We start from the raw sequence: 55,687 nt of genomic DNA, 5'->3' as shown, positions 1-55,687 counted from the left end.
CCCGGCGGCGGTCATGGCGACGGCCACGGGGGCGGTCACGGCAACGGCGGCGCACCCCTGCCGAACGGCCCGGTCGACGCGGGTGACGGCTCCACCGCCCTGGCCGGCTCCGGCTCCGACGGCCTCTCCGGTGCCGGTCTGGCGATCGGCGCGGCCGGGCTGCTGGTGGCCGTCGCCGCCGCTGTCGGCGGGCTCCGCACCGCGCGGCGCCGGCGCGGTTGAGCACCCGCCTCCCGCGGGAGCGGCCGCCCCGGCGGTCGTTCCCGCGCCGGGGCGGGGCGGCCGGGCTGGTCCCGGCCGCCGCGGCGGCGCTGGTCCTGCTGCTGGGCTCCCCCCTCGCGGAGCCCGGCACCGGGACCGCCCCCCGGCCCGGCCCCGCGTCCGCGGCGGCGCCCCTCCCGGCCGCCCGCCCCGTCCGCATCGACATCCCCGGACTCCGGGTCAGCGCACCCCTGGTGGGCCTGACCCTGGACAGCCGGGGCAGGCTCGGCGTGCCCGACCCGGCGGACCGCGACCTGGCCGGCTGGTACCGGGACGGCGTGACGCCGGGGTCCCCCGGCAACGCGATCGTGGTGGCCCACGTCGACACCCCCACGGGCCCGGCCGCCTTCGCCGGGCTCGACGCGCTGCCGCCCGGCGCCACCGTGGACGTCCGCCGCGCGGACCGGAGGATCGCGACCTTCCGCATCTACGCCACCGAGGAGTACGAGAAGAGCGACTTCCCCAGCGCCCGCGTCTACGGCCCGACGAAGGACGCCCAGCTCCGCCTGCTCACCTGCGGCGGCGCCTACGACCGCCGTGCGGGCGGCTACCAGTCCAACGTGGTGGCCTTCGCCCGGCTGGCGTCGGTCCGGCCGGGCTGAGAATTCCACCGCGCCCGAACACCAATTCGACTCCACCGTGGGGTCGTACGGGTAAGAATGGCGCCATGCCACTCGACTGGAAGATCGTCATCGACTGCGCCGACCCGCACGCCCAGGCCGGCTTCTGGGCCGCGGCCCTCGGCTACGAGATCGAGGACAACAGCCCCTTGGTCGAACGCCTCCTGGGACTCGGAGCCGTACCGGAGGCGATCACGACGACCGCCCACGGCCGGAAGGCCTGGCGCGACCTGGCGGCGGCCCGGCACCCCGACGACCCGTTCGAGCAGGAGAGCGGAACGGGCCTCGGGCGCCGCCTGCTGTTCCAGCACGTCCCCGAGTCCAAGACGGTGAAGAACCGCCTCCACCTGGACGTGCACGCCGGACCGGACCGCCGCGACGCGGAGGTGGCCCGGCTGGAGGGGCTGGGCGCGAAGGTGCTCCGCAAGGTCGCGGAACCGAGCGGGACATGGACGCTGATGAGCGACCCGGAGGACAACGAGTTCTGCGTGCAGTAGGCGCGCGTCCTACGGCTGCGCCTTCCACTCCTCGGACAGCAGCCCCAGAACGACCTCGTCGGCGAAGGCTCCGTACACCCACGCCGAACGGCGCAGGGTGCCCTCCAGGGTGAATCCGGCCCTGGTCGCGGCCTTGATCATCGGGAGGTTGTCCGAGAGGGTCTCGATCTGCAGCCGCTGCAGACCCCGCACCACGAATCCGTAGGCGCACAGGGCGCGCACCACGTCGGTACCGAGATCGCGGCCCCGGAAGTCGGGCCGCAGCGAAATCCCCAGGTGCGCCGCCCTGTTGTGGCCGTCGATGCCCCACAACAGCGCCTCACCGGCCAGTTCCCCCGCGGAGAGCTCGACCACCGAGAAGCACGCCGCGTCGTCGGAGGGTTCACCGATCGCGTAGGGGGAGTGCTCCGAACCCGGCGCGATGGGCTGCCAGGGCCGGGAGTCGGCGCGTGAGCGTGTCACCACGTCGTCGTACAACTCGGACTGGAGGACCTGGACATCACTTGCGTGGCGGGCTCTGAGCCCGATGCTTCCGCTGCTGATCACCCGGCAGTCCTATCCGAAGGACGGCGGGCGGACAATCCAATTTATGCGGCGGCCGCCGGGAGCCCACCGTTTACGCTCGGCCCATGCCTCTCCCACCCGCCTATGCCCTCGTCGCCACGGACCTGGACGGCACCCTGCTGCGCGGCGACGCCACCGTGAGCCCCCGCACCCGTGCCGCGCTCGGCCTCGCCACCGCCGCGGGGGCCCGCCACCTGGTGGCCACCGGCCGACCGGTGCCTGCCGTACGGGAGTTGTTCGCCGCGCTGGGGTACCGGGGGCTCGCCGTCTGCGGGCAGGGAACGCAGGTGTACGACGCCGGGACCGGGCGCATGATCCGTGCGGTCGGCCTGGACCGGGAGGCGGCCGCCACCGCGCTCGGCAAGATAGAGGCCCAGGTGGGGCAGGTCTTCGCCGCGGTGGACCAGGACGGCGTCGACGGCGGGACCCTGATCGAGCCGGGCTTCCCCATGCCGCGCCCCCCGCTGTCGGCCCGCCGGACGCTCCACCGCGACGAGCTGTGGGCCGCTCCGGTCATCAAGGTGCTGATCCGCCATTCGGAGCTCGACGACGACGCGCTGGCGGCCGCCGCGCACGCGGCCGTCGGGGATCTGGCGACCGTCACGCTGTCCGGGCCGGGGACGGTCGAGCTCCAGCCGTACGGCATCGACAAGGGCGCCGGGATCGCGCGCGTCGCCGAGCACCTGGGGCTGGACCCGGCGACCGCGATCGCCTTCGGTGACATGCCGAACGACCTGCCGATGTTCCGCAGGTGCGGGTACGGGGTGGCGATGGCCAACGCCCATCCGCTCCTGCGGGCCGCGGCGGACGAGGTGACCCTGTCCCACGAGGACGACGGGGTCGCGGTCGTCCTGGAGCGGGTCTTCGGCTGACCGGGTCAGCGGGTGGCGACAGCCAGGCTGACCACGTAACGCTCCTCGACGGTCCCGTCCGGGGCTCTTCACGCCTTCCCCCGGCAGGGTCAGGAGCGGCCGTGACCGGGCCGGTCCTCGTCGGGGCCGGGCACGGCCAGCAGGGATGCCGCGCCGCCTTCGAGCATCCGTGCCACGTCGGCCGAGCGCGGGAGCATCGTCTTCTCGTAGCCGCGCACCGCGTCGTCGACGGTGGCGGAGCGCACGAGTGAGAGCGCGAGTTCGCCGGCGTCGAGCATGGCGAGGTTGACGCCGACGCCCAGCGGCGGCATGAGGTGCGCGGCGTCCCCGAGGAGCGTCACGCCGGGCGAGTGCTCCCAGGTGTGCGGCACCGGCAGGGCGAGGATCGGGCGATCGACGTAGGGGCCGTCGTTGTCGGTGATCATCCGGAGCACCTCCGGTGACCAGCCCGCGAACTCGCCGAGCAGATGAGCGCGGATGCCCTCGGTGTCCTCGGGGCGGAGTCCCGCCGCGGCGATCCAGTCCAAGGGGACGCGCCGCATGATGTAGACGCGCAGGTGGCCGCCGCTGTTGCGCTGCGCGAACAGGCCGCGCTCCCCGTCGGCGGCGTGGGCGCTGCCGTTCCCGACCAGCGCGGAGAGCCCGGGGTGGGCGGTGTCCATGGCGTCGAACCGCGCCTCCAGGAAGCCGACCCCCGTGTAGTGCGGTGTCGCGGGCGACACCGCGGCGCGGACGCGGGAGAAGGCGCCGTCCGCACCGATCACGAGATCGGCCTCCGCGGCCGTCCCGTCCGTGAACGTCAGCGTGCGCGGCCCCCCGGCCGCTCCGCTCACCGACTGGAGAGCGCGCCCCCACTGGACCGTCCCCGGTGCGAGCGAGCGCAGCAGGAGGTCGCGCAGCTGTCCGCGGTCGATCTCGGGGCGGGCGGTTTCGCCCTCGTCCGGGACGTGGTGGGCGATCACGCCCCCGGCCGGGTCCAGTCGGCGCATCTCCTGCCCCTCGAACCGGGCGAGCGCGAAGAACTCCTCCAGCAGGCCGGCCTCGCGGAGGGCGAGTTGGCCGTCGTCCTCGTGCAGGTCGAGCGAGCCTCCCTGGTTCCGGGAGGCATGGTCCGGATCGCGGTCGTACACGGTCACCGCCATGCCGTGCCGCTGGAGGATGCGTGCGCAGGTCAGGCCTCCCGGGCCTGCGCCGATGATGCCGATGCGGGCGTCGGCGGGTGTCGGACTCTTCACGGTGGATTCCTCTCGTCGGCGGGGTCCCGGTGACGCCACGGCGTGGCGATGTCCGGTGTCGCGGCCCGATCGGCGGCGACCCCTGCCGGTACCCAGCAAAGCAGGAACGAGTGAATAACTGCAACCATTACAGTTTCTGCTCCATTCCACCTGTGGGGTACGGTGGGCACCATGCCCGAGACTCCGACCGTTGGCCGCCGCGAGCGCAAGAAGGCCGCGACCAGGCAGGCCATCGCCGACGCCGCCCTGGAACTCTTCCTGGAGCACGGATTCGAACAAGTGAGTGTCCGCGACGTCGCGGAGAGGGCCGACGTGTCGACGACGACCCTCTTCGCGCACTTCCCGGGCAAGGAGGCGCTGGTCTTCGACCGCGAGGCGGAGGTCGAGGCCGAGCTGACCGCCGCCGTCCGCGATCGGCCCGCGGGCCAGGACGTGGTCGAGGCGCTCCGTGCTCACGCCCTGACGTCCTGGGTGCGGGTGGCGTCGGATCCACGCCGGGACCGGTTCACCGCACTGGTGGACGGGACGCCCGCGCTGCGCGAGTACTGGGAACGCATGTGGATGCGGCACGCGGGCGCGCTCGGCGCGGCTATCGCGGCGGAACTCGGCCGGGAGGCCGATGATCTCGCGTGCTCGGCCCTCGCGCGGTTCGTCCTGGAGGTCCCGGCCCTGGCCATGGCCGGACACGATCCGCGCGCCTCCGTGGACACGGTGTTCGATCTGCTCACGCACGGCTGGCAGTCGTCACAGCGCGGCTCCGGGGACACGGCCGCGGAGCCCCCGAAGAGCTGAGCCGGCCGGATCGCGCGAGCGCTCAGGCAACCGCCCCCATCGACCGCAGCACACGGTCGACCAGCGCCGCCACCGCCTCCGGGTCCTGCATCGGCTTGCGCAGCAGGTGCCGGTAGTAGACCGGGCCGTACAGCATCTCCACCGCCAGCCGCAGATCGGCGCCCGGCGGGATCCGGCCCCGTTCCTGAGCGACGCGCAGCCGGGTGACCACCTCTTCGAAGCGGGGTTCGATCAGCTGGGTGCGGACCGTTTCCGCCAGTTCGTCGTCGTGGTGGATCTCGGAGAGTATGCCGGCGTACGCGGGGCCGAAGGGCGGCACGGAGAGCACGGCGACCGCGCCGTTCACATGGGTCCGAAGGTCCGCGGCGATGTCGTCGGTGTCGGTGGGCGGGTTGCCCTGGACCAGCGCCTCCGTGAACGCCTCCAGCAGCACCGCGCTCTTCGACGGCCACCAGCGGTAGATCGTCTTCTTGCTGACACCCGCCCGTGCCGCGATGGCCTCGACGGTGACGCGGCCGTACCCCTTCTCCGTACAGAGGGCGAGGGCCGCATCCAGGGTCGCCCTGCGTGAGCTCTCGCTGCGGCGCAGTGAACTCGGCGATGTGATCATTCGGTGAGCATAGGGCCGTTCGAGCCAATCGTTGTTGACAGTCCGTCGCGAGAAGCCGAACAATGCTCAAGCGGAAACGGAACGTAGCGTGTCGGCTCGTTCCCACCCTTCGCACCGTTCGTGCCGTTCGTGCCGCGACGAGCCGATCGGGGGACGGCTCGCCCGGCCGACGGTACGGGTGAGAGCCCCGGCCGCGGTCAGGCCGTGATGTCCTTCGCCGTGAAACGCGCCCAGGCCGCCGAGCCGAACACCGCCGCGTACAGCCCCTGCAGCTCCAGGTTCCTCACCAGGTCGTCCCAGTAGACCGGGGCGCGCAGCAGGTCCGCGAAGGACAGCCAGTAGTGCGGGAAGAGGTACGGGTGAATCCCGTGCAGCTGCGGAATGGTGTCCACGATCTGCACCGTGATCAGGACCCCGACCGTCGCCGCCATGGCCGCGATGCCGCTGTTGGTGAGGGTCGAGACGAACAGTCCGAGGGCCGCGAAGCCGATCAGTGACGCCGCGACCGCCACCGCGACCAGCACCGCCCTGAACAGGCCCTCGCCGAAGCCGATCCGGGTGCCGGAGATCGTCGTGACGTCGCCGACGGGGAACAGCAGCGCGCCGACGGCCAGCGCGGACGCCGCCACGACCAGGGTCGCGATCAGGCAGAAGGCCAGCGTGGTGGCGTACTTGGCGAGCAGCAGCCTGGTCCGGCCGGCGGGTGCGACCAGCAGATAGCGCAGCGTTCCCGCGTTGGCCTCGCCCGCGACGGAGTCCCCCGCGATGACGCCCACCGCCATTGGGAGGAACACCGGGAGCGTCGCGGCGAGGGAGGCGAAGACCAGGAAGAGGCCGTTGTTGGTCACCTGGGAGAGGAACGCGGGCCCGGCCCCGCCCTCGCCGGGACCGGCCGGGGAGCCGTCCGCCGTCTCGATCCGGACCGCGATCCCGATCAGCACGGGGACGGCGGCCAGCACCCCGAGCAGGGCGAGGGTGCGCCAGCGGCGCAGGGTGGTGGTCAGTTCGGAGCGGAGGATGCCGAGCGTCCACAGCGGGTTGCGTGGGAGCGGGAGGGCCTCCTCGCGTACCTGTTCAGCCTGCGACATCGAATCCCTCTCCGGTGAGCGCGACGAAGGCGTCCTCCAGGGAGGCCCGTTCGACGCCGAAGGACCTGACCCGTACTCCGCCGTGCACCAGGGCGGCGTTCAGGTCGGCGAGTTCGACGGAGCCCGGCGGGGCGTCGGCCCGTACCCGGTCTCCGTCGAGGGTGAGCCCGGTGACTCCGTGTTCCTTCAGGACGCGGGCGGCGCCGGCCGGGTCCGGGGTGGTGACGGCGAGCCGGCCGCGGGTGCCTGCCGCGAGGTCGGCGACCGGGCCCTGGGTGAGCAGCCTGCCGCGTGCCATGACCGCCGCGTGCGTGCAGACCTGCTCGATCTCGTCCAGGAGGTGGGAGGAGAGGAAGACCGTGGTGCCCTCGGCCGCCAGCTCCCGGACCAGGGTGCGGATCTCCCTCATGCCCTGCGGGTCCAGGCCGTTGGTCGGCTCGTCCAGGACGAGCAGCCGGCGGGGCCGGAGCAGGGCCGCGGCCAGGCCGAGCCGCTGCTTCATGCCCAGCGAGTACGCCCGCGCCTTCTTGCCGCCCGCGGCGGCCAGGCCGACCCGCTCCAGGGCGTCGGCGACGCGGGCGCGGCGGGTGCGCGGATCGGCGGTCGGGTCGGCGCGGTCGTAGCGCAGGAGGTTGTCCCGGCCGCTCAGGAACCCGTACAGCGCGGGCCCCTCGATCAGCGCGCCGACGTGCGGGAGCACGGTGCGGGCCGCGTCCGGCATCGGGCGGCCGAGGACCCTCGCCGTGCCGGACGTCGGGTCGATCAGCCCCATCAGCATCCGGATGGTGGTGGTCTTCCCGGAGCCGTTGGGGCCGAGGAAGCCGAAGACGCTGCCGCCGGGGACGGTGAGGTCGAGCCCGTCGACGGCGAGCTGACCGCCCCGGTACCGCTTGGTCAGGCCCCGGGTCTCGATCACGGGCGCGGCGTCCGCCGCCGGCCGTGGACCGCTCACGGTCCCGGGGCCGGTCACCGGCTCGGTCTCGGTCATGCGTACTCCCCAGGGGTTCGCCGGAGCGGATGCGCGGCGGGCGCCGGATCGCGTCCGCCCCGCCGTACGGAGGCTACGGCGGGGCGGACGCGTGGTGCACGCGTGGGCGTCGGTGTCGGGTGACGGGGACTGCCGGGTCACCCGACGGGCTGCTCAGCGGGCGTTGTCCGCCGCCTTCACCAGCGCGTCCTTCGTGACCGCGCCGACGTACACCCGGCCGTCGTCGGTCATCAGCGCGTTGACCAGGCGGGTCTTGAAGACCGTGCCGGAGCCGAACTTCCCGGTGACCTTGTCACCGAACGAGTCCAGGAAGCCCTGCGCCTCCGCCGGTACGTCGCCCGACGCCTTCGAGGGGATGCCGGTGCCGCCGGGGGTCTTGATCTCGGCGATCGCGTTCCAGCCCTCGCCGATCGCGTTCATGCCCTTGAGCGCGCCCAGGCCGCCCTCGGCCTTCCGGGCCTCCGCGCGGCTTCCGGCACCGTCCGCCTCGGTGACCTCGGCGCCCTTGGGCGGGGTGAAGGAGAACGAGGACGCGTCCGGCTTGCCGAAGTCGACGGAGGTGAACCCCGCGTCGACCGCCGCCTTGCCGCCGCTGCTGGGCTGGAGCGTGAACTTGAGCGGCACGCCGGTCTTCGCGTCCACCGCGACGGTGATCGAACCGATCGTGGAGCCGCTCTGCTCGGGCTTGATGACCAGCCGGTACGCGTCGCGGCCCGCGACCTGCGCGGTGCCCCCGACCTTCACGGACGTGGTGCCGTCGGCGGCCTTGAGGGCCTGTTCGGCGAAGGCCTTCGGGGTCGTCGGTACGCCGTCCGGGGCCGGGTGCTCGCCGCGCTTCGCAGCGTCTCCCGCCTTCTCCTTCGCGTGGTAGACCGCGTTGGACTTGCTGTCGTACGCCCAGACCTGGTCACCGTTGTGGATGAGGCTGTACTCGGACGCGTTGTCCAGGACGGACACCCGCTGCCGGTCGGGGCCGTCGGCGGCCACCCGGAGGGTGTGCGTGCCGGACGCCAGCTCCGTCAGCTTCGCCTGCGGGTCGGCGCTCGACGCGCCCTTGTCCCCGGCGCCGTCCGGGATGAAGGAGCCGGCCAGGCCGTCGAGGGACGGGATGCCGAGGTCGGTGCTGATCTTCACCGTGCCGGACAGCTGCTGCGTGTCCGAGGCGGCGATCTTCTCGATGAGTTCCTGGGCGCTGATCTCCGGCAGATCGGGGTCGCCCGAGCTCGCGAGCGCCGGGACGAGCCCGATCGTCGCTGCCGCCACGCCCGCCACCGCTACCGGGACGATGTAGCGCACCGCCTTCCGGCGGCCCGCGACGGTGCCCGTGGTGCCCTGCGGGGCCGTGTTGCCGGTCCTCGCGCTGTCGTTCGGTGCCATGTGTGCCCTACCTCCGTGGTCGGCGGCTTCCGTCGGGATGCACTCGTCCACTCCGTGCCGCCATTGTCACCCGTTTTGGTCAGGAGTGGTTGTTCTCCATCTGACCAAATCGGGCGGCCGGAAGCGTCAGCCCGGGGGAGCAACTCCACGTACCTCTTCGGTATGACACCGAGGGGCTGTCGCCCCGCCGACCCGTAGGGGACGGCTCTCAGCCCGCGCGGTGCACCACGGCGTCGCACATCTCTTCCAGCGCGGACTTCGCGTAACAGCCGGGCAGCGGCGCCAGCGTGGCCCGTGCCTCCTGCGCGTACCGGATGGTGTCGCGCCGGGCCTGGTCGAGCGCCGGGTGGGCGCGCAGCCGGCGCAGCGCCTCCGCGAGCCGGCCGCCGTCGGTCAGGTCGCCGTCCAGCAGCTCGACGAGCTCCAGGTCGTCCGGCTTGCCGTCGGCCTCGGCCTGCGCCCTCAGGTGGAGCACGGGGAGCGTCGGGATGCCTTCGAGGAGGTCGGTGCCGGGGGTCTTGCCGGACTCGTGGGAGTCGGAGGCGATGTCCAGGACGTCGTCGGCGAGCTGGAAGGCGACGCCGAGCCGTTCGCCGTACTGGGTGAGGGTGTCGGTCGCCGAATCACCGGCACCGGCCATCATCGCGCCGAAGCGGCAGGCCACGGCGACCAGCGAACCGGTCTTGCCGCGCATCACCTCGAGGTAGTGGTCGACCGGGTCGCGGCCGTCGCGCGGCCCCGCCGTCTCCAGGATCTGGCCGGTGACCAGGCGTTCGAACGCCTCCGCCTGGATGCGCACCGCCTCGGGGCCGAGGTCAGCCAGGATGTGCGACGCGCGCGCGAAGAGAAAATCGCCGGTCAGCACCGCCACCGAGTTGCCCCAGCGGGAATTGGCGCTGTCGACCCCGCGCCGTACGTCGGCCTCGTCCATCACGTCGTCGTGGTACAGCGTCGCGAGGTGCGTCAGCTCGACGACCACAGCGGCGGGCACCACGCCCGGGGCGTCGGCGTCACCGAACTGGGCCGCGAGCATCGCGAGCAGCGGGCGGAACCGCTTGCCCCCCGCGTGCACCAGGTGCTGCGCGGCCTCTGTGATGAAGGGCACCTCGCTCTTGGTCGCATCGAGCAGCCCCGACTCGACAGCAGCCAAACCGGCCTGGACACCGGCTTCAAGAGCCTGGTCCCGCACGCTCAGTCCGAACGGCCCGACGACGGTCACGAGGGGATCTCCTGTCTGCTGACGATCACACGGAATGTCGATGTGTCGCTGTCATCACTCAAGTCAGCGTATCCGGTCCCCTTTGGATCACCGTGGGCGCCTTCCCGCCACCGCCGGTATGTTCGGGATCAGCTCATACGATCAGGAGTTGTCCCTTTGTCCCACACCGCCACCGACACCGAACCCGCCCAGCCCCCGCCCGGTGACGACCACGCCTTCTTCGGCCAGCCACGGGGTCTGATGACCCTGTCCGGCCTGGAGGTCTGGGAGCGGTTCTCGTTCCTCGGCATGCAGGCGATCCTGGTCCTCTACTTCGCCGACACCGTCGCCAACGGCGGCATGGGGATGGAGGCGGGTACCGCCGCGTCCGTCTCCGCCGCCTACGGCACCCTCGTCTACCTGGTCTCCGTGGCCGGCGGCTGGCTGGCCGACCGGATCCTCGGCTCGTACCGCGCCGTCCTGTACGGCGGCATCCTCATCGCCATCGGCCATTACGCCATGGCGGTGCCCACCGACGCCATGACCTGGGTCGGCCTCGGCCTGATCAGTGCCGGAACGGGCCTGCTCAAGCCCAATGTGGCCACCATGGTCGGCAAGCTCTACCGCACCGACGACGAGCGCCGCGACGCCGGCTTCGCCCTCTACTACATGGGCATCAACATCGGCGCGTTCCTCGGCCCGCTGATCACCGGCTGGCTCGGTGACCACGCCGGCTGGCACTGGGGCTTCTCGGCCGCCGCCTTCGGTATGACGCTCGGCCTGATCCAGTACGTACTGGGCCGGCGTCACCTGGCCGGGCGCAAGAACACCGCCGAATTCCCCCTGGCCCCCGCACCGATGCGCCGGGCCGTCCGGCTCATCGTCGTCGGCGTCCTCGTGTTCGCCGCGCTCGCCACCGCACTGGCGCTGGCGGGCTGGCTGACCATGGACCGCTTCGTCGACCTGCTCACCCTCATCTCGGTGATCGCACCGGTCGTGTACTTCGTGGTGATGTTCAGGAGCCCCCGGGTCAGCGCCGAGGAGCGCGGCAGGCTGCGCCCGTACGTGGTGCTGTTCCTGGCCTCCGTCGTCTTCAACTTCATCCTCTTCCAGGCGTACTCGACGATGATGCTGCTGGCGTCGACCAACGCCCGCACGGAGATCTTCGGCTTCCACTTCCCGGCCAGCTGGTACGCCTCCGCGCTCGGCGCGTTCGAGGTGGCGCTCGCTCCGGTGGTCGCCGCCGTCTGGGCGAGGATGGGCCCGCGCCAGCCGCACGCGTCCAACAAGATCGCGATCGGCGTGATCCTCGGCGGGCTCTCGTTCCTCCTGATGGTCCTGCCGACCTCCGGGCACTCCGACGACACCTACAAGATGGCCGCCTGGTGGATCGTCGGCTCGTACCTGCTGCTCGGGCTCGGCGACATCCTGCTGGAGACCTCCGGCATGTCCGCGACCACGAAGCTCGCCCCCAAGGCGTTCGCCAGCCAGACGATGGCGCTCTGGTTCCTCTCACTGGCCCTCGCCAACGGAATCCAGGCCCAGATCGTGAAGCTGTACGGCGAGGTCTCCAACCCCGCCTACTTCGGTGTCAATGGCGCTATCGCGGTGGTGGCCGGTGTGGCCGTCGTCGCCGCCGGCCCCTGGCTCAAGCGCACCATGCACCCCGTCCACTGAGGTACCCCCATGCGCATCCGCACCGAATTCCCCTACGCGACGACCCACGAGGACATCCGGATCCCACTGCCGGACGGGACCCGGCTCTACGCCCGGATCTGGCGGCCGGTCACCGACGAGCCGGTGCCCGCCCTGCTGGAGTACCTGCCCTACCGGCTCAGCGACTGGACGGCGCCGCGCGACGCCCAGCGCCACCCCTGGTACGCGGGCCACGGCTACGCCTCGGTACGCGTCGACGTGCGCGGCCACGGCAACAGCGAGGGGCTGCCGGGCGACGAGTACGACGCGACCGAGCTCGCGGACGGCGTCGCCGTCATCCACTGGCTGGCCCAGCAGGAGTGGTGCTCGGGCCGGGTCGGCATGTTCGGCATCTCCTGGGGAGGCTTCAACTCCCTCCAGATCGCCGCGCTCGCGCCCGAGCCCCTGAAGGCGATCGTCACCGTGTGCTCGGCGGACGACCGCTACGACAACGACGTCCACTACATGGGCGGCTCGGTCCTCGCCGTGGACATGCACGCCTGGGCCGCCACGATGCTGGCCTTCGTCTGCCGGCCGCCCGACCCGGCCCAGGTCGGCGCCGGGTGGAAGGACATGTGGCTGGAGCGGCTCGAAGCGGTCGACCCCTTCATCCACACCTGGCTGGCCCACCAGACCCGCGACGCCTACTGGAAGCACGGCAGCGTCTGCGAGGACTACTCCGCCATCAAGGCGAACGTCCTCGCGGTCGGCGGCTGGCACGACCCGTACCGCGACACCGTGCTCCGGCTCGTCGAGCACCTGGACCCGGCGAAGGTCCGCGGGCTGATCGGGCCCTGGTCGCACCAGTACCCCGACCGCGGTCTGCCGCCGGGGCCCGGCATCGGCTTCCTCCAGGAGACGCTGCGCTGGTGGGACCAGCACCTGAAGGAGAAGGACACCGGCGTCATGGCGGAGCCGCTGCTGCGGTCCTGGATCAGCGAGTCGCACCGGCCCGCCACGGTGTACGAGACGCTGCCCGGCCGCTGGGTCGGGGACACCGGCTGGCCCTCGGAGAACGTCGCGCCGGTCGCGTACGCCCTCAAGGGCGGACCCCAGATCGTCGACTCGCCGCAGCAGACCGGGGTGGACGCGGGCCGGTTCTTCCCGTTCGGCAACGACGCCGACCTGCCGCCCGACCAGCGCGACGAGGACGCCAAGTCGGTGTGCTTCGAGTTCCCGGTCGAGGACGCGCCGATCGAGATCCTCGGCCGCCCCCGGGTGCGGCTGCGCATCCGGATGGACGTACCGCGCGGCCAGGCCGTCGCCCGGCTCTGCGACGTCGCCCCCGACGGCTCCTCCACGCTCGTCACCCGCGGCGTCCTCAACCTCGCCACCCGGCACGGCCGGGACCGCGCAGAGGACTGGCCGGTGGGGGCGACCGAGGACGTGACGTTCGAGCTGAACGGCATCGGGCACACCTTCCCGCCCGGCCACCGGATCAGGCTCGCGGTCTCCTCCTCGTACTGGCCCTGGATCTGGCCGCAGGCCGGCTCGAAGGGCTTCACCCTGGACGCCGGGGGCAGCCTCGTCGAACTGCCGGTGCGCCGGCACACCGAGGACCCCGCGATCCACTTCGAGGAGCCGGAGCAGTCGGAGCCGCTCGGCGTCGTCCACCCGGCCACGCTCGACGAACAGCGCCCCGAGCGGCTGGTGATCCGCGATGTCGCCAAGGGCGAGTGGCGGATGGAGGTGGACCCGCGCTACGGCGGCACCCGGGTCTACCCCGACGGCCTCGAATTCACCGAGGACGCCGTCGAGACGTACACGATCCAGGAGAGCGACCCGCTCTCCGCGCGCACCCGTTCCGACTGGACGGTCCGGCTGCACCGGCCGGAGATGGCCTGGGACGCGCTGATCGAGACGCACTCCGAGATCACGGCCGACGCGACCCACTTCCTCACCTCCAACGAGGTGGTCTGCAAGGACGGCGGCGAGGTCGTCTTCCACCGGACCTGGGAGAAGCGGATCCCGCGCACGGCCGGGTGAACCGTTCCGCCGTGTCCCCGCGTTCCTCCGGATGCGCGGGGATACAGCGGCACTTTCCGGGCATAGGGGGGTAGTTGGGGCTCTGCCGCCGGGTGACACCCCCGACGTAACGTGTCCCCCAAGCGACCTGGAAAGCGAGGCAGCAACAGATGCCCGAGCAGAGCAGCCCGCTCGATCTGGCCGAGGGCGACCCCTTCGGTCCGCACAACCTTCCGTACGGTGTCTTCTCCGCGCCCGACCGGCCCGGAGAACGACGCGTCGGCGTCCGCATCGGCGGCCATGTGCTGGACGCCGGCGCGGCGGCGCTGGCCCTCGGCTCGCCCTACGCGCAGCTGCTGGCCCAGCCCGACCTGATGCCGCTGCTCGCGGCCGGCCGCACCGCCTGGAGCGATGTCCGCCGGGCGCTGACCGCGTGGGTGACGGTCCCGGCCCACCGCGCGGACATAGAGCCGCTGCTGCACCCGGTGGACTCCGTGACGCTCCATCTGCCCTACCGGGTGGCGGACTACGTCGACTTCTACGCCAGCGAGCACCACGCCACCAACGTCGGCCGGATCTTCCGCCCGGACGGCGACGCGCTCACCCCCAACTGGAAGCACCTGCCGATCGGTTACCACGGCCGCGCGGGCACCGTCGTGGTCTCCGGTACGGACGTGGCGCGCCCCTCCGGCCAGCGCAAGGCCCCCGCGGACCCGGCGCCCGTCTTCGGCCCGTCCGTGAAGCTGGACATCGAGGCCGAGGTCGGCTTCGTCGTCGGCGTCGGCTCGGAGCAGGGCCGGTCCGTCGCCCTCGCCGACTTCCGCGAGCACGTCTTCGGGCTCTCGCTGCTCAACGACTGGTCGGCGCGGGACATCCAGGCGTGGGAGTACGTCCCGTTGGGCCCCTTCCTCGGCAAGTCGTTCGCCACGTCCGTATCGGCGTGGGTGACGCCGCTGGAGGCCCTGGACGCCGCGCGCACCGCCCCGCCGGCCCGCGACTTCCCCCTGCTGCCCTACCTGGACGACGCGGACGACGAGGAGCCCGGCGGATTCGACCTGCGGCTCTCCGTCGCGATCAACGGCCAGGTCGTCGCGGAGCCGCCGTTCTCCACCATGTACTGGACGGCCGCCCAGCAACTGGCGCAGATGACGGTCAACGGCGCCTCGCTGCGGACCGGTGACCTGTACGGCTCCGGCACCGTCAGCGGCGCGGAGCCGGCCCAGCGCGGCTCGCTGCTCGAACTCACCTGGAACGGCCGCGACCCCCTCGAACTCCCCGAGGGCAAGCGGACGTTCCTGGAGGACGGCGACACGGTGACGCTGACGGCCTGGGCACCGGGACCGGACGGCACCCGGGTCGGTCTCGGCGACGTGACCGGCCGGATCGTCTCCGCGCCATGATCCCGCCACCGCCCGAGCCGACGCTGCCCGAGGAACTGCTGCTGCTCGCGCTGGAGCCGCAGCGCGGCAGACCGTACTGCCGCAACCGCTTCCTGGAGTACGCGATGGCCGGGGCGGCCCTGGCCGAGCTGGAGCTCCAGGGGTGGATCACCGAGGAGCGCGGGCAGGCCCGGCTGGTCGAACCACTGGAGCCGCCGGACCCGCTGCTCGCCACGCTGACCCGGAGCCTGCCGGCCCCCGGCAAGGGCCGGCGCGGCTCGGGCGTATCGGCCACGCGCTTGGTGCGGCAGGCGGGCCGGCAGGTGGCGGGGCTGTACCTGGACGCCCTCGTGCAGCGCGGCGTCCTGCGCCGGGAGACCCACCGGTTCCTCGGCCTGCTGCCGTACCACCGCCACCCGGTGGTGGCGAAGGACCTGGCCGCGCAGGCCCGCCACCGCTTCGCCACCGCCGAGCGGGCGGGCTTCCCCGACCCCCGGAGCCGGGCACTCGCCGCGCTCGTCTCGGCGGCGGGCCTGTCCCGCTTCATCGGCACGGACCGGGCCGGCCGCGCCGCGATGCGCCACCTGATCCGCGAACAGTGGCCGGCCCACGCGGTGCACCGCAACGTCCGCCGCGACAGGTCGAACCAGTCGGGGGGCGGGGGGTAGGCCCTGGAGGGCGGGCGGCCTGGGGACGACGGTCAACGGCACGTGCCCCGCTCACGCGTGGGGGTGTCCTGGTTCCTGTTGCCGGCGTACGGGCCGGCCGGAACACGAGACTCCTTCGTATGCGAGTACCGATGAGCGCCGAGCCCCCGCCCGCCGAGCCACGGTGGCCGGTTCCGCCCGAGGGCGGATGGACCTCCGATGACCTGGACACGCTTCCGGATCTGCCTCCGCACACGGAGCTGATCGACAGCAGCCTGGTTTTCGCGGTTCCTCAGACCGTCTTCCATGCGCGGGCCGTCAGCGAGTTCAGCCGGTGGCTGCAGTCCTCGGCGCCGCCCTGTCTGGAGGTCGTGTCCCGGTTCACGATCGACATCGACCGTGGGAACCGGCCCGAACCCGACGTGGTCGTCGTCCGCGCGGACGCGGTCGAGAGCCTGCGGCAGACACGGCTCCCCGCGAGCAGCGTGCTGCTCGCGATCGAGGTCGTGTCCGAGGAGTCCGTCACGCGCGACCGGGAGACCAAGCCCGTGAAGTACGCCCGGGTGAAGATCCCGCACTTCTGGCGGGTGGAGAACCACGACGGCCGTGCCGTGGTCTACGTCTTCGAGCTAGAGCCGGCCACCGGGGCCTACACCTCCACCGGCATCTTCCACGACCGGATGAAGGTGTCCGTGCCCTTCCCGGTCGACCTCGACCTCACCGCCATCACCCCGCGCCGCCGGGGAACCGCGGCGGACCCGCGGTAGGTCCGCCGTACCCGGCGCCCCGGCTCAGTCGAACTCCGGCGGCTCCTCGTCCCAGCCGAACTCCGGATCGGCGTCCCGGACGGTGGGGCGGGGCGGTGCGGCAGGTGCGGGCACGGCCGCCGGAGCGGGGACCGCTTGCGGGGCCGAGGCCGGAGCCGGGGGCTGTGCCGGGGCCGGGGGCTCCGCGGGTGCGTCGCCGAACGATGCCAGGACCTCCAGCACCCCGTCCCCGTACGTCGCGAGCTTCTTCTCGCCCAGGCCGCTGATGCCGCCGAGCTCGGCGGTCGAGCCCGGACGCAGCGTCGCGATCTCGCGCAGCGTCGCGTCGTGGAAGATCACGTAGGCCGGGAGGCCCAGCTCCTTCGCCTGGGCGCCGCGCCAGGCGCGCAGTGCCTCGAAGACCGGCACCGCCTGCTCCGGCAGCTCGGCGACCGCCGCAGAGGACTTCGCCTTCCGGTCGCCCTTCGAGGAGCGCGACGCGGGCTTCGCGGCCTCCTTGCGCAGCAGCACCTCGCGCTCCCGGCCGAGGACCGAGCCGCTCTCCTCCGTGAGAACCAGCGTGCCGTACTCGCCCTCGACGGCGAGCAGGCCATGGGCCAGCAGCTGCCGGACCACGCCGCGCCACTCCGCCTCGGCCAGCTCCTCGCCGATGCCGAACACCGAGAGCTGGTCGTGGTCGAACTGGATGATCTTCGCCGTCTTGCGGCCCAGCAGGATGTCGATGATCTGGCCCGCGCCGAACTTCTGCCCGCGCTCCCGCTTCAGCCGTACCACCGTGGACAGCAGCTTCTGGGCGACCACCGTGCCGTCCCACGTCTCGGGCGGGGCCAGGCAGGTGTCGCAGTTGCCGCAGGAGGCCGTGGTGGGCTCCTGGCCGAAGTACTTCAGCAGCTGCGCCCGCCGGCACTGCACGGTCTCGCACAGGGCCAGCATGGAGTCCAGGTGCGAGGCGGCCCGGCGGCGGAAGGCCTCGTCGCCCTCGCCGCCCTGGATGAGCTTGCGCTGCTGGACGACGTCCTGGAGTCCGTAGGCCATCCAGGCCGTGGAGGGGGCGCCGTCACGGCCGGCCCGGCCGGTCTCCTGGTAGTACCCCTCGACGGACTTCGGCAGGTCGAGGTGGGCGACGAAGCGCACGTCCGGCTTGTCGATGCCCATGCCGAAGGCGATCGTCGCGACGACGACCAGGCCCTCCTCGCGCAGGAAGCGGGACTGGTGGCGCGCGCGGACGCCGGCGTCCAGACCCGCGTGGTACGGGACGGCCTCGATGCCGTTGCGGCAGAGGTACTCGGCGGTCTTCTCGGTGGAGTTGCGCGAGAGGCAGTAGACGATGCCCGCGTCCCCGGCGTGCTCCTCCTGGAGGAAGGACAGCAGCTGCTTCTTCGGGTCGGCCTTGGGCACGATGCGGTACTGGATGTTGGGCCGGTCGAAGCCTGCCACGAAGTGCTTGGCGTCGGGCATGCCCAGGCGCTGGGTGATCTCCTGGTGCGTGGCCGCGGTCGCCGTCGCCGTCAGCGCGATGCGCGGTACGTCGGGCCAGCGCTCGCCCAGCACGGACAGGGCCAGGTAGTCGGGCCGGAAGTCGTGGCCCCACTGGGCGACGCAGTGCGCCTCGTCGATGGCGAAGACGGAGATCTCGCCGCGCGAGAGCAGGCCGAGGGTGGACTCCAGCCGGAGCCGCTCCGGGGCCAGGTACAGCAGGTCGAGCTCGCCCGCGACGAACTGGGCCTCCATCGAGCGGCGCTCGTCGAGGTCCTGCGTGGAGTTGACGAATCCGGCCCGCACGCCCAGCGCCCGCAGGGCATCCACCTGGTCCTGCATCAGCGCGATCAGCGGCGAGATGACGATGCCCGTACCGGACCTGACCAGGGACGGGATCTGGTAGCAGAGCGACTTGCCGCCACCGGTCGGCATGAGCACGACGGCGTCCCCGCCGGCCACCACATGGTCGACGACCGCTTCCTGCTCGCCCCGGAACGTCTCGTACCCGAAAACCCGGTGGAGCGTCTGCCGCGCATCGCTCTCGGTCACATCCACGGTCACATCTGTCACGCCTGTTACGCCCGTCCCGCTCATCGCTCTGTCCCCCGGCATCCGGCCCGTTCCGTCCCTGTTCTCCCCTGCCACGATAGGCGCCGGCTACGACAGCGCCGGACGGGCTTGACTCACAAGCCCGTCCGGCGCTGTTCCAGCGGTGGTGCCCCTTCGCCCTACCGCACGAAGACTCCCGCCTGGCTCGCCAGGTCCAGGAAGTACTGCGGGGCCAGGCCCAGCACCAGCGTGACCGCGACACCGACCGCGATCGTGGTCATCGTCAGCGGGGACGGGACGGCGACCGTGGGGCCGTCCGCCTTCGGCTCGCTGAAGAACATCAGCACGATGACCCGGATGTAGAAGAACGCGGCGATCGCCGAGGAGATCACACCGACGACGACCAGTCCGCCGGCGCCCCCGTCCGCCGCGGCCTTGAACACCGCGAACTTTCCGGAGAACCCCGAGGTGAGCGGGATACCGGCGAAGGCCAGCAGGAACACCGCGAAGACCGCGGCGACCAGCGGCGAGCGACGGCCGAGCCCGGCCCACTTCGACAGGTGCGTCGCCTCGCCGCCCGCGTCGCGCACCAGCGTGACGACGGCGAAGGCGCCGACCGTCACGAAGGAGTACGTGGCCAGGTAGAAGAGGACCGAGGAGATGCCCTCCGGCGTGGCCGCGATGACACCGGCCAGGATGAAGCCGGCGTGCGCGATCGAGGAGTAGGCCAGCAGCCGCTTGATGTCGGTCTGGGTGATGGCGACGATCGCGCCGCCCAGCATCGTGACGATCGCGACGCCCCACATGACCGGCCGCAGGTCCCAGGTGAGGCCCGGCAGCACCACGTACAGCAGGCGCAGCAGCGCGCCGAACGCGGCGACCTTCGTGGCCGCGGCCATGAAGCCGGTGACCGGGGTCGGGGCGCCCTGGTAGACGTCCGGGGTCCACATGTGGAAGGGGACGGCGCCGACCTTGAAGAGCAGGCCGGTCAGGATCATCGCGCCGCCGATGAGCAGCAGCGCGTCGTTGCCCATGGTGTCCGCGAGCGCCGGGTCGATCTGCTGGATGGAGCCGTCCACGACGGAGGCGATCCTGGCGTACGAGACGGAGCCCGCGTACCCGTAGAGCAGGGCGATCCCGAAGAGCAGGAACGCCGAGGAGAAGGCGCCGAGCAGGAAGTACTTCACCGCGGCCTCCTGCGACATCAGCCGCTTGCGGCGGGCGACGGCGCAGAGGAGGTAGAGCGGGAGCGAGAAGACCTCCAGGGCCACGAAGAGCGTCAGCAGATCGTTGGCGGCGGGGAAGACCAGCATGCCCGCCACCGAGAAGAGGATCAGCGGGAAGACCTCGGTGGTGGTGAACCCGGCCTTGACCGCGGCCTTCTCGCTGTCGCTGCCGGGGACAGAGGCGGCCTGCGCGGCGAACGAGTCGACGTGGTTGCCGTGCGACGCGGGATCGAGCCGCCGCTCGGCGAAGGTGAAGACGGCGACCAGCGACGTCAGCAGGATGGTGCCCTGGAGGAACAGGGCCGGCCCGTCGATGGCGACGGCCCCCATCGCGGCGATGTGCGCCTTTGTCGTACCGTATCCGCCGGCCGCCAGACCGACCACCGCGGCGAACGCGGCGACCAGGGCGACGACCGTGAGGAAGACCTGCGTGTGGTAGCGGGCCCGGCGCGGCACGAAGGCCTCGACGAGCACGCCGAGGACGGCGACTCCGATCACGATCAGGACCGGGGTCAGCTGGGCGTACTCGATGACCGGCGCCTTGAACTTCTCGTCAGGGGCGGCCGATGTCACCCCGCCCGCCATTGTCCACAGGCTGTGGACAGCTGTTGCGCTCACTTGGCGGCCTCCACCTCGGGCTGGGGGTCCTTCTTCTGTACGTCCGACATGGTGTGCTGCACCGCCGGGTTGACGATGTCCGTCAGCGGCTTCGGGTAGACGCCCAGGAAGATCAGCAGTGCGATCAGCGGGACGACCACCACCAGCTCACGGACCTTGAGGTCCGCCATGCCCTGGACCTCGGCCTTGACCGGTCCCGTCATCGTCCGCTGGTACAGGACGAGGACGTAGATCGCGGCGAGCACGATGCCGGTGGTGGCGATGATGCCGACCACCGGATACGCGGAGAACACGCCGACCAGGACCAGGAACTCACTGACGAACGGGGCGAGCCCCGGCAGCGACAGGGTGGCCAGACCGCCGATCAGGAAGGTGCCGGCCAGGATCGGCGCCACCTTCTGCACTCCGCCGTAGTCGGCGATGAGCCGCGAGCCGCGCCGGGTGATCAGGAAGCCCGCCACCAGCATCAGCGCGGCCGTCGAGATCCCGTGGTTGATCATGTAGAGCGTCGCGCCCGACTGGCCCTGGCTCGTCATCGCGAAGATGCCGAGGACGATGAAGCCGAAGTGCGAGATCGACGCGTAGGCGATCAGCCGCTTGATGTCGCGCTGGCCGACGGCGAGCAGCGCCCCGTACACGATGCTGATCAGCGCCAGGACCAGGATCACCGGCGTGGCCCACTTGCTGGCCTCCGGGAAGAGCTGGAGGCAGAAGCGCATCATCGCGAAGGTGCCGACCTTGTCGACGACCGCGGTGAGCAGCACGGCGACCGGGGAGGTCGCCTCGCCCATGGCGTTGGGCAGCCAGGTGTGCAGCGGCCACAGCGGGGCCTTCACCGCGAAGGCGAAGAAGAACCCGAGGAAGAGCCAGCGCTCGGTGCTGGTCGCCATGGAGAACGTGCCGTTGGCGCGGGCCTCGGCGATCTCGGAGAGCGAGAACGTCCCCGCGACCGTGTAGAGCCCGATCACCGCGGCCAGCATGATGAGGCCGCCGACCAGGTTGTAGAGGAGGAACTTCACCGCCGCGTAGGAGCGTTGGGCCGCGGCGTTCTCGTCGCCGCCGCCCGCCGCGGCGGCTGCCGCGGAGGAGGTGGCCCGGTCGCCGAAGCCGCCGATGAGGAAGTACATCGGGATGAGCATGGCTTCGAACAGGATGTAGAAGACGAAGACGTCGGTGGCCTCGAAGGAGAGGATCACCATCGCTTCCGTCATCAGCATCAGGGCGAAGAAGCCCTGGGTCGGCCGCCAGCGCCGGCTCTGATTTTCCAGGGGGTCGGCGTCGTGCCAGCCCGCCAGGATGATGAAGGGCATGAGCAGGGCGGTGAGCGCCATGAGCGCCACGCCGATGCCGTCGACGCCCAGTTCGTACCGGACGCCGAAGTCCTTGATCCAGGCGTGCGATTCGGTGAGCTGGAAGCGGCTGCCGCCCGGTTCGAAGCGGGCGAGCACGACACCCGCGAGCACCAGGGTGCCCAGCGAGAAGAGCAGCGCCAGCCATTTGGCGGCGGTGCGCCGCGCGGCCGGGACGGCGGCGGTGGCGATCGCGCCGATCGCCGGGAGCACCGCCGTCGCTGTCAGGAGGGGAAAGGACATGTGATCAGACCGCCCTCATCAGCAGGGTCGCGGCAATGACGACCGCCGTACCGCCGAACATCGAGACCGCGTAGGAGCGGGCGTAGCCGTTCTGCAGTTTTCGCAGCCGGCCGGAGAGCCCGCCCATCGAGGCGGCCGTGCCGTTGACGACACCGTCGACCAGGGTGTGGTCGACGTAGACCAGGGAGCGGGTGAGGTGCTCGCCGCCGCGGACGAGGACGACGTGGTTGAAGTCGTCCTGGAGGAGATCGCGGCGGGCGGCCCGGGTGAGCAGCGAGCCGCGCGGGGCGACCGCGGGCACGGGCTTGCGCCCGTACATCATCCAGGCGATGCCGACACCGATGACGAGCACCACCATGGTGGCGGCGGTGACGGTGGTCGCGCTGACCGGGGCGTCGCCGTGGTCGTGCCCGGTGACGGGCTCCAGCCAGTGCAGGAAGCGGTCGCCGATGGAGAAGAAGCCTCCGGCGAAGACCGATCCGAACGCCAGGACGATCATCGGGATGGTCATGGACTTCGGGGACTCGTGCGGATGCGGCTCATGGCCCTCCGCGTCGGGCTGCCAGCGCTTCTCGCCGAAGAACGTCATCAGCATCACGCGCGTCATGTAGAACGCGGTGATCGCGGCGCCGAGGAGGGTGACCGCGCCGAGGATCCAGCCCTCGGTGCCGCCCTTGGCGAAGGCAGCCTCGATGATCTTGTCCTTGGAGAAGAAGCCGGACAGTCCGGGGAAGCCGATGATCGCGAGGTAGCCGAGGCCGAAGGTGATGAAGGTGACCGGCATGTACTTCCGCAGGCCGCCGTACTTCCTCATGTCGACCTCGTCGTTCATGCCGTGCATGACCGAACCGGCGCCGAGGAAGAGCCCGGCCTTGAAGAAGCCGTGCGTCACCAGGTGCATGATCGCGAAGACGTAGCCGATCGGGCCGAGCCCGGCGGCCAGGATCATGTAGCCGATCTGCGACATCGTCGAGCCGGCTAGGGCCTTCTTGATGTCGTCCTTCGCGCAACCGACGATCGCGCCGAAGATCAGCGTGACCGCACCGACGACCACGACGACCGTCTGTGCGTCCGGGGCGGCGTTGAAGATCGCGCCGGACCGGACGATGAGGTAGACGCCCGCGGTCACCATGGTGGCGGCGTGGATCAGGGCCGAGACCGGGGTCGGGCCCTCCATCGCGTCGCCCAGCCAGGACTGCAGCGGCACCTGGGCGGACTTGCCGCAGGCGGCGAGCAGCAGCATCAGGCCGATCGCCGTCAGCTTGCCCTCGGTCGCCCCGTCGGTGGCCGCCAGGACGGGGCCGAAGGCGAAGGTGCCGAACGTGGTGAACATCAGCATGATCGCGATCGACAGGCCCATGTCGCCGACCCGGTTGACCAGGAAGGCCTTCTTCGCGGCGGTGGCCGCGCTGGGCTTGTGCTGCCAGAAGCCGATGAGCAGGTACGACGCCAGACCGACGCCCTCCCACCCGACGTACAGCAGCAGGTAGTTGTCGGCGATGACCAGGATCAGCATCGCCGCGAGGAACAGGTTCAGATAGCCGAAGAAGCGGCGCCGGCGCTCGTCGTGCGCCATGTAGCCGATCGAGTAGATGTGGATCAGCGTGCCCACACCGGTGATCAGCAGCACGAACGTCATCGACAGCTGGTCGAGCTGGAAGGCCACATCGGCCTGGAAGCCCTCGACCGGAATCCAGCTGAACAGCTTCTGGTGCAACGCCCGGTCGTCGGCGCTCTTCCCCAGCATGTCGAGGAAGAGCACCACGCCGATGACGAAGGAGGCGGCGGCGAGCAGGGTGCCGAGCCAGTGGCCCACACGGTCAAGGCGTCGGCCGCCGCAGAGCAGCACCGCCGCTCCGAGCAGGGGCGCCGCGACAAGCAGCGCAATCAGGTTCTCCACGGTTCCAAGCTCCCCTTACAGCTTCATCAGGCTGGCGTCGTCGACCGAGGCCGAGTGGCGGGAACGGAACAGCGACACGATGATCGCGAGCCCGACGACGACCTCCGCGGCGGCGACGACCATCGTGAAGAACGCGATGATCTGGCCGTCGAGGTTGCCGTGCATGCGGGAGAAGGTGACGAACGCGAGGTTGCAGGCGTTGAGCATCAGCTCCACGCACATGAACACCACGATCGCGTTCCGCCTGATCAGCACCCCGGACGCGCCGATGGTGAACAACAGTGCGGCGAGATAGAGGTAGTTGACCGGATTCACTTGGCGACCTCCTCTTCTTCGGTGTTGTCCCGGCCGAGCCGTTCGCCGGAGCGCTGCTCAAGGGCCTTGAGCTCGGCCAGCGACTCGTGGGAGACATCGCGCATCTGGCCGCGCTTGCGCAGCGTCTGCATCACGGTGAGTTCGGACGGCGTGCCGTCGGGGAGCAGTCCGGCGATGTCCACGGCGTTGTGCCGGGCGTAGACGCCGGGGGCGGGCAGCGGCGGCAGATGGCTGCTGCGGACGCGCTCCTCGGACATCTCCCGCTGGGTCTTGGCCCGTTCGGTGCGCTCGCGGTGGGTGAGCACCATCGCGCCGACGGTCGCCGTGATCAGCAGGGCGCCGGTGATCTCGAAGGCGAAGACGTACTTGGTGAAGATGAGGCTGGCGAGCCCCTCCACGTTTCCGCCGTGCTCGGCGTTGGCGGCGCCGAGCCCGTTGAAGCTGTGCAGCGAGGCGTTGCCGATGCCGGCGATCAGCAGGACACCGAAGCCGAGACCGCAGCCGACGGCCAGCCAGCGCTGGCCCTTGAGGGTCTCCTTCAGCGAGTCCGCCGCCGTGACACCGACGAGCATGACCACGAAGAGGAACAGCATCATGATCGCGCCGGTGTAGACGACGACCTGGACGATGCCCAGGAAGTAGGCGCCGTTGGCGAGGTAGAAGACCGCCAGGATGATCATGGTCCCGGCGAGGCTCAGCGCACTGTGCACGGCCCTCCTCATCAGGACGGTGGACAGCGCGCCGATCACGGCGACGGTGCCGAGCAGCCAGAACTGGACGGCCTCGCCGGTCGAGGTCTGGGAGGCCGCGGCGGCCAGGCCGGTCATGCGTCCACCTCCTGCGCCGAGCCGTTGCCCGCACTGTCGCCGTCGGACGGCTTCTCGCCCTTGGAGACGGCGACCTGGCGCTGCGTACCGGGGGCGACCTCGGTCACCAGACCCCGGTAGTAGTCCTGTTCGTCCGTGCCGGGGAAGATCGCGTGCGGGCTGTCGACCATGCCTTCCTCCAGGCCCGCGAGCAGCTCGTCCTTGGTGTAGATGAGGCTCTCGCGGGTGGTGTTGGCGAGCTCGAACTCATTGGTCATCGTCAGCGCCCTGGTCGGGCAGGCCTCGATGCACAGTCCGCAGAGGATGCAGCGCGCGTAGTTGATCTGGTAGACGCGGCCGTAGCGCTCCCCCGGGGAGTAGCGCTCCTCTTCGGTGTTGTCCGCGCCCTCGACGTAGATCGCGTCCGCCGGACAGGCCCAGGCGCACAGCTCGCAGCCGATGCACTTCTCCAGGCCGTCCGGATGGCGGTTGAGCTGGTGCCGGCCGTGGAAGCGCGGCGCCGTCACCTTCGGCGTCTCCGGATACTGCTCGGTCAGCCGCTTCTTGAACATGGCCTTGAAGGTCACGCCGAAGCCGGCCACCGGATTCTGGAACTTGTCGTCCGAGGACTGCGGGGACTGGGCGGACCCGCCGGCCCCCGAACCCCCGGAAGCCACGCTCGACCCCGTCGGCCCGGTGGCCTTCGGCGGCCTCTCGGACCCCCGCGACTCAGGCAGTTCAGACATGGTCGGCCTCCTTTCCGTCACTCGGATTTCCGTCACTCTGAGTATCCGCGCCACCACTGACAACGAGCTCCCGCTCACGTCGCGGCGCACGCCGCGGCACCGGCGGCAGGGTCTGTCCGGGCAGTGGTGGCACCGGGAACCCGCCCGCCATCGGGTCGAACGCCGGCTCCGGTTCCGCGTCCTGCACGGCCTCCCGGCCCTTCTTGTCGCGGAACATGTCGACGACGAAGGAGATCAGCAGGACCGCGATCACGGCCCCGGCCACGTAGAGCAGGATCTTCGAGTAGTCGTAGCCCTCGTTGCGCAGCGCCCGCACCGTGGCGACCAGCATCAGCCAGACCACGGAGACCGGGATCAGGACCTTCCAGCCCAGCTTCATCAGCTGGTCGTAGCGGACCCGGGGCAGGGTGCCGCGCAGCCAGATGAAGAAGAACAGCAGCAGCTGGACCTTGAGGACGAACCAGAGCATCGGCCACCAGCCGTGGTTCGCGCCCTCCCAGAAGGTGCTGATCGGCCACGGGGCCCGCCAGCCGCCCAGGAACAGGGTGATGGAGACCGCGGAGACGGTGACCATGTTGACGTACTCGGCGAGCATGAACATCGCGAACTTGATCGACGAGTACTCGGTGTTGAAGCCGCCGACCAGGTCGCCCTCGGACTCCGGCATGTCGAACGGGGCGCGGTTGGTCTCACCGACCATCGTGATGATGTAGATGATGAACGAGACCGGCAGCAGCAGGATGAACCAGCGGTCCTGCTGCGCCTCCACGATCTTCGAGGTCGACATCGACCCGGAGTAGAGGAACACCGAGGCGAACGCGGCGCCCATCGCGATCTCGTAGCTGATCATCTGCGCGCACGAGCGGAGACCGCCGAGCAGCGGGTACGTCGATCCGGAGGACCAGCCCGCCAGCACGATGCCGTAGATACCGACCGAGGCGACCGCGAGGATGTAGAGCATCGCGATCGGGAGGTCGGTGAGCTGCATCGCCGTACGGTGCCCGAAGATCGAGACCTCGTTGCCGGACGGGCCGAACGGGATCACCGCGATCGCCATGAACGCCGGTACGGCGGCGACGATCGGGGCGAGGATGTAGACGACCTTGTCCGCCCGCTTGACGACCAGGTCCTCCTTCAGCATCAGCTTGATGCCGTCGGCGAGCGACTGGAGCATGCCCCAGGGGCCGTGCCGGTTGGGACCGATGCGCAGCTGCATCCAGGCGACGACCTTGCGCTCCCACACGATGGAGAAGAGCACGGTCACCATCAGGAACGCGAAGCAGAAGACCGCCTTGACGACGACCAGCCACCAGGGGTCGGTGCCGAACATCGACAGGTCCTCGGCGGCGAGCACCGCGCCGTGCGGGGCCGCGGCCAGTTGAGCGAAGGCAGTCACGCTCGCACCTCCGGTGTGACGTCGGGAGTACCCGGTGCGGCGGGACCGATCCGCACCAGACCGCCGGGCCGGGCGCCGGTATCGCCCGGCACGCCCCGTCCGACGGAGTTCAGCGGCACCCAGACCACCCGGTCCGGCATGTCGGTGACCTGGAGCGGGAGTTCGACACTGCCCGCCGGGCCGCTGACGGCCAGCAGATCGCCGTCCTTGACGCCGGTCTCCGCGGCGGTGACGGCGGAGAGCCGGGCGACCGCGGCGTGCCGGGTCCCGGCCAGCGCCGTATCGCCCTCCTGGAGCCGGCCCAGGTCGAGCAGCATCCGGTGGCCCGCGAGGAGCGCCTCGCCGTCGCCGGGCCTGGGCAGCGGACGGGCGGACTCGCGCGGGTCGTCCGCGTGCGTGCCCTGCCAGCCGCCGAGGCGGTCCAGCTCGCGGCGCACCGACTTCAGGTCCGGCAGCGCGAAGTGGACATCCAGCGCGTCGGCCAGCATGTGCAGCACCCGGGCGTCGCCCGGCGCGAGGGTCCGGGTCATCTGCTCGGGCTTCAGCGCGGCCTCGAACATCCGCGCCCTGCCCTCCCAGTTGAGGAAGGTGCCGGACTTCTCCGCGACCGCGGCCACCGGGAACACCACGTCGGCGCGGTCGGTGACCTCGCTGGGGCGGAGCTCCAGCGAGACCAGGAAGCCGACCCGGTCCAGGGCCTCCAGGGCCCGTTCCGGATCGGGCAGGTCCGCGGTCTCGACCCCGGCGACGAGCAGTGCGCCCAGTTCGCCGGTGGCCGCGGCCTCGATGATCTGGCCGGTGTCGCGGCCGAACCGGGACGGGAGTTCGGCGACGCCCCAGACGGCCGCCACCTCGTCCCGGGCCCGCGGGTCGGTGGACGGGCGGCCGCCGGGCAGCAGCGACGGGAGTGCGCCCGCCTCCACCGCACCGCGCTCGCCGGCCCGCCGGGGAATCCACACCAGGGTGGCGCCGGTGGCGGTGGCGGCCCGTACCGCGGCGGTCGGACCGCCCGGCACTCCGGCCAGCCGCTCCCCCACCACGATCAGGGCGCCCGTACCGCGCAGCGCCTCTGCCGCGGCCGCGCCGTCGCCGTCCAGGCCGACACCGCCCGCGATGGCGTCCAGCCACTCCGTCTCGGTGCCGGGGGCGGCGGGCAGCAGCGTGCCGCCCGCCTTCGTGAGCCCGCGGGTGGCGTGCGAGGCGACCGCGAAGGTCCGCTGTCCGTGGTTGCGGTGGGCCTTGCGCAGCCGCAGGAAGACGCCGGGCGCCTCCTCCTCTGACTCGAAGCCGACCAGCAGCACGGCCGGCGCCTTCTCCAGCGAGGTGTACGTGACTCCCACGCCGTCCAGGTCGCGTCCGCGCCCGGCGACGCGGGCGGCCAGGAAGTCGCCCTCCTCGCTGCTGTGCACCCGGGCCCGGAAGTCGATGTCGTTGGTGTCCAGGGCGATCCGGGCGAACTTGCTGTACGCGTAGGCGTCCTCGACGGTCAGCCGGCCGCCCGTGAGGACTCCGGCCCGGCCGCGTGCGGCGGAGAGTCCGGCGGCTGCCGCCTCCAGCGCCTCTGGCCAGCTCGCGGGTTCCAGCTCGCCGGACTCGCCCCGTACCAGCGGAGTGGTGAGCCGGTCGCGCTGCTGCGCGTAGCGGAAGCCGAAGCGGCCCTTGTCGCAGAGCCACTCCTCGTTGACCTCGGGGTCGTTGGAGGCGAGCCGCCGCATGACCTTGCCGCGCCGGTGGTCGGTGCGGGTGGCGCAGCCGCCCGCGCAGTGCTCGCACACCGAGGGCGAGGACACCAGGTCGAAGGGGCGGGAGCGGAACCGGTACGCCGCCGAGGTCAGCGCACCGACCGGGCAGATCTGGATGGTGTTGCCGGAGAAGTACGACTCGAACGGGTCGCCCTCGCCGGTGCCGACCTGCTGGAGCGCGCCGCGCTCGATCAGCTCGATCATCGGGTCGCCCGCCACCTGGTTGGAGAACCGGGTGCAGCGGGCGCAGAGCACGCACCGCTCACGGTCCAGCAGCACCTGGGTGGAGATCGGGACGGGCTTCTCGTACGTCCGCTTCTTCCCGTCGAAGCGGGAGGTCGCGTCGCCGTGCGACATCGCCTGGTTCTGCAGCGGGCACTCGCCGCCCTTGTCGCAGACCGGGCAGTCCAGCGGGTGGTTGATGAGCAGCAGCTCCATCACTCCGCGCTGTGCCTTGTCGGCGACGGGCGAGGTGATCTGCGACTTGACGACCATGCCGTCGGTGCAGGTGATGGTGCAGGACGCCATCGGCTTGCGCTGGCCCTCGACCTCGACGATGCACTGGCGGCAGGCGCCGGCCGGGTCGAGGAGCGGGTGGTCGCAGAAGCGCGGGATCTCGATGCCGAGGAGTTCGGCGGCCCGGATGACCAGGGTGCCCTTGGGCACGCTGATCTCGATGCCGTCGATGGTCAGCGTGACCAGGTCCTCGGGCGGGAGCGCCGCCTCGCCGCCCCCGGAGGGCGCACTCGTGGTGACTGTCATGCGTTCACCCCCCGGTGAGCGTTCTCGTCGTCGGCCCAGACGGTCGACTTGGCGGGATCGAAGGGGCAGCCCTTGCCCGTGATGTGCTGCTCGTACTCCTCGCGGAAGTACTTGAGCGAGGAGAAGATCGGTGAGGCGGCGCCGTCGCCGAGGGCGCAGAACGACTTGCCGTTGATGTTGTCGGCGATGTCGTTCAGCTTGTCGAGGTCCGACATCTGTCCCTTGCCGGCCTCGATGTCGCGGAGCAGCTGGACGAGCCAGTAGGTGCCCTCACGGCACGGCGTGCACTTGCCGCAGGACTCGTGGGCGTAGAACTCGGTCCACCGGGTGACGGCCCGCACGACGCAGGTCGTCTCGTCGAAGCACTGGAGCGCCTTGGTGCCGAGCATGGAACCGGCGGCGCCGACGCCCTCGTAGTCGAGGGGCACGTCGAGGTGCTCCTCGGTGAACATCGGGGTGGAGGAGCCGCCCGGGGTCCAGAACTTGAGCCGGTGGCCGCGGCGCATCCCGCCGCTGATGTCGAGGAGCTGGCGCAGGGTGACGCCGAGCGGGGCCTCGTACTGGCCGGGGCCCGAGACGTGTCCGCTGAGCGAGTAGAGCGTGAAGCCCGGGGACTTCTCGCTGCCCATGGACTTGAACCAGTCCTTGCCCTTGTTCAGGATCGCGGGAACCGAGGCGATGGACTCGACGTTGTTCACCACGGTGGGGCAGGCGTACAGACCGGCGACCGCGGGGAAGGGCGGCCGCAGCCGGGGCTGGCCGCGCCGTCCTTCGAGCGAGTCGAGCAGCGCGGTCTCCTCACCGCAGATGTACGCGCCGGCGCCCGCGTGCACGGTGAGTTCCAGATCGAGTCCGGAGCCCAGGATGTCCTTGCCGAGATAGCCCGCCTCGTACGCCTCGCGCACGGCCTCGTGCAACCGCCGCAGTACGGGGACGACTTCGCCGCGCAGGTAGATGAAGGCGTGCGAGGAGCGGATCGCGTAGCAGGCGATCACGATGCCCTCGATGAGGCTGTGCGGGTTGGCGAAGAGGAGCGGGATGTCCTTGCAGGTCCCGGGCTCCGACTCGTCGGCGTTGACCACCAGGTAGTGCGGTTTGCCGTCGCCCTGCGGGATGAACTGCCACTTCATCCCGGTGGGGAAGCCCGCGCCGCCGCGGCCGCGCAGACCGGAGTCCTTGACGTACGCGATGAGGTCGTCCGGCGACATGGCCAGCGCCTTGCGCAGTCCCTCGTACCCCTCGTGGCGGCGGTACGTCTCCAGGGTCCAGGATTCGGGCTCGTCCCAGAAGGCGGACAGGACCGGTGCCAGAAGCTTCTCGGGGCTGGTCCCGTTCTCGTCGATTTCGGCGGCCAACGTCATCACTCCCCCTCCTCGGCGGCGGGACCGGCCGGGTGGTCCGGGTCGGATGCCGAGGTCTGCTGTGGTGCGTCATGGGAGCTGAGGTGCTCGGCGCCCTTGTGCGGTTCGTCGCGCGGGGCTTCGCCGCGCGGGCTCACGACGCGGGGCCGCGGTGTGGCCTCGCCCTTGGCGAGCTTGAGGCCGATCAGCGACGCGGGGCCGGCTCCGCCGGTCGCCTCGACCGCGCCGGGGCGCTCGTCGGGGAAACCGGCCAGTATCCGGGCGGTCTCCTTGTACGAGCACAGCGGGGCGCCGCGGGTCGGCTCGACGGTGCGGCCGGCGATCAGGTCGTCGACGAGCCGCGTCGCGCTCTCGGGCGTCTGGTTGTCGAAGAACTCCCAGTTCACCATCACGACGGGGGCGAAGTCGCAGGCCGCGTTGCACTCGATGTGTTCGAGGGTGACCTTGCCGTCCTCGGTCGTCTCGTCGTTGCCGACGCCGAGGTGGTCCTTGAGCCGGTCGAAGATCGCGTCGCCGCCCATGACCGCGCAGAGCGTGTTGGTGCAGACGCCGACCTGGTAGTCGCCGCTCGGCCTGCGCCGGTACATCGTGTAGAAGGTGGCGACCGCGGTGACCTCGGCGGTGGTGAGGCCGAGCAGCTCGGCGCAGAACGCCATGCCCGTACGGGAGACGTACCCCTCCTCCGACTGCACGAGGTGCAGCAGCGGCAGCAGCGCGGAGCGGCTGCCGGGGTAGCGGGCGATCACCTCCTTCGCGTCCGCTTCGAGCCTGGCGCGCACCTCGGCCGGGTAGGCGGGGGCGGGGAGCTGCGGCATCCCCAGACTGACTTCGCTACGTGCTTCGGTCACCGGTCGACGCCTCCCATCACGGGGTCGATGGACGCGACGGCGACGATGACGTCGGCCACTTGGCCGCCCTCGCACATCGCCGCCATGGCCTGGAGGTTGGTGAAGGACGGGTCGCGGAAGTGGACCCGGTAGGGGCGGGTGCCGCCGTCGGAGACGACGTGCACGCCGAGTTCGCCCTTGGGCGACTCGACCGCGGTGTACGCCTGCCCGGCCGGGACCCGGAAGCCCTCGGTCACCAGCTTGAAGTGGTGGATCAGGGCCTCCATGGAGGTGCCCATGATCTTCCTGATGTGGTCGAGCGAGTTGCCGAGTCCGTCCGGTCCGAGCGCGAGCTGCGCGGGCCAGGCGATCTTCTTGTCGGCGACCATGACCGGGCCGGGGGCGAGCCGGTCGATGCACTGCTCGACGATCCGCAGCGACTGGCGCATCTCTTCCAGACGGATGAGGAAGCGGCCGTAGGAGTCGCAGCTGTCCGCCGTGGGGACGTCGAACTCGTAGTCCTCGTACCCGCAGTAGGGGTCGGTCTTGCGCAGGTCGTGCGGGAGGCCGGCGGAGCGCAGGACGGGACCGGTGGCGCCGAGCGCCATGCAGCCGGTCAGGTCGAGGTAGCCGACGTCCTGCATACGGGCCTTGAAGATGGGGTTGCCGGTGGCGAGCTTGTCGTACTCCGGCAGGTTCTTCTTCATGGTCTTCACGAACTCGCGCAGGTGGTCGACCGCGCCCGGGGGCAGGTCCTGGGCGAGTCCGCCGGGCCGGACGAACGCGTGGTTCATCCGCAGGCCGGTGATCAGCTCGAAGAGGTCGAGAACGAGTTCACGATCGCGGAAGCCGTAGATCATGATCGTCGTGGCGCCGAGCTCCATGCCGCCGGTGGCGATGCACACCAGGTGCGAGGAGATCCGGTTGAGCTCCATCAGCAGCACGCGCAGGACGGTCGCCCGGTCGGGGATCTGGTCCTCGATGCCGAGGAGCTTCTCCACCCCCAGGCAGTACGCCGTCTCGTTGAAGAACGGCGTCAGGTAGTCCATGCGCGTGACGAAGGTGGTGCCCTGCGTCCAGTTCCGGAACTCGAGGTTCTTCTCGATGCCGGTGTGGAGGTAGCCGATGCCGCAGCGGGCCTCGGTGACGGTCTCGCCGTCGATCTCCAGGATCAGCCGGAGCACACCGTGGGTGGACGGGTGCTGGGGGCCCATGTTGACGATGATGCGCTCGTCGTCGGAGGCGGCCGCCGACTGGACGACCTCGTCCCAGTCGCCGCCGGTGACTGTATATACAGTCCCCTCGGTGGTCGCGCGGGGTGTCGCGTGGGGAGTGGTCATCAGGAGTACGACCTCCGCTGGTCCGGAGCCGGGATCTGGGCGCCCTTGTACTCGACGGCGATGCCGCCGAGCGGGTAGTCCTTGCGCTGCGGGAAGCCCTGCCAGTCGTCCGGCATCATGATCCGAGTGAGGGCCGGGTGCCCGTCGAAGACGAGCCCGAAGAAGTCGTAGGTCTCGCGCTCGTGCCAGTCGTTGGTCGGGTAGACCGCGACGAGGGACGGGATGTGCGGATCGCTGTCCGGCGCGGACACCTCCAGCCGGATGAGCCGGCCGTGGGTGAGGGAGCGCAGGTGGTAGACGGCGTGCAGCTCGCGTCCCTTGTCACCGAGGAAGTGGACGCCGCTCACCCCCGTACAGAGCTCGAAGCGCAGCGCCGGGTCGTCGCGCAGGGTCCTGGCGACGGTGGGCAGGTGCTCCCGGGCGATGTGGAAGGTCAGCTCGCCACGGTCCACGACGGTCTTCTCGATGGCGTTGGCCGGGAGGAGATCCTGTTCCTCCAGGGCCCCTTCGAGCTCGTCGGCGACCTCGTCGAACCAGCCGCCGTACGGGCGCGAGGTGGCGCCGGGCAGGGTGACCGTGCGGACGAGCCCGCCGTAGCCGGAGGTGTCGCCGCTGTTGCCGGCGCCGAACATGCCCTTGCGTACGCCGATGACCTCGCCGTGCTCGTCGCGCGGTGAGGGGACGCCGTTGGTGTTCTGCTCCTGGTCGCTCATCGCAGGAGCCCCTTCATCTCGATCAGGGGCAGTGCGTTGAGCGCCGCTTCCTCCGCCTCGCGGGCGGCCTCCTCCGCGTTGACCCCGAGCTTGGAGCCCTGGATCTTCTGGTGGAGCTTGAGGATCGCGTCGATCAGCATCTCGGGACGCGGCGGGCAACCCGGCAAATAGATGTCAACCGGGACAATGTGATCAACACCCTGAACAATGGCGTAATTATTGAACATCCCGCCCGATGACGCGCAAACCCCCATGGAGATGACCCACTTGGGATTCGGCATCTGGTCGTAGACCTGCCGCAGGACGGGCGCCATCTTCTGACTGACCCGCCCCGCCACGATCATCAGGTCCGCCTGCCGCGGCGATCCGCGGAAGACCTCCATCCCGAACCGGGCCAGGTCGTAGCGACCGGCCCCGGTCGTCATCATCTCGATGGCGCAGCAGGCGAGGCCGAAGGTGGCGGGGAATACGGATGACTTCCGTACCCAGCCGGCGGCCTGCTCGACAGTGGTCAGCACGAAGCCGCTGGGCAGCTTCTCTTCGAGTCCCATGGTGTGCCCCTCAGCCCCTCAGTCCCATTCCAGGCCGCCACGACGCCATACATACGCATAGGCGACGAAGACGGTGAGCACGAAGAGCAGCATCTCGACGAGCCCGAAGATCCCCAGGGCGTCGAAGGTGACCGCCCAGGGATAGAGGAAGACGATCTCGATGTCGAAGACGATGAAGAGCATCGCCGTCAGGTAGTACTTGATCGGGAAGCGGCCGCCTCCGGCTGGGGTGGGGGTGGGTTCGATACCGCACTCGTACGCTTCGAGCTTTGCCCGGTTGTACCGCTTGGGGCCGATAAGCGTGGCACTGACCACGGAGAAGATCGCAAACCCTGCCCCGAGGGCGCCGAGCACGAGGATGGGCGCGTAGGCATTCACGCTCCTCGCTCCTTCCAGTCGTCCTTGACCGTTGGACCGCATCGGGCCATCTGGCTCGCCACCTCACCAAGATCGTGCACATGTGAGGCAGTTCACAAGCCCGACTGCCCCGCATCCTATGCCCGACGTCCTGTGATCTGCGACACGGGGTACGACAACGTCTTTGTGATCTCCACCACCTGACGAACGATCATGAAGTCGGATGAGCGGTGATCTTCGTACGCGAAGCGGCCGAGTGATCACGAGACGTGACATCCGGTGCCGTTACCCCTGGTCAAAGAGGTGTCGCCCTATCAAGCGATGGTGGCTACAGCCAAATTGGCGATGGACGCGATGCGGTGATATAGGGATCTGCCCCACTCTGGGGTCATCGGCGGCCGCTCCACGGCCGTCCGCGGCCACCGGGACCGGATCCGCGTGGGACGAATTGGATGTATCTCGGCATCTCCGCCCTTCCGGACGAATACCCCACCGCGCACCGCCGGTTCCGCACCCACTCCGCACCTCTCGCGCGAGGTGCTCGTATGCCCGTCACGCCGAGACCATGCTGTGACCTGCGTCACTCGACCACCCCCGTCATATAAGCGGGCTTGGCCAACGGTGTGAACGGATGGTAAGTGACGGGCAATTCGGGCGAATTACCGAAAACCCGTGATCACGGCCGTGATCACGTCCGTCCGATTTGCCCGTTACGGCGTCAATAAAGGCCCTCGGAAAGCGGATTCGCAGATTCCGGACGTAACTGTGTCGCAACACACGTTTCTTGATGGGACCCCTGAGGCCCTGATAGCGCTAGTACCCATGTCCCACACCGCTCTCATACCCAGCCACCGGAAGCCCCGCCAAAGCGCCTCGAAATCGGCGCTGCGGGCCGGAGTTGCCGGTGGCGTCCTCAGCACCATCGCGGTCGCAGGCGCTGCCGCTCCGGCTCAGGCCGAGCCGGTGACCCAGACCATCGAGATGCCCACCATCACGGCCGGCCTCTCCACCACCGTCGCGGCGTCCGCCGAGGCCACGCAGCAGGTCGCCCTGGACCTGGAGACGCAGGCCCAGGAGGACGCGGCGGCCACGACCGCCGCCAAGGCCGCCAAGAAGGCCAAGGCGGAGGCCGTCCGCAAGGCCGAGGCCAAGAAGAAGGCCGAGGCAGCCGCCAAGGCCAAGGCGGAGGCCGCCGAGCGCGCCTCCCGCACCGCAGAGCGCACGACGCTCAGCGCCCCCTCGGGCTCCTCCTCGTCCGGTTCCTCTTCCTCGGCGTCGACCGCCTCGGCGCCGGTCTCCTCCTCCGCCACGGGCTCCGCGGCCTCCGTCGTGTCGTTCGTGCAGATGCAGGTCGGGGACGCGTACGTGCCCGGCGGCACCGGCCCCAACTCGTGGGACTGCTCCGGCCTCGTCCAGGCCGCGTTCCGCACGGTGGGCGTCGACCTGCCGCGCGTCTCGCAGAGCCAGTCGACCGCGGGCACCCAGGTCGGGCTCGGCAACCTCCAGCCGGGCGACATCCTGTACTGGGGCAGCGCGGGCAGCGCGTACCACGTCGGGATCTACGTGGGCGGCGGCCAGTTCGTCGGCGCGCAGAACTCCTCGACCGGTGTGGTGCAGCGCCCGCTGGACTACGACATGCCGACGGGTGCGGTCCGCATCCTCTGAGCCAGGTCCTCCGAGCCGCGCCCACCGGGCCGCACCTCTGAGTTCACGGATTCACAAGCGCCTCTGCGCACCTCGAAGAGCCGTCGCTCCCCCGCTCGGGAGCCGCGGCTCTTCGGCGTTTCCAGCCGCAGTCGCCAGTCGTGTTCGGGCGTCGGCGTTCGCGGCGGACGTTTCCGGCGGAAACCCGGCCTCACTCGCGGCCGAAGACGTTGACGTCGCGAACCTGCCGGACACCGGCCGCGTGCGCTTGTGAACTGGAGCGAACAGCCCCCGCCCCGGCGAACACAGGACGGCCCCGCCATGCCCACGACCGTCACCACCGGCACCACCGGCACCACCAGCGCCTCACCCCGCACACGCTTACGCGGCTGGTGGGCCGTCCTCTCCCTGACACTGGCTCTCTTCGCCATCGTCACCACCGAGATCCTGCCCATCGGTCTGCTGACGCCGATCGGGGCCGAGTTCGGCGTCTCCGACGGCACAGCGGGCCTGATGATGACCATGCCGGGGCTCCTCGCCGCCGTCGCCGCCCCGACCGTGACCGTCGCGACGGCCCGCGTCGACCGCGGGCTGATGCTCTGCGCCCTCGTCCTGCTGCTCGCGGTGGCCGACTTCCTCACCGCCGCCGCGACAGCCTTCTGGCTGGTGCTCGTCGCCCGGGTGCTGGTCGGCATCACCATCGGCGGCTTCTGGTCGATCGGCGCCGGACTGGCCGGCCGGCTGGTCCGCCCGGCATCGACGGGACGGGCGACGGCGGTCATCTTCTCGGCCGTACCGCTCGGCTCCGTCCTCGGCGTCCCCGCCGGCACGCTCATCGGTGATCTGGCGGGCTGGCGCACCACGTTCGCGGCGATGGGGCTGCTGAGCACCGGCGCCCTGGCCCTGCTTCTCCTGACCCTGCCCGCCCTGCCCCCGGCCGAGGTCACCCGCCCCTCGGTGCTCCGCGCCCTGCTGCGCGGCACGGGCACCCGGTACGCCCTGCTGATGACGTTCCTCGTCGTACTGGCCCACTTCGCCGCGTACACCTACGTCACCCCCTTCCTGCGGCAGGTCACTCGGGCCGATCCGGGACAGATCACCGGATACCTGCTGATCTACGGCGCCGCCGGGGTGACGGGCAACTTCATCGGCGGCGCACTGGTCACACGCGCCCCACGCCTCACGTTCGGAGCCGCCGCCGGGACGATCGCCGCCGCGACCGCGCTGCTGCCCGTCCTCGGCCGGGGCGACGCGGGCGCGCTCGCGCTGCTCATCGTCTGGGGACTCGGCTACGGCGCGGTCCCGGTCTGCTCCCAGACCTGGTTCGCCCGCGCCGCCCCGCGAACGCCCGAGGCCGCCACGGTCCTGTTCACCGCGTCCTTCCAGGCAACACTGGCCGCCGGCGCGCTGACCGGCGGCACGGTCGTCGACCACACCTCGCTCGACGCGGTCATGTGGTGCGGGGCGGTGACGGCGGGTCTGGTGGTGCTCGTGGCGGGCGCGGAGCTTCGTCCGCCGGGCCGTTGAGGGCGCGCGGGCGGGTTCCCCGGTTCACAAGCGGTCCGGGGCGCGTTCGACGAGGACGAACCAGACGGTCTTGGCGTTCCGTACCCGCCCGCCGCGCGTCGTGGTCCCCCACCGATCGGTCAGGCTCTCCACGATGAAGAGCCCGCGCCCGCTCTCCGCGTGCGGCGCGACGCCCTGCCTCGGCAGCCGGCCCGGTTCGTCGTCGGTCACGTAGACCATGACCTGACGCCGGTTCACCGTCACATCGACCCGGATGCGCGCCGACCGCGTGTGGCAGTGCGCGTTGGACACCACCTCGCTCACGCACAACCGGGCGTCGTCGACCAGCCCCGGGTGCTCGGTGGTCCGCAGCAGCGCGCCCACGAAGTCCCGCGCGACACGGGGCGCGAGGGGGGTGTTCGGCGCGACGAGCCGGTAGCGCTCGCCGCGCTGCGGGAGGTACGGGGCAGGCGGGGGCGGAACGGTTACGGAGGTCATGGCGCGGTCTCCCTACGGGTGCGGGTCTCCGGTGCGTCGGCCCGTTCCGGTGAGCCGTGGCATCGGCCGGTCCCGCGCGAGGGCAACTCGCTTATGGATGGCTGCACTTCGGAGCACCGAGCCGCTTCCGGTCGATACGCTCGGACACTAGGGCGCAACATTGGGACGGCGCAACAGTGGGACGGCCGTAACACTCATACGAGTGGACCAGCAGCACGGTGGCGCGGCACACTCGTACCCGCACGAAGGGGAGGGCCGATGCCACCAAGGAGCTACCCGACCGCCAGGCAGAAGCGATTGGGCGCGGAGCTTCGCAAGCTGCGCGAGCGCGCCGGCATGTCCGGGAGCGAGGCCGCCGCGTTCCTGGGTGGCGAGCGCGCACAGATCAGCCACATCGAATCCGGTCGCTACGGCGTGAGCGACCAGCGCGTCCGTCGCCTGGCCGCCCATTACTCGGCCGGTACGAAACACCTGGTGGACGCACTCGCGAGTATGGCCGAGGAGCGCACCAAGGGCTGGTGGGAGGACTACCGGGGGATACTCTCACCCGGATTCCTGGACCTGGCCGAGCTGGAGCATCACGCCATATACATCCGCACCATTCAGATGCTCTATGTACCCGGCGTATTTCAGACGGAGGCATATGCGAGAGCGCTCATTCGAGGCGGCCTCACCGACCTCCCGGCCTCGGAACTGAATACTCGCGTCGAGCACCGCACCAGGCGCCGGGAGATCTTCGACCGCCCTCAGCCCACCCCGTTTGAGGCCTTCATCCACGAGGCCGCACTTCGCATGCGGTACTGCGACGCCGACACGATGCGCGAGCAACTGGAGTTTCTGCGCACGGTTTCCACTTGGCCGTCCGCGACCGTCCGCATCATTCCGTTCTCCGCGCAGATCACCAGTTCGGTGCACTCGATGCTGTACGCCGGAGCCACTATTCCGGCACTCGACACAGTCCAGATCGACAGCTCGTTCAACTCGGGCTTCCTGGACGCCGAGGCCCAAGTCGCCAAGTACCGCGCACTGCTCGATTCCGTCGAGTCGATCGCCCTCGGGCCGAAGGAATCAGACCAATTCATCCAACGCGTCGCAAAGGAAATGTGAGCCAACGGGCATGACAGAGGCAATCAACTGGCAGAAATCCTCTTTCTCGGGACCGGACGACAATCAGAGCTGCATCGAACTGGCGCCCGTGGACGGCGCAATCAAGATGCGCGAGAGCGATGACCCCGACCTGGTCGTCACGACGAGCGTCGCCAAGCTCCGCGCCTTCGTCCTGGGCGTCAAGGCCGGCGAGTTCGACCACCTGATCTGACCGACTCGGCCGAGCGCCCTCCGCCTGAATGCCAGGTGGAGGGCGTTTCGCATAACTCGGCCCACTTTTGGGACGTCCCACTGTTGCGCCGCTCACATCGGTGACGCCACGGTCACCGTACGTCGCCACCCCGGCCGGGCGCACCGCTCAACCACGTCAGGAACGCCGTACCTCGGCGCGCATGCGCGCCAGTTGCGGGCCGCGTATCCCACGCTGTGATCGGACGGGACCATGCGTACGTCACCCCGCACCACCTCCGTAGAGGCCCGCGTCGAACGCGGCTTCCGGTTCGAGGTGCTCCGGTTTGCCGGTGCGGCTTCAGCACCATCGCGGCCGCAGGCACTGCCGCTCCGGCCCAGTCAGAGCCGGTGACCCAGACCATCGAGATGCCCACCATCACGGCCGGCCTCTCCACCACCGTCGCGGCGTCCGCCGAGGCCACCCAGCAGGTCGCCCTGGACCTGGAGACGCAGGCCCACGGGGACGCGGCACACATCGAAGAGCCGTCGCTCCCCCGCTCGGGAGCGGCGGCTCTTCGACGTTTGCGCAGGACCTGTATGGGGGTTGTCCCGTGGAGGAAGGATCGGGAAGCGGTTCACATTCACCACTTGCCGCACCGTTAAGCTCGGCATCATGCCCAAGACGCCTCCCGTTTCTTCTGCGCCCATGCTTGGCAATGTGATTCTCACCATGGGTGATCGCCCGGCCGAGGTGGCAGCGCTCCTGGAGTCGGTAGAGAAACAGGACGGGGGGCCGGTACCCACCGTTGTGATCGGGCAGGGTGCCCCCTTGCCGCCGATGCCGGCCTGGGTGGACGCCGTCGAGCTGGCGGAGAATCTGGGTATCCCGGGGGGGCGCAATGTCGGTGTGCAGCGCCTGCGGGATCGTGGCGACATCGATGTGGTGGTGGTCCTGGACGATGACGGTTTCCTGCCGCGCCAGGACACGATGCAGCTCATCCGTGAGGCCTTCGCCGCGTCACCCGACCTCGGCGTAGCGGGTTTCCGTATCGAGGACGAGGAGGGGCTGACGCAGCGGCGCCACGTCCCGCGTCTGCGCGCGTCGGACCCCATGCGTTCGGGGAGGGTAACCACCTTCCTCGGCGGCGGCCACGCGATCCGGATGAGTGTGATCAACGAGGTGGGTGATTTCCCGGCCCCGTTCTTCTACGCGCACGAGGAGACCGATTTCGCATGGCGCGCGCTGGATGCCGGCTGGGACATCGAATACCGGGCCGACATGGTCCTCCGGCACCCCCGTACATCCCCGGCCCGGCATGCGGCCTACTACCGAAACGTGGCACGCAACCGGTTGTGGCTGGCCCGTCGGCATCTTCCCGCTGTCCTGGTCCCTGTCTATCTGGGGGTCTGGGCACTGCTCACGATGGTGCGCCGCCCGCCACTGTCCGGGCTTCGAGCGTGGTGGGGCGGGTTCTTCGAAGGCGTACGGACGCCATGCCCGCCTAGGCGGCCTATGCGCTGGAGGACGGTCTGGCGGATGACACGGCTGGGCCGTCCACCGGTCATCTGACCAGATGGACGACCCGGAACAGATCAGCTCAGGACAGTGTGCAGCGCACCCACGACCCTCATGCCGTCGTCGTCAGTCATCGCCGGGTAGCAGGGCAGCGACAGCTGCTGACCGGCGACACGGTCGGTGACCTGGAGACGGTGTGTCTTCTGACCGCCACGCAGATGGCTGCTCGGCTGGTGACGGTCGTAGGCCGCGAGGGCGTGCACCGGCTTGAAGTGGCAGCTCGTCCCGATCATGTGGTTCGTGAGCAGCTGCTCGGCCACAATGTCGCGGGTTATGCCGCAGGCGTCCGGGGCGATCAGTACGGAGTAGAGGAACCACCCGTGCTCAACCCCGTCGAGGACAGTGGGCAGGACCAGGCCGGGCAGGCCCGCGAGCTCACTGGTGTACATCTCGGCGATCGCCCGGCGGCGGGCCGTGAAGACGGGAAGTTTCCGGAACTGCTGGAGCCCGACGGCTGCCGTGATATCGGACATGACGTACTTCAAGCCCGGGACCGTGACTTCGTAGTCGGCAGTGCTCCGGCGCCTGTGGCGCTGCCACACCGATGAGTCGATGCCGTGGCGCCCGAGCAGCCGGGCTCGTTCGACGAGACGCCGACGCCCCAGGAGCATTCCTCCCTCTCCGCTGGTGATGACCTTGTTCGCGTAGAACGACAGGGTCGTAAGGTCGCCGACGCTGCCGGCCCGGTGACCGGCACGGCTTGCCTGGAGCGCGTGGGCGGCGTCCTCGATGAGGACCAGACCGTGTTCGTCGGCCAGCTTCCGGAAGGCGGGCAGGTCGCAGGGGTGTCCTCCGTAGTGCATCACCACGATCGCCTTGGTGTCGTTGGTAATCGCGGCCTGAGTCGCAGCCAGGTCGAGGTTGTACGTGTCGGGGTCGACGTCGACGAAGACCGGATCGGCTCCGGTTTGCACGATCGCGTTGGGGGCGGCACAGAACGTCAGGCTGGGGGTAATCACCTGGTCCTCTGGGCCAATGCCCGCAGCAAGCAAGCCGAGGTGCAGAGCGGCGGTGCAGGAGGACACGGCGAAGCTGTCTTCCTGGCCCAGTGCCTCACGTACTTCGTATTCGAACTGAGTGGCCTTGGGCCCGTGGGTCAGCCATCCCGAACGGAGAGTGTCGGTGACCTCGGCGATCTCCTCGTCTCCGATGGACGGCCTGTTCCATGGGAGAAAGGCGTCGGAGCCGGCGTTCATCGTCCGTCTCCGAAGGCAGTCACGTACTCGTTGTGAAGACGTTCACAGTCCGGCGAGCCGAGTACGGCTACCCGGCTGCCGGCGATGGCGAAGCGCAGCCCGGCATGGTTGTCGTACTGCGGATCCTGCGGGTCCTTGACCATGCCAGTGGCGACGGCCGTGGCGATCTCCTCCACACCCTGCTTCAGCGTGGTGGAGCAGGAGTCGGGCATCGCTTCCCGCAGCCGCGCGAAGGACACCCGGTAGTCGCGGGCGTCGGTCTCGTCGAGCTCGGGGCCGTAATCAATCACGGCCAGCGGAACAACGGCCTCGACGGTTGCGGCGATGTCGCCGATGGTGTGGTTCTCCTGATCGCTGCCGACGTTCCAGACGTGGTCGCCGGGCATGGTCAGGGACTGCGTCAGGACGTGTACGACGTCGTTGACATGCACGAGAGGACGGCGCTGGCCGCCACCGTTGAGAGGAATGCGCCCGTCGGCCACGGCACGCGAGGTCATCCGGTTGACAACCGAATCCAGGCGCTGACGCGGCGACCGCCCATGGACCGTAGCCAGCCGCAGGGTGGTGGTGGGGATATCTCCCAGGACCGCGGGCAACCGCCTCTCCGCCAGGACCTTGGTCCGGGCGTAGATCCCCAGCGGGTTCGTCGTAGTGTCCTCGTCCACGGTTCCCTCGTGACGGCCGTAGACGCTGCACGAAGAGATGAAGACGAACCGCCCAACGCCGGCCTTCACAGCGGCGTCCCCGGCCAGCATCGGGGCCGCATAGTTGAGTTCGACCGCGAGCCGCTCGTCGACGGCGCAGGCAGGCTCACCCACGAGTCCGCCGAGGTGCACGACCACGTCCGCCCCGGCCGAGACGTCCCCGAGAACGACAGGGTCACGCAGGTCGCCCTGAACGAACCTCACTGCCAGGGGCAGGAGTTTGGTGGGGTCGTCGTCGCGGTTGTAGATCAAGCCGTCGACCACGGTGACGTCATGGCCCTGGCGTACGAGGTAGTCGGCAGCGACAGAGCCGATGTATCCGGCTCCGCCCAGCAGGACAACGCGCATGGTTCTCTCCTTCGACTGGGTCAGACGGTGGGGGCGGGTGCGGGAACCATCCAGTCGGGCACAACGTCCGGGTTGGACTTGAGCCACTGGACGTAGCGGTCGATGCCCACCTCAAGCGTGACGGTCGGCTTCCAGCCAAGGAGCTCCCGGGACCTGCGCGTGTCCGCATAGCCGCCGAGCGGGTCGCCTTCCGGCAGGGGTGCGTTGACGAGTTCGACGTCCGGGTAGTGGCGGCCGATCACCTCAGCGATCTCGCGGACCGACGTCGCCCGTCCGCTACCGACGTTGATCGTCTGACCCGAAGCACCGTCCGCGACGAGCGCCAGCACCGTCGCGCGGGCGATGTCATCGACGTGCACCATGTCGCGTACCTGCCGGCCGCCACCGTTGAGACGCATGGGCATTCCGAGCTGGGCCGCCATCGAGAGCCAGGGGACCATCCACGAATGCGATCCGGGCTTCGGGACCTGAGGGTCGCCGTAGACGGAGAAGTACCGCACCACCGAGTACTGCTGCGATTGAGAGCCCCCAAGCATCAGCCGCACCTGGTGTTCGCCCCACAGCTTGGTGTTGGCGTAGACGGAGATAGGCACCAGCGGCTGACTCTCGGTGAACTCCTGCACACCGTCGCCGCCACCGTTGCCGTAGACAGAAGCCGAGGATACGAACACCAGCCGCTTCACCGGCGACCCGAGAGTCTCCTCCAATACGGTCTGTGTCCCCTGAAGGTTCGCTGCGAATGCGACCTCCGGCTGACGGGTGCATGCCGCGACATCCGCGTAGGCAGCTGCGTGGATCACGTAATCGGCTCGCTGAACCAGCGACCGGACGGTTGCCGCTTCGCGGACGTCGCCAAAGACCACTCTGGCTGCGTTCACATCCACGTCAAACAGCCCGCGGACCGAGTGCGGGTAGGCATCGAACCGGTCCAGAACACTCGCATGGGCTCCGTTCGCGTTCAGCAGCGCAACGATGCGACTGCCGACAAGACCGCCGCCCCCTGTCACAAGTACGCGGGCGCCATCGAGCTCCCGTAAGCGCGAATCGCTCATGATTGTGGCCTTTCAGGATGCTGATGCATTCGGATGGGTTTCCGTTATCGGTTTGCTTCACGACGCCACAGGAGCCCGGATTCGGGCATCTGCGAGGGTCTGGTCCGGCAGATCGGGCGGAGTCACGATGCGTCCGGAGCAATGGGGGACAGAGCGGGCCGCCCGCTGTGCATGACGGACGTGCTGCCGTCATGCCATGCCCTCCACAAACCGAGGAATCGGCGGAGCTGGTACGACTGCATGGTGCTGCTGGCCATATCAGGTGTCTGCCACAGGCAGCCGGACAACTCCGGCTCCACATCCTCGGCCGCTGGTCGCCGAGGTTCCGAGGGCCCGCACCATGTCGGACGCATACCGCTGGAGTCGAACATCCGCGACCACCGGTCCGTGCGGCACATCCGGTGTACCGATGCCCGCCAAGCGCCCGCAGTCCGCGAGACTGCTCATGCCCGCCGGCCGCATCATCGGCAAGATCAGGGACTCATACCGACCCGGCGTCAATCTCGCGGCGCTTCTCCTCGGCCTCGGGCGGGCGACAGGACGCACGTCGGTTCGCCCGGCCTTTATCGAGAGCAGGTTCACTGGTACCCCTCACCGGCGGTCCGGCCACCAGGCCCAAGCCACCTTTGCCCAAGAGTCGTTCAACGACGGCATTTGCCGCGTCTACGGATGCTGGTCGCGATAGCCGCTGCCGCAGTACGCTCGGGCCCTCTCAGAAGGCCCATAAGCCATGCCCTCACGCTACGCAGAGGGGCGTTGGGAGAGGACTGACTGCGGGTACGAGTAAGAGCAGGCCCAACCGCCAAGGGGAGGCGCCATGGCCGCAGGCAGCAGAAGGGCAGCCCACGCAACACTGACTGGGAGCAGCCCTGCACGAAGGCCACGTGAAGGTGCGGTCACGGGCCACCTCTTCAAGGTGATACGCGAGCACGTGCCTCGCACTCAGGACGAACTGGCTGAAGCCCTTGGTGTGGACAAGACGACGGTCCAGGGCTGGGAGTCGGGGCGCCGCCCTCTCACCTCGACCCAAGCAGGGAACCTCCGCGCCATCTCCCGCACCCTGCTGCGCCTCGGTGCGCCTCGGTGCGCCCTCGATGATGCTGACGCTCCTGGATGAGGCGGTGGATGCGGACGCCGTGATTGCTCACGCCTTGTCCGGGCCGCCATCAGTAGCGCTCTCCCAACACCCTTTAACGAGCTGGGTGTTCACCCGTGATACCGCACACATGCTGGCTTGGGCACTGAACGGCACCTCGCCGGCTGCGCTCCCCGCCTCCGCCCCGAAGGGTCGGCGTGGACCGGCTCGCTCCTCACCACTCCTCGATCCCAGCGATCAACAGGCCTTCTACGCCCACATGCGGCGTGCAGCCGAGCTGGCAGACCACGCAGGAGAGAGCGGCGCCCTGCTGCGTCGCCAGGCCCTCTACCTCTGCTCGTACGACAAAGCTGCGGACACGCGGTCTTGGCTCGCCAACATGCGCCGCCACACCCCAGGCATTCGCTCCGGTTGGACGCCTCATTGGGCAGACAGCCGCTCGGTCGCTGCATCGCTGACCCGCCACGGCGATCGTGAGCCGTTGTACGCCTTCATCCGTAACGGCATGGGCGACGAAACCGGCGAGTTCGCCAACCTCAACTACTGGGCTTACTGGCTCGGCATCGACCAACTCCCCCGGTCTGACGACACCTTCATGATTGACCGGTCCGACACCACATGGGACGGGCTCGCGCTCCTTCGGAAGCTGGCTGATCGCCTCGCCCCCGACCTGGGCTGCATCGATCTCAACGCCCACACCGTATGGGCCCTGCTCTCCTCACGCCGCGGCCTTCTCTCGGCCGACCCGCACCTGAACCGCCTCCTCACCAACCAGGTCACGGTCCTTCTGGACGGCGCCGGAATCTCCCCTCAGACCAGGCGCGAGATGGAATCCGTGCATTACGGTCTGACTCTGCACACCTGATCAACTCCACTGGAGGGGACGCCATGACAGACGCCAGCAGCACCAACCACGACACCGGAACAACTGGTTACCTGCTGGAGATGGGCGCTCTGAAGCGCGGCAAGCGCAGCGGCTGGTGGATTGCCGGCGTCAAGGACCCGGAGACAATCGCCGAGCACTCCTGGCGCACTGCGGTCGTCGGGTCCGTCCTGGCCATGATGGAAGGCGCCGACCCTGCCAAGGTCGCCCTCCTCTGTACCTTCCACGACACGCAGGAGACCCGCGTCGGCGACATCCCGTGGATCGGCCGCCGGTACATCAAAGTGGCCAGGAACGAGGACGTCACAGCCGATCAGGTTTCCGATGCGCACCCCTCGGTGGCAAGCGGGATCAAGGCGATCGTCGACGAGTACGAGAACAGCGATTCGCTTGAAGTCCTCGTAGCCCATGACGCCGACAAGCTGGAGTGCATGATTCAGGGGCTGGAATACCTTCAGCAGGGTTACCCGGCAGCGCAGGAATGGGTTGACTCGACCAGGGCCAAGCTCAAGACCCCCTCGGCTCTCGCGCTCGCCGATGCTGCGCAGAAGATGTCCCTCGCCGAGTGGCAGCGCACCTACCTCCGATAGCCACGCCCACTAGCACTCCAGCAGGATTTTGCGGTCTGACCTGCGTGTTTCGCCGGGTGGCTGAAGTACCAAGGCCAGGGACGTCTCCGCAGGGCCGTTGACGGATCGGTCCGCGTTCCTCTGTTCACAAATGTTCTCGGGCGTTCTCGACGAGGACGAACCAGACGGTCTTGGCGTTCCGTACCCGCCCGCCGCGCGTCGTGGTCCCCCACCGATCGGTCAGGCTCTCCACGATGAAGAGCCCGCGCCCGCTCTCCGCGTGCGGCGCGACGCCCTGCCTCGGCAGCCGGCCCGGTTCGTCGTCGGTCACATAGACCATCACCTGACAGCCGCTCACAGTCACGTCGACCCGGATGCGCGCCGCCCGCGTGTGGCGGTGCGCGTTGGACACCACCTCGCTCACGCACAGCCGGGCGTCGTCGACCAGCCCCGGATGCTCGGTGCTCCGCAGCAGCGCCCCCACGAAGTCCCGCGCGACACGGGGCGCGAGGGGGGTGTTCGGCGCGACGAGCCGGTAGCGCTCGCCGCGCTGCGGGAGGTACGGGGCGGGCGGGGGCGGAACGGTTACGGGGGTCATGGCGCGGTCTCCCTACGGGTGCGGGTCTCCGGGGTGGTGCGCGGTAGGCCTTGCTCGTGACATCGGTCGATCCAGCGGCCAATCACCTTGCCTATGGATGACTGCACTTCGAGCCACAACGCCTTCGAGCACCTACCAGTGGGACTATAGAGAGCAAGAAAGCTACGTAGCAATATTGCCCCTACCTTTTCACGCGATCGGGTGGACCGTCGTAGCTCCGGCACGCGAGACTGCACACGAGCGAAGGATGGTGACATGCCACCAAGGGACAACCCGACTGCGCGCCAAGCACGTTTGGGCTGCGAGCTGAGGAAGCTGCGTGAGCAGGCCGGCCGGACTGCCCGCGAGGCTGCCGCGCTCATCTCGACCGACCAGGCGAAGATCAGCCACACAGAATCTGGCCGCATCGGCATCAGCGAGGAGCGAATCCGCCGCCTGGCCAGTTTCTACGCCTGCGACGACGCCGCGTTGATCGAGGCGCTGTGCGCCATATCGCGAGAGCATCGGGGCCAGTTCTGGTGGGACGAGTACCGTGGCGTGCTGGCGCCGGGCTTCCTGAACATCGCGGAGCTGGAACACCACGCGAGCTACCTCCGCTGCCTCCAGGCCATGACGCTGCCGGGGCTGCTCCAGACCCCTGAGTACGCGCGCGCACTGTTCGAAGGCGTGCTGCCCAAGCTACCCGAGGACGAAGTGGAGGCGAGGGTCGAGCACCGCATGCGCAGGGGCGCGGTACTCGACCGCGAGAAGCCGCCGAAATTCGACGTCATCGTCCATGAGGCAGCCCTCCGGATGCGGGTCGGCGGCCGAAAGGTCGCACGGGCCCAACTGGAACGCTTCCTGGAGGCGTCGGACCGCCCGTCGATAACTGTGCGCGTGATCCCTTTCGCGAGCGAGAGGTTCGTCGAAGTGACACAGACCGTGCTGTACGCGGGCGGGGTCACGCCACACCTGGACACCGTCCACATCGACGCCCCGTTCAAAGGCGTCCAACTGCACGCCATGGCCGATCTGCACCGGTACCGCCTTCAGCTCGACTACGCGGAGCAGGTCGGCCTGGACCCCGAGGAGTCGCGGAGCTTCATTCACCACCTCACTCGCGACCTGTGATAATCCGCGGCATGAACACTGAAATCAGGTGGCAGAAGTCGTCGTTCTCCGGCGGCGGAGAGCAGTGCGTCGAGGTGGCACAGGACGCAGAACAGATCCTGATGCGCGAGAGCGACGATCCCGGCGCCGTGACCACCACGAGCCGGGCCAAGTTCGCCGCGTTCATCAAGGGAGTCAAGGCCGGCGAGTTCGACCACTTCGCCCAGTAGGAACCTTCAGCCGCATCGACCAAGAGAGCCCCCTGCCCAGCGGCGGGGGGCTTCAGCACGTCTCGAACACATACATGCCCCGGGGCATGGTTGCGCCGCAAGACCGGGTGACGCTACCGTCACCGTACGTTGCCACCCCGGTCGAGCCCACGCTCAACCGCGCCAGGAGACGCCGTAACTCTGCCCACACTCAGGCCAGTTGCGGGCCACGCGCCCACACGCTGCGATCGGACGGTCGACCATGCGTACGTCACCCCGCACCACCTCCGTGGAGGCCCGCGTCGAACGCGGCTTCCGGTTCGAGGTGCTCCGGCACTCCCCCGCGACCGGCTTCGTCCCGGAACCGGTCGACCTACGCGTCCTGCCCGGCCCCCGCGAGGCGATCCACGCCATCCGCGTCCAGCTCCGCGCGAGCCACGTCCTGGGGCTGACCCCACGCGAAACGGCGCGGGCGCTCCACTGGGCGGACCAGAGCGGCTGGGTGCAGGCGCTCGGCGCACTCCATCGTGGCGAGCCCTGCGGGTTCACGCTCCTACTCCGCAAGGGGCGCCACATCGAGTGGCACGTACGCCCCCTGCTCCATCTGACGCTCACGCACTCGACGCCGCTTCAGTGCGCGAAGCCGTCGATCAGCTCACGCACGCCCTGACGCAGCAGGCTGACGGCGACGGACGTGCCGAGGATCGCGGGGTCCAGGGGACCCGCCCACTCGTGGGCACTGAGGACGGTCTTGCCGCCGGGGGTGAACACCTCATCCCGGAGTAAGAGTTCGCCGCCGCCTTCGACCACCTGGCGCGACCGCAACCGCCACCGTCAACACATTCACCGAACCCGCGAGAGCGCGTCCGGGCGTCAGGACCACCGGAGTCGCTCCGCCGAACCGTACGAGCACTCCGGAGCCGTCAGGGTGCGGCCGGCGGCCGCTGACGCGGAGGCGAGGACGAGGAAGCTGCCGAACGCATGGAACACAGCCGTGCCGGCGCTGAAGATCCGGAGTTGGCTCTTCAGCGCCTCGTAGTACTCGAACTCGGTGAGCTCGACCCTGGCACTTTGCTGAGGATGCGCCGCCCTGTCCCAGTAGGTGTAGTAATAGCCTGACGCGTCCACTTGTGCGTCCTCGGCCGTTCCGGCACCGGTGGCAAAGCCAAGCACGGCCAGGCAGATGATGAACGCGTACGCGAGCTTGAGAGTGAGTGGCAGCAGCAGAACGTAGCTAAACAACCGGTCAGCATTGGCCCGCCCCATCAACTGGGCCGCGGCTCCGCTGGTGAAGCTACGGATGAGGGTGACGGCGAAGACCAGAAGAGACGGAACGAACAAGCCCACTACGAGCCACTAGGGCACGACGCCTTCACCGGGCAGCCAAGTCGAGGCCATACACAGCAGGTCGACACCGCAGAGCACCAACGCCAGCCCGAAGTGCACCCTGTAGCTGCCTCGCAGCTCCCTCATGACGGCTCCTCCCTACGGCCCCTGACCGGTGCTTGATCCCTGCCAGCGGCAACTTGAACGGCGTAGCAGTGGTGCAGCTTGCAGCTGCTCGGGTTTGCACTGCACGCCTGGTAAATGCCGAGGACCCGAGCCGCCTCAGATTGAGATGCACAGACGTCACTAGAAGTGGTCGCTACCGCGCCCGCGATTTACCAATCACGCCCCCCAGGCCCGTCCCTACTACCACAGGAACGACAATATCAAAAGGCCCCGGCAGCGGGCTGGACGCAATGAACACAGCGATCATCGCCATACCCCCGAATGCCATTTTCCAGCGAAATCGAAGAGGATCATTATCCTCCATATGAATCCTTTCACATTCCGTTCAGCGTACGCTCCACCGCCAGAGTGAGACCTGCGTGCACACGGAACTCAGTGCCCCGCTCAGCATGGAAGGCATCCGCCTTTCCTTAAGCCGACAACGATCTCGTGCCTCTCGTGGCAGGGTTCCATCCCTGCCATGAAAAACGACATGGTGTCGCGACCAAAGATCAAGAACAACGCACAGAACGAGAGAAACATCGGCGCTCGCACACCGTGTCCACGAGGCCTGCGGAGCGGAAGGTTCGAGATCACCTGCTGCACGGCCGGAGCGAAGCCAGAGGCTGATCTCCCGTTCCGCTTCTCTGTAATTTCACCTAATAGCCAACCCTGCAGTGATGAAAATGGCTGCAAAAACAAGGAGCACGATAATTCTTCCCATAACTTGCACGTGGCTGGGTGGCGCTCATACACATACGCACATACACATCGCTGTATAGGTGTCACCGCCGCCACGGCGTGCGGGGTTGGGCTGTTCCGGACGAGTGCGTCGGGCAACTGGTCGCAGTTGAGGAACTCTCGCAACTCCGCTCTTTCATGGCCTGGTTGGCCACCTCACTCAACGGGTCGGCGCAGCCGGTATCGGGCTCTGCGACCGTGAATCGTCCTCCGCTGGGGACCACCCCGTCGTTCGGATCCTCCGGCGCGCAAAGCGTCGGCAACGAGTCGGGCGCGTTCGAGGTTGATAGTACAGGCCGCGACGGTCTTGGGAAGGGCGTCCGGCCAGCCCACAACGCCGAAACGGCCCGACAGAGAAACCGACGGGGCCGTCACGACCGATTGAGGGTAGCTTGTCAGGGGCACCAGGCATTCACGCCCGCCGCCCGGATTCCACTAGACCAATCCGCCAGGTGTCTTCCGTCGGACTCTTCCGATAGAAAACATTTGGCTGGATTGGTTCACACAGCGCCAGGAAAACGTCTCCCTCACGAAGGAGTACTTTTTCGCGAAACACGGTGCCCCGATTCCTGCGCGCCCGCATTACCCGGAAGGTGAGCTCGTACTCCCCTGGCGGCAAGCCGACGAACATGGGGCGCTTGAAGGTAGTGCCGCTCATCCCGCAAAGCGTCTCCCTTCCCCACTCGATTGTGACGATCGACCATTTGAGTGTCATGCTACGAAAATTGTCTCGCATCGCACAGTGGAAGAGCAGCCCTGACTTCCCACGCCTCCTTGCGTACCAAAGAAGGAGGCGAGCGGACGCAGGCACCTTTGAACCGCCTTCGGTTAGGCTTACCCGAAGTGGCTGCTCTTCCATGTCATCAATTGCCACTGAACCCCATCCAGATAATACCCGCGCCCGATATGGCAGCACAGAGCAAAAAAGACGCATCAGCACTCCTGCATCGTGTCCAGAGAACCTGCGGAATAGTGCCTCGGGATTTATCCGCGAAGGAGGCAGAGTGCAGCCATGCGTTTATCTTTTGTCTCGCCTCTCCACTTGACCCCCTGAAGCGATCAAGAAGAGACCCGCCAAAGGCAAAGACCGAGATGGACAGGCCCTCATCGAGATACACCTCAAGCGTGCCGTCATCGGTGAGTGAAACGTCGCGGATTTCCTTTTTGGGAAGAACATGACTGCGCAAGGGGTTCACGACCACTAGAGCATCTTCGTGCAGGACAACCTTGCAATTGGCGATCCGTCCACATATGCCGGCCAGGGCCAAGTAGATCGGCACTCCCTGCCAACCCATCCGAAATCCATTGACCGAGGTGACCTTATAGATGGCCGCCAGCATGCCAGTCCCGAGAACTGCAATCACGATCCCGCTCAGAATCGGCCAGGAACGACGTCGAAGTATAGTTCGACTCACACCGAAATCCACTATTTTCCTCGTTCCTGGCCGCTCACAAAATTCTTGATACCGCAGGTATCTCAACACCACCCGGCAGCATTACCCGGGCTCGCAACACCTGCTCCACAGAAGGAGCCCAGGTTTGCGACGTTGAGGCTCATGTTCGCCTGAGTAGCGCCCCAGTCTATGGACCTTCGATATCCGTAGATAGTGACATTCTTCGCCTCATAGAAAGTTTTTACTCGCATTCGGTTGACAAAAGCTGACCCCCGCCAACTTCCCGCTAGCCCTCTTGCCGCGTAGCCTCCCGCCAGGGTCCATGCCAGGCTCTTACCAGCTGCGGCGTAGTCCCAACTTCCCGTCGTCAGACCGTCACCGACGAAGGTCGCTCCCACAATAGCCACGCCCGCCACAGTGCAGAGACCTGCCGAGACGACCAAACAGGCACCGAAGCCCACTCCGGGCAGGACTCGAGCTTTCCAACCATTCCAGGTGCCGAAAGTATCGCCCAATCCAGATTTACTCTGGCCCCAGGCAGCGCCGAATTTCCCCTTCTTTACATTGCCCCATATTTCGTCCTTTTTGCGCCGGTCCTTGTCAGCCTTCACCCTGGCTTCTTTAGATCGAAATGCAGCCTGCGCGGCATCGGCGGCCTTTTTTGCATTGTAGTGAAATACCTTGTAGCTACTCGGGTTTGCCCTGTACGCCTGGTAGCGGGGATCGAACCAGGATTTGGGGGTCTGGTGCAGACCCATTTTCCGCTCTTGTACGTGTACCCCGCGTTCATCCCACGGTCGGCCGCCCAGCGGTCGTCGTTGTATGAAGCGCCGCCGGCCGGGCCGTCCGGGCGGAGGCCGTCCGGGTCGGATTTGATGAGGGGGCTGTTGTGGGCGTAGCTGTAGGCGTTCATCTGGGCCGGGTCAGCGGTGTCGATGATGGGGTCGACGCTGAGGAAGCGGCCGAGGGTGGGGTCGTATTCGCGGGCGCCGAGGTGGGTGAGGCCGGTGGGGTCGTTGGTTCCGCCGGCGAAGCCGCGGTTTCCGAAGGCTGTTGACTGTGAGGATCTGAGCTGGCCGAAGGGGAGTTGTTTCCTTCGGGTGATGGCGAGGGTTCCCACGGTGATGGCGCTCATCGCGGTGCCCTGGTGGTCGCTGATGAGGTAGGAGACGGTGCCGCTCTGGGTTGCGGTTTGTCGATGGCACGGAGCTTTCGCACTGGTCCACACGCGAGTTGGCAAAATACCTGAAGCGGACCGAGGGCATCTCCGTGTCCTGGCACTACATCGCGCGAATCTGGCGCGAGGAGCATCTCAAGCCGCACCGGAACGGCACCTTCAAGATCTCGAAGGCCCCCACGTTCGCGGAGAAGGTCGCCGACGTGATCAGCCTCTACCTCGCCCCACCTGGTGGCGCGGTGGTCCTCTCGATTGACGAGAAGACGCAGATCCAGGCGACGAGCGAGAAGCGCACCGCCGACTACGTCCGGCACGGCACCACGAACCTGTTCGCCGCCCTGAACGTGACCGCCGGCGAAGTGATCGGCGAGTGCAAGCCGACCCGGAACGGCAAGGACTTCCTGGCCTTCTTGAAGAAGGCGTCAGACCGCACGCCGAGAAGGACATCCATGTCGTCCTGGACAACCTCTCGACGCACACCACCCCGGAGGTCAAGGAGTGGCTGGCCAAGAACCCGCACGTCCACTTCCATTTCACTTCCGTCGGGTCCTCGTGGCTGAACCTGATCGAGATCTGGTTCGGAATCCTGACCCGGCAGTCCATCGGCCGCGGCAACCTTCTCCAGCGTCAACGTCCTGATCAAGCAGGTCCGCGACTACATCAACTCACTGGAACGAGAGCGCGAACCCGTTCACCTGGACCGCGACCGCTGGCGAGGTCCTCGCGAAGGTCAGACTCGTCACGACCAACGTGAAGAAACTCGTCAATAACAACTCGAACTGACATGAACGGGACTACGAAACACTAGGCTCCAAAAGGGCCCTGCGGCCAGGACAAATGAAGAAGCGTGACTGAAGCACTAGAACCCAAAGAATAGAATTTTGATGTTTATCAAAGCGAATATCGACCCCAATATTGCAAAGAATGCGGCCGGAACTCTCAAGAAGATTTCATTGTGATAGAGGGCCGGGAACGCCTTATTTCCCAAGAAGTCGGCAGCCGCCTCGGCGCAGCCTCGAGTGTTCAATGCCAGTACGGATCCAAATATAGCGACAATTGCCCCGATGGTGAGTTCTCCGTAGTTCACAGAATGCGAGGTTCGAGCCGCAAGGATCATTTCGTACATTCTTACCTCCGGAGGCGCACGGACTGATAGGTCTGTGCGCCTCAAGTGATCGCCAAAGTTACCGGGCGAAGAGGTGCCCTATCCTAGTGCCATATGCGCTCTGTACACCTACTTCGACCCCAACCCCGGCCCCTGCAGCCAAGGAGGTGGCCGTGACAGGCTCTCCGCGACTATTTCGTACTACAGTAACCGAATTCCCCGACCGATTTATGGCGTATTCGTGACTGCCGGAGACTTGCACGCCCACCCCAAGGGATGCATTAGCTCCGGTACTGTCGCCTCGCAGCTGTTCGAAATCGTCAGCGTTGCTGCCATACATCTCGTACTGCAGACCGGCCCCGAACGACAACATCTCCGCACCGTAGTTGGCAGACAGCCCATAGTCTGTCTTTCCGTCGGGGCGCTTGGTAGTGACCAAGCAGACTTGCCCAGTGCCCCCGACTATGAATCCCGCTGAACCGCTAAGGCAGCGCCCCGCAGTATCTCCCGAAGTGTAGCTGTTCCACAACTTCTTCAGGTTTCCGACGGTCATCTCCGAGATGGCCTCTTTGACGCCCATCTCGCGGCGCTCGGCATCGGCGTTAGCCTCGATCGTTCATGAGTCCTCGTCGGTTTGCTGACGGGGGTTCTGTGCTTGCGAGGGGCGGAATTGTGTGGGCTGGGGCAGGTTGGCGGCC

General features: G+C 68.8%; 54 protein-coding genes and 2 pseudogenes (1 of these 56 cut by a window edge). 24 read left to right on the top strand and 32 right to left on the bottom strand.

Features of this window, described 5'->3' with window-relative positions; genetic code table 11:
* From ACIQM0_RS21310 to ACIQM0_RS21300, 3 genes are all read left to right on the top strand, one after another.
* Positions 1-222: the end of a hypothetical protein gene (locus ACIQM0_RS21310; RefSeq protein ID WP_401288901.1), read on the top strand. 1,227 nt of this gene lie to the left of the window's left edge; only the last 222 of its 1,449 coding nucleotides appear in the window; its start codon lies beyond the left edge, outside the window; the stop codon is at positions 220-222.
* The gene (locus ACIQM0_RS21305) at positions 219-863 is read left to right on the top strand and encodes a class F sortase (protein ID WP_401288898.1); all 645 of its coding nucleotides are present in this window, start codon (positions 219-221) and stop codon (positions 861-863) included. Before ACIQM0_RS21310 ends, ACIQM0_RS21305 begins: the two co-directional genes overlap by 4 nt.
* Positions 864-928: 65 nt before the next feature.
* The gene (locus tag ACIQM0_RS21300; RefSeq protein WP_401288895.1) at positions 929-1,378 is read left to right on the top strand and encodes a VOC family protein; all 450 of its coding nucleotides are present in this window, start codon (positions 929-931) and stop codon (positions 1,376-1,378) included.
* Between the two features lie 9 nt (positions 1,379-1,387).
* Here the strand turns inward: ACIQM0_RS21300 and ACIQM0_RS21295 are convergent, their stop codons facing one another.
* The gene (locus ACIQM0_RS21295) at positions 1,388-1,924 is read right to left on the bottom strand and encodes a GNAT family N-acetyltransferase (RefSeq protein WP_401288892.1); all 537 of its coding nucleotides are present in this window, start codon (positions 1,922-1,924) and stop codon (positions 1,388-1,390) included.
* A gap of 83 nt (positions 1,925-2,007) precedes the next feature.
* Between ACIQM0_RS21295 and ACIQM0_RS21290 the strand changes: the two genes are divergently transcribed.
* Entirely contained in the window at positions 2,008-2,814 is an 807-nt protein-coding gene (locus ACIQM0_RS21290) for an HAD family hydrolase (RefSeq protein ID WP_401288889.1), read from the top strand.
* Between the two features lie 89 nt (positions 2,815-2,903).
* Here the strand turns inward: ACIQM0_RS21290 and ACIQM0_RS21285 are convergent, their stop codons facing one another.
* Positions 2,904-4,049 (bottom strand): FAD-dependent oxidoreductase, encoded by a 1,146-nt coding sequence (locus ACIQM0_RS21285; RefSeq protein WP_401288887.1) that lies wholly within the window; start codon positions 4,047-4,049, stop codon positions 2,904-2,906.
* A 171-nt stretch (positions 4,050-4,220) separates the two neighbouring features.
* Here ACIQM0_RS21285 and ACIQM0_RS21280 point away from each other — a divergent pair, with 171 nt between their 5' ends.
* Positions 4,221-4,841, top strand: coding sequence for a TetR/AcrR family transcriptional regulator (locus ACIQM0_RS21280; RefSeq protein WP_401288884.1), 621 nt, complete (start codon positions 4,221-4,223; stop codon positions 4,839-4,841).
* 22 nt (positions 4,842-4,863) lie between these two features.
* On the opposite strand, the gene ACIQM0_RS21275 is transcribed toward ACIQM0_RS21280, so the two are convergent.
* From ACIQM0_RS21275 to ACIQM0_RS21255, 5 genes are all read right to left on the bottom strand, one after another.
* Positions 4,864-5,451: a TetR/AcrR family transcriptional regulator gene (locus ACIQM0_RS21275; protein WP_363024372.1), complete on the bottom strand. Its 588-nt coding sequence runs from the start codon at positions 5,449-5,451 to the stop codon at positions 4,864-4,866.
* A gap of 197 nt (positions 5,452-5,648) precedes the next feature.
* Positions 5,649-6,539 carry an ABC transporter permease gene (locus tag ACIQM0_RS21270; protein ID WP_401288881.1) on the bottom strand — a complete coding sequence of 297 codons (891 nt, stop codon included), beginning with the start codon at positions 6,537-6,539 and terminating at the stop codon, positions 5,649-5,651.
* Positions 6,526-7,527 (bottom strand): ATP-binding cassette domain-containing protein, encoded by a 1,002-nt coding sequence (locus tag ACIQM0_RS21265; RefSeq protein WP_401288879.1) that lies wholly within the window; start codon positions 7,525-7,527, stop codon positions 6,526-6,528. The genes ACIQM0_RS21270 and ACIQM0_RS21265 overlap by 14 nt, the downstream gene beginning before the upstream one ends.
* A gap of 153 nt (positions 7,528-7,680) precedes the next feature.
* Complete coding sequence (locus tag ACIQM0_RS21260) at positions 7,681-8,904, bottom strand: outer membrane lipoprotein carrier protein LolA (protein ID WP_401288877.1); 1,224 nt, start codon at positions 8,902-8,904, stop codon at positions 7,681-7,683.
* Positions 8,905-9,112: 208 nt separating this feature from the next.
* The gene (locus ACIQM0_RS21255; protein ID WP_363024367.1) at positions 9,113-10,123 is read right to left on the bottom strand and encodes a polyprenyl synthetase family protein; all 1,011 of its coding nucleotides are present in this window, start codon (positions 10,121-10,123) and stop codon (positions 9,113-9,115) included.
* 156 nt (positions 10,124-10,279) lie between these two features.
* Between ACIQM0_RS21255 and ACIQM0_RS21250 the strand changes: the two genes are divergently transcribed.
* From ACIQM0_RS21250 to ACIQM0_RS21230, 5 genes are all read left to right on the top strand, one after another.
* Positions 10,280-11,779 carry a peptide MFS transporter gene (locus tag ACIQM0_RS21250; protein WP_401288875.1) on the top strand — a complete coding sequence of 500 codons (1,500 nt, stop codon included), beginning with the start codon at positions 10,280-10,282 and terminating at the stop codon, positions 11,777-11,779.
* Between the two features lie 9 nt (positions 11,780-11,788).
* The gene (locus tag ACIQM0_RS21245) at positions 11,789-13,783 is read left to right on the top strand and encodes a CocE/NonD family hydrolase (protein WP_401288872.1); all 1,995 of its coding nucleotides are present in this window, start codon (positions 11,789-11,791) and stop codon (positions 13,781-13,783) included.
* Between the two features lie 149 nt (positions 13,784-13,932).
* The gene (gene fahA / locus ACIQM0_RS21240) at positions 13,933-15,162 is read left to right on the top strand and encodes a fumarylacetoacetase (RefSeq protein WP_401288869.1); all 1,230 of its coding nucleotides are present in this window, start codon (positions 13,933-13,935) and stop codon (positions 15,160-15,162) included.
* Positions 15,159-15,809, top strand: coding sequence for a GPP34 family phosphoprotein (locus ACIQM0_RS21235; RefSeq protein ID WP_401288866.1), 651 nt, complete (start codon positions 15,159-15,161; stop codon positions 15,807-15,809). The genes fahA and ACIQM0_RS21235 overlap by 4 nt, the downstream gene beginning before the upstream one ends.
* A gap of 131 nt (positions 15,810-15,940) precedes the next feature.
* Entirely contained in the window at positions 15,941-16,555 is a 615-nt protein-coding gene (locus ACIQM0_RS21230; protein ID WP_401288863.1) for a Uma2 family endonuclease, read from the top strand.
* A 24-nt stretch (positions 16,556-16,579) separates the two neighbouring features.
* Here ACIQM0_RS21230 and recQ read toward each other — a convergent pair whose 3' ends face one another.
* The 15 genes from recQ to ACIQM0_RS21155 all read right to left on the bottom strand — a co-directional run bounded on the left by recQ (position 16,580) and on the right by ACIQM0_RS21155 (position 34,856).
* Positions 16,580-18,628 (bottom strand): DNA helicase RecQ, encoded by a 2,049-nt coding sequence (gene recQ / locus ACIQM0_RS21225; protein WP_401289450.1) that lies wholly within the window; start codon positions 18,626-18,628, stop codon positions 16,580-16,582.
* 134 nt (positions 18,629-18,762) lie between these two features.
* Complete coding sequence (gene nuoN, locus ACIQM0_RS21220) at positions 18,763-20,427, bottom strand: NADH-quinone oxidoreductase subunit NuoN (protein ID WP_401288861.1); 1,665 nt, start codon at positions 20,425-20,427, stop codon at positions 18,763-18,765.
* Complete coding sequence (locus ACIQM0_RS21215) at positions 20,424-22,019, bottom strand: NADH-quinone oxidoreductase subunit M (protein ID WP_363024355.1); 1,596 nt, start codon at positions 22,017-22,019, stop codon at positions 20,424-20,426. The genes nuoN and ACIQM0_RS21215 overlap by 4 nt, the downstream gene beginning before the upstream one ends.
* 4 nt (positions 22,020-22,023) lie before the next feature.
* Positions 22,024-23,919, bottom strand: coding sequence for an NADH-quinone oxidoreductase subunit L (gene nuoL, locus ACIQM0_RS21210; RefSeq protein WP_401288859.1), 1,896 nt, complete (start codon positions 23,917-23,919; stop codon positions 22,024-22,026).
* A 15-nt stretch (positions 23,920-23,934) separates the two neighbouring features.
* The gene (gene nuoK / locus ACIQM0_RS21205; protein ID WP_024493678.1) at positions 23,935-24,234 is read right to left on the bottom strand and encodes an NADH-quinone oxidoreductase subunit NuoK; all 300 of its coding nucleotides are present in this window, start codon (positions 24,232-24,234) and stop codon (positions 23,935-23,937) included.
* Positions 24,231-25,061 (bottom strand): NADH-quinone oxidoreductase subunit J, encoded by an 831-nt coding sequence (locus ACIQM0_RS21200; protein ID WP_363024351.1) that lies wholly within the window; start codon positions 25,059-25,061, stop codon positions 24,231-24,233. Before ACIQM0_RS21200 ends, nuoK begins: the two co-directional genes overlap by 4 nt.
* Complete coding sequence (nuoI, locus tag ACIQM0_RS21195) at positions 25,058-25,786, bottom strand: NADH-quinone oxidoreductase subunit NuoI (RefSeq protein WP_385036968.1); 729 nt, start codon at positions 25,784-25,786, stop codon at positions 25,058-25,060. The genes ACIQM0_RS21200 and nuoI overlap by 4 nt, the downstream gene beginning before the upstream one ends.
* A complete protein-coding gene (gene nuoH / locus ACIQM0_RS21190; RefSeq protein WP_363024349.1) occupies positions 25,779-27,182 on the bottom strand; it encodes an NADH-quinone oxidoreductase subunit NuoH in 1,404 nt (467 codons plus the stop codon). The genes nuoI and nuoH overlap by 8 nt, the downstream gene beginning before the upstream one ends.
* Positions 27,179-29,686, bottom strand: a complete 2,508-nt coding sequence (locus ACIQM0_RS21185) for an NADH-quinone oxidoreductase subunit G (protein ID WP_401288855.1) — start codon at positions 29,684-29,686, stop codon at positions 27,179-27,181. The genes nuoH and ACIQM0_RS21185 overlap by 4 nt, the downstream gene beginning before the upstream one ends.
* Entirely contained in the window at positions 29,683-31,047 is a 1,365-nt protein-coding gene (gene nuoF / locus ACIQM0_RS21180) for an NADH-quinone oxidoreductase subunit NuoF (RefSeq protein ID WP_363024345.1), read from the bottom strand. The genes ACIQM0_RS21185 and nuoF overlap by 4 nt, the downstream gene beginning before the upstream one ends.
* Positions 31,047-31,862, bottom strand: coding sequence for an NADH-quinone oxidoreductase subunit NuoE (gene nuoE / locus ACIQM0_RS21175; protein WP_385349910.1), 816 nt, complete (start codon positions 31,860-31,862; stop codon positions 31,047-31,049). The genes nuoF and nuoE overlap by 1 nt, the downstream gene beginning before the upstream one ends.
* Before the next feature lie 29 nt (positions 31,863-31,891).
* A complete protein-coding gene (locus ACIQM0_RS21170; protein WP_123524255.1) occupies positions 31,892-33,214 on the bottom strand; it encodes an NADH-quinone oxidoreductase subunit D in 1,323 nt (440 codons plus the stop codon).
* Positions 33,214-33,927: an NADH-quinone oxidoreductase subunit C gene (locus ACIQM0_RS21165; protein WP_401288853.1), complete on the bottom strand. Its 714-nt coding sequence runs from the start codon at positions 33,925-33,927 to the stop codon at positions 33,214-33,216. The genes ACIQM0_RS21170 and ACIQM0_RS21165 overlap by 1 nt, the downstream gene beginning before the upstream one ends.
* Entirely contained in the window at positions 33,924-34,478 is a 555-nt protein-coding gene (locus ACIQM0_RS21160) for an NADH-quinone oxidoreductase subunit B family protein (protein WP_024491742.1), read from the bottom strand. The genes ACIQM0_RS21165 and ACIQM0_RS21160 overlap by 4 nt, the downstream gene beginning before the upstream one ends.
* Positions 34,479-34,496: 18 nt before the next feature.
* Positions 34,497-34,856 carry an NADH-quinone oxidoreductase subunit A gene (locus tag ACIQM0_RS21155; RefSeq protein ID WP_123460983.1) on the bottom strand — a complete coding sequence of 120 codons (360 nt, stop codon included), beginning with the start codon at positions 34,854-34,856 and terminating at the stop codon, positions 34,497-34,499.
* Between the two features lie 801 nt (positions 34,857-35,657).
* Here ACIQM0_RS21155 and ACIQM0_RS21150 point away from each other — a divergent pair.
* Together ACIQM0_RS21150 and ACIQM0_RS21145 are read left to right on the top strand one after the other, a co-directional pair.
* Complete coding sequence (locus tag ACIQM0_RS21150) at positions 35,658-36,500, top strand: C40 family peptidase (protein ID WP_401288850.1); 843 nt, start codon at positions 35,658-35,660, stop codon at positions 36,498-36,500.
* 300 nt (positions 36,501-36,800) lie between these two features.
* A complete protein-coding gene (locus tag ACIQM0_RS21145) occupies positions 36,801-38,006 on the top strand; it encodes an MFS transporter (RefSeq protein ID WP_401288848.1) in 1,206 nt (401 codons plus the stop codon).
* Between the two features lie 24 nt (positions 38,007-38,030).
* Here the strand turns inward: ACIQM0_RS21145 and ACIQM0_RS21140 are convergent, their stop codons facing one another.
* Positions 38,031-38,483, bottom strand: coding sequence for an ATP-binding protein (locus ACIQM0_RS21140; RefSeq protein ID WP_401288845.1), 453 nt, complete (start codon positions 38,481-38,483; stop codon positions 38,031-38,033).
* A 258-nt stretch (positions 38,484-38,741) separates the two neighbouring features.
* Between ACIQM0_RS21140 and ACIQM0_RS21135 the strand changes: the two genes are divergently transcribed.
* The 4 genes and pseudogenes from ACIQM0_RS21135 to ACIQM0_RS21120 all read left to right on the top strand — a co-directional run bounded on the left by ACIQM0_RS21135 (position 38,742) and on the right by ACIQM0_RS21120 (position 41,331).
* A complete protein-coding gene (locus ACIQM0_RS21135; protein WP_385349871.1) occupies positions 38,742-39,590 on the top strand; it encodes a helix-turn-helix domain-containing protein in 849 nt (282 codons plus the stop codon).
* A 10-nt stretch (positions 39,591-39,600) separates the two neighbouring features.
* A complete protein-coding gene (locus ACIQM0_RS21130) occupies positions 39,601-39,801 on the top strand; it encodes a DUF397 domain-containing protein (protein ID WP_311303850.1) in 201 nt (66 codons plus the stop codon).
* Between the two features lie 218 nt (positions 39,802-40,019).
* Positions 40,020-40,292: pseudogene (locus ACIQM0_RS21125) on the top strand (glycoside hydrolase); the annotation flags it as partial.
* Between the two features lie 142 nt (positions 40,293-40,434).
* Entirely contained in the window at positions 40,435-41,331 is an 897-nt protein-coding gene (locus ACIQM0_RS21120; protein ID WP_401288842.1) for a glycosyltransferase family 2 protein, read from the top strand.
* 23 nt (positions 41,332-41,354) lie between these two features.
* On the opposite strand, the gene ACIQM0_RS21115 is transcribed toward ACIQM0_RS21120, so the two are convergent.
* Genes ACIQM0_RS21115 through ACIQM0_RS21105 form a run of 3 tightly spaced genes read right to left on the bottom strand, consistent with a single transcriptional unit; the run spans position 41,355 to position 44,637 of the window.
* Complete coding sequence (locus ACIQM0_RS21115; RefSeq protein WP_401288839.1) at positions 41,355-42,533, bottom strand: DegT/DnrJ/EryC1/StrS family aminotransferase; 1,179 nt, start codon at positions 42,531-42,533, stop codon at positions 41,355-41,357.
* Positions 42,530-43,585 (bottom strand): NAD-dependent epimerase/dehydratase family protein, encoded by a 1,056-nt coding sequence (locus ACIQM0_RS21110; protein WP_401288837.1) that lies wholly within the window; start codon positions 43,583-43,585, stop codon positions 42,530-42,532. The genes ACIQM0_RS21115 and ACIQM0_RS21110 overlap by 4 nt, the downstream gene beginning before the upstream one ends.
* Positions 43,586-43,605: 20 nt before the next feature.
* Entirely contained in the window at positions 43,606-44,637 is a 1,032-nt protein-coding gene (locus tag ACIQM0_RS21105; RefSeq protein WP_401288834.1) for an NAD-dependent epimerase/dehydratase family protein, read from the bottom strand.
* Positions 44,638-45,454: 817 nt separating this feature from the next.
* Here ACIQM0_RS21105 and ACIQM0_RS21100 point away from each other — a divergent pair.
* From ACIQM0_RS21100 to ACIQM0_RS21090, 3 genes are read left to right on the top strand one after another with little or no spacing between them, the layout of a single operon-like run.
* The gene (locus ACIQM0_RS21100) at positions 45,455-45,754 is read left to right on the top strand and encodes a helix-turn-helix domain-containing protein (protein WP_401288832.1); all 300 of its coding nucleotides are present in this window, start codon (positions 45,455-45,457) and stop codon (positions 45,752-45,754) included.
* Positions 45,732-46,598, top strand: coding sequence for an XRE family transcriptional regulator (locus ACIQM0_RS21095; protein WP_401288830.1), 867 nt, complete (start codon positions 45,732-45,734; stop codon positions 46,596-46,598). Before ACIQM0_RS21100 ends, ACIQM0_RS21095 begins: the two co-directional genes overlap by 23 nt.
* Before the next feature lie 23 nt (positions 46,599-46,621).
* Positions 46,622-47,206: an HD domain-containing protein gene (locus ACIQM0_RS21090; protein WP_363024327.1), complete on the top strand. Its 585-nt coding sequence runs from the start codon at positions 46,622-46,624 to the stop codon at positions 47,204-47,206.
* 124 nt (positions 47,207-47,330) lie between these two features.
* Here ACIQM0_RS21090 and ACIQM0_RS21085 read toward each other — a convergent pair whose 3' ends face one another.
* Complete coding sequence (locus tag ACIQM0_RS21085) at positions 47,331-47,783, bottom strand: ATP-binding protein (protein ID WP_401288828.1); 453 nt, start codon at positions 47,781-47,783, stop codon at positions 47,331-47,333.
* A 255-nt stretch (positions 47,784-48,038) separates the two neighbouring features.
* Between ACIQM0_RS21085 and ACIQM0_RS21080 the strand changes: the two genes are divergently transcribed.
* The 3 genes from ACIQM0_RS21080 to ACIQM0_RS21070 all read left to right on the top strand — a co-directional run bounded on the left by ACIQM0_RS21080 (position 48,039) and on the right by ACIQM0_RS21070 (position 49,751).
* Positions 48,039-48,893, top strand: coding sequence for a helix-turn-helix transcriptional regulator (locus tag ACIQM0_RS21080; RefSeq protein WP_363024325.1), 855 nt, complete (start codon positions 48,039-48,041; stop codon positions 48,891-48,893).
* An 11-nt stretch (positions 48,894-48,904) separates the two neighbouring features.
* Positions 48,905-49,102, top strand: a complete 198-nt coding sequence (locus ACIQM0_RS21075; protein WP_363069715.1) for a DUF397 domain-containing protein — start codon at positions 48,905-48,907, stop codon at positions 49,100-49,102.
* A gap of 241 nt (positions 49,103-49,343) precedes the next feature.
* Positions 49,344-49,751 carry a hypothetical protein gene (locus tag ACIQM0_RS21070; protein WP_401288824.1) on the top strand — a complete coding sequence of 136 codons (408 nt, stop codon included), beginning with the start codon at positions 49,344-49,346 and terminating at the stop codon, positions 49,749-49,751.
* Here the strand turns inward: ACIQM0_RS21070 and ACIQM0_RS21065 are convergent.
* The 4 genes and pseudogenes from ACIQM0_RS21065 to ACIQM0_RS21050 all read right to left on the bottom strand — a co-directional run.
* Positions 49,712-49,885: pseudogene (locus tag ACIQM0_RS21065) on the bottom strand (hydroxymethylbilane synthase); the annotation flags it as partial. The gene ACIQM0_RS21070 and the pseudogene ACIQM0_RS21065 overlap by 40 nt on opposite strands.
* A gap of 69 nt (positions 49,886-49,954) precedes the next feature.
* Entirely contained in the window at positions 49,955-50,428 is a 474-nt protein-coding gene (locus ACIQM0_RS21060) for a hypothetical protein (protein WP_401288821.1), read from the bottom strand.
* Positions 50,429-52,176: 1,748 nt separating this feature from the next.
* Positions 52,177-52,677, bottom strand: coding sequence for a PH domain-containing protein (locus tag ACIQM0_RS21055; protein WP_401288819.1), 501 nt, complete (start codon positions 52,675-52,677; stop codon positions 52,177-52,179).
* A gap of 637 nt (positions 52,678-53,314) precedes the next feature.
* The gene (locus tag ACIQM0_RS21050; RefSeq protein ID WP_401288816.1) at positions 53,315-53,842 is read right to left on the bottom strand and encodes an RHS repeat-associated core domain-containing protein; all 528 of its coding nucleotides are present in this window, start codon (positions 53,840-53,842) and stop codon (positions 53,315-53,317) included.
* Between the two features lie 50 nt (positions 53,843-53,892).
* On the opposite strand from ACIQM0_RS21050, the gene ACIQM0_RS21045 reads away from it, so the two are divergent.
* Entirely contained in the window at positions 53,893-54,444 is a 552-nt protein-coding gene (locus tag ACIQM0_RS21045) for a hypothetical protein (RefSeq protein WP_401289478.1), read from the top strand.
* A complete protein-coding gene (locus ACIQM0_RS21040; RefSeq protein ID WP_401289448.1) occupies positions 54,330-54,638 on the top strand; it encodes a transposase in 309 nt (102 codons plus the stop codon). The genes ACIQM0_RS21045 and ACIQM0_RS21040 overlap by 115 nt, the downstream gene beginning before the upstream one ends.
* A gap of 105 nt (positions 54,639-54,743) precedes the next feature.
* On the opposite strand, the gene ACIQM0_RS21035 is transcribed toward ACIQM0_RS21040, so the two are convergent.
* A complete protein-coding gene (locus ACIQM0_RS21035; protein ID WP_145768064.1) occupies positions 54,744-55,010 on the bottom strand; it encodes a hypothetical protein in 267 nt (88 codons plus the stop codon).
* Positions 55,011-55,687: the final 677 nt, after the last annotated feature.

The sequence above is a fragment of the Streptomyces sp. NPDC091387 genome, from assembly GCF_044756945.1.
Taxonomy (GTDB): Bacteria; Actinomycetota; Actinomycetes; order Streptomycetales; family Streptomycetaceae; genus Streptomyces.
Note: the sequence above shows the minus strand (reverse complement) of the source record. Positions and strands in the feature narration are given on the sequence as shown.

What these genes read in the sequence shown, in the direction of transcription:
- ACIQM0_RS21270 (WP_401288881.1), bottom strand. Translation starts at nt 6,539, where the DNA reads ATGTCGCAGGCTGAACAGGTACGCGAGGAGGCCCTCCCGCTCCCACGC.
- ACIQM0_RS21300 (WP_401288895.1), top strand. Translation starts at nt 929, where the DNA reads ATGCCACTCGACTGGAAGATCGTCATCGACTGCGCCGACCCGCACGCC.
- ACIQM0_RS21260 (WP_401288877.1), bottom strand. Translation starts at nt 8,904, where the DNA reads ATGGCACCGAACGACAGCGCGAGGACCGGCAACACGGCCCCGCAGGGC.
- ACIQM0_RS21140 (WP_401288845.1), bottom strand. Translation starts at nt 38,483, where the DNA reads ATGACCTCCGTAACCGTTCCGCCCCCGCCTGCCCCGTACCTCCCGCAG.
- nuoI (WP_385036968.1), bottom strand. Translation starts at nt 25,786, where the DNA reads ATGTCTGAACTGCCTGAGTCGCGGGGGTCCGAGAGGCCGCCGAAGGCC.
- ACIQM0_RS21085 (WP_401288828.1), bottom strand. Translation starts at nt 47,783, where the DNA reads ATGACCCCCGTAACCGTTCCGCCCCCGCCCGCCCCGTACCTCCCGCAG.
- ACIQM0_RS21080 (WP_363024325.1), top strand. Translation starts at nt 48,039, where the DNA reads ATGCCACCAAGGGACAACCCGACTGCGCGCCAAGCACGTTTGGGCTGC.
- ACIQM0_RS21215 (WP_363024355.1), bottom strand. Translation starts at nt 22,019, where the DNA reads ATGTCCTTTCCCCTCCTGACAGCGACGGCGGTGCTCCCGGCGATCGGC.
- ACIQM0_RS21185 (WP_401288855.1), bottom strand. Translation starts at nt 29,686, where the DNA reads ATGACAGTCACCACGAGTGCGCCCTCCGGGGGCGGCGAGGCGGCGCTC.
- ACIQM0_RS21110 (WP_401288837.1), bottom strand. Translation starts at nt 43,585, where the DNA reads ATGCGCGTTGTCCTGCTGGGCGGAGCCGGATACATCGGCTCTGTCGCT.
- ACIQM0_RS21100 (WP_401288832.1), top strand. Translation starts at nt 45,455, where the DNA reads ATGGCCGCAGGCAGCAGAAGGGCAGCCCACGCAACACTGACTGGGAGC.
- ACIQM0_RS21245 (WP_401288872.1), top strand. Translation starts at nt 11,789, where the DNA reads ATGCGCATCCGCACCGAATTCCCCTACGCGACGACCCACGAGGACATC.
- ACIQM0_RS21235 (WP_401288866.1), top strand. Translation starts at nt 15,159, where the DNA reads ATGATCCCGCCACCGCCCGAGCCGACGCTGCCCGAGGAACTGCTGCTG.
- ACIQM0_RS21070 (WP_401288824.1), top strand. Translation starts at nt 49,344, where the DNA reads ATGCGTACGTCACCCCGCACCACCTCCGTGGAGGCCCGCGTCGAACGC.
- ACIQM0_RS21130 (WP_311303850.1), top strand. Translation starts at nt 39,601, where the DNA reads ATGACAGAGGCAATCAACTGGCAGAAATCCTCTTTCTCGGGACCGGAC.
- ACIQM0_RS21275 (WP_363024372.1), bottom strand. Translation starts at nt 5,451, where the DNA reads ATGATCACATCGCCGAGTTCACTGCGCCGCAGCGAGAGCTCACGCAGG.
- fahA (WP_401288869.1), top strand. Translation starts at nt 13,933, where the DNA reads ATGCCCGAGCAGAGCAGCCCGCTCGATCTGGCCGAGGGCGACCCCTTC.
- ACIQM0_RS21170 (WP_123524255.1), bottom strand. Translation starts at nt 33,214, where the DNA reads ATGACCACTCCCCACGCGACACCCCGCGCGACCACCGAGGGGACTGTA.
- ACIQM0_RS21035 (WP_145768064.1), bottom strand. Translation starts at nt 55,010, where the DNA reads ATGTACGAAATGATCCTTGCGGCTCGAACCTCGCATTCTGTGAACTAC.
- ACIQM0_RS21075 (WP_363069715.1), top strand. Translation starts at nt 48,905, where the DNA reads ATGAACACTGAAATCAGGTGGCAGAAGTCGTCGTTCTCCGGCGGCGGA.
- ACIQM0_RS21145 (WP_401288848.1), top strand. Translation starts at nt 36,801, where the DNA reads ATGCCCACGACCGTCACCACCGGCACCACCGGCACCACCAGCGCCTCA.
- ACIQM0_RS21290 (WP_401288889.1), top strand. Translation starts at nt 2,008, where the DNA reads ATGCCTCTCCCACCCGCCTATGCCCTCGTCGCCACGGACCTGGACGGC.
- ACIQM0_RS21105 (WP_401288834.1), bottom strand. Translation starts at nt 44,637, where the DNA reads ATGAGCGATTCGCGCTTACGGGAGCTCGATGGCGCCCGCGTACTTGTG.
- ACIQM0_RS21150 (WP_401288850.1), top strand. Translation starts at nt 35,658, where the DNA reads ATGTCCCACACCGCTCTCATACCCAGCCACCGGAAGCCCCGCCAAAGC.
- ACIQM0_RS21135 (WP_385349871.1), top strand. Translation starts at nt 38,742, where the DNA reads ATGCCACCAAGGAGCTACCCGACCGCCAGGCAGAAGCGATTGGGCGCG.
- nuoF (WP_363024345.1), bottom strand. Translation starts at nt 31,047, where the DNA reads ATGACGTTGGCCGCCGAAATCGACGAGAACGGGACCAGCCCCGAGAAG.
- nuoE (WP_385349910.1), bottom strand. Translation starts at nt 31,862, where the DNA reads ATGCCGCAGCTCCCCGCCCCCGCCTACCCGGCCGAGGTGCGCGCCAGG.
- ACIQM0_RS21050 (WP_401288816.1), bottom strand. Translation starts at nt 53,842, where the DNA reads ATGAGCGCCATCACCGTGGGAACCCTCGCCATCACCCGAAGGAAACAA.
- recQ (WP_401289450.1), bottom strand. Translation starts at nt 18,628, where the DNA reads ATGAGCGGGACGGGCGTAACAGGCGTGACAGATGTGACCGTGGATGTG.
- ACIQM0_RS21280 (WP_401288884.1), top strand. Translation starts at nt 4,221, where the DNA reads ATGCCCGAGACTCCGACCGTTGGCCGCCGCGAGCGCAAGAAGGCCGCG.
- ACIQM0_RS21160 (WP_024491742.1), bottom strand. Translation starts at nt 34,478, where the DNA reads ATGGGACTCGAAGAGAAGCTGCCCAGCGGCTTCGTGCTGACCACTGTC.
- ACIQM0_RS21200 (WP_363024351.1), bottom strand. Translation starts at nt 25,061, where the DNA reads ATGACCGGCCTGGCCGCCGCGGCCTCCCAGACCTCGACCGGCGAGGCC.
- ACIQM0_RS21265 (WP_401288879.1), bottom strand. Translation starts at nt 7,527, where the DNA reads ATGACCGAGACCGAGCCGGTGACCGGCCCCGGGACCGTGAGCGGTCCA.
- ACIQM0_RS21230 (WP_401288863.1), top strand. Translation starts at nt 15,941, where the DNA reads ATGAGCGCCGAGCCCCCGCCCGCCGAGCCACGGTGGCCGGTTCCGCCC.
- ACIQM0_RS21090 (WP_363024327.1), top strand. Translation starts at nt 46,622, where the DNA reads ATGACAGACGCCAGCAGCACCAACCACGACACCGGAACAACTGGTTAC.
- ACIQM0_RS21115 (WP_401288839.1), bottom strand. Translation starts at nt 42,533, where the DNA reads ATGAACGCCGGCTCCGACGCCTTTCTCCCATGGAACAGGCCGTCCATC.
- ACIQM0_RS21165 (WP_401288853.1), bottom strand. Translation starts at nt 33,927, where the DNA reads ATGAGCGACCAGGAGCAGAACACCAACGGCGTCCCCTCACCGCGCGAC.
- ACIQM0_RS21095 (WP_401288830.1), top strand. Translation starts at nt 45,732, where the DNA reads ATGATGCTGACGCTCCTGGATGAGGCGGTGGATGCGGACGCCGTGATT.
- ACIQM0_RS21120 (WP_401288842.1), top strand. Translation starts at nt 40,435, where the DNA reads ATGCCCAAGACGCCTCCCGTTTCTTCTGCGCCCATGCTTGGCAATGTG.